We start from the raw sequence: 56,113 nt of genomic DNA on the forward strand, positions 1-56,113 counted from the left end.
TACGAACCGAGCGGTCACAGGTTCGAATCCTGTCGAGTGCACCATTTAAGAGTCAATTGCAGCAATGCGGATGACTTGGTTACAGCCAGTTGTGGTCTGGTCTAAAAACACAAATTGCACTCGTAGCTCAGCTGGATAGAGTACTCGGCTACGAACCGAGCGGTCACAGGTTCGAATCCTGTCGAGTGCACCATATACCGAAAAGCCCGCGTTTAACGCGGGCTTTTTGCTGTCCGGGATTTGGCTTTTCCCGTCACGCATCCTTTCTCATCAAAATCGATTTGAGCACTGCGGCCTCGCTTGAGGTCGTAACGATAACTCGTTGCCGAATTTCGGATGCTCACCTTGTCGGGTTTGCCCAAGGCGATTTCAACATCCTGTTGGCTCATGCCGGCGATGATTCGTTGATTGATGATTGCTTCACGTTTCTGTCGCGCGTCGATCAGATCTCCACATTTGTCCTGGGTGCGCCCGACGACGGCCATTTCTCGCTTTCTGATATTCATACCGGATATTTCTTCGTGCCGGGCTTCGGGTATCAAGGTGACTGTGGAGCCAGGCGAGTAGGGGTGAACTTCCTGCAATGAAAGGTGCTCATCGTTCGCGCAGCTCAGCGTGGTGAACGTGACGTGACCATCTGAAGCTTCGCAACGATGAAGTATCGTTGCGCTCCCGATGGCGGGCAGGCAGAGCAGGGTGGTCAGCATGAATCGGGATGTTTTCGATGGCATTCGGCGTCCTCCATGACGATTGTTCTCAAGCGTAGCCGGCAGTTTTTTCACCGCCGGTGTGTTTTCTTTTCAGGATGCGTCGTCGCAGTGTGAAGGATCAGGACAGTGCTCAGCTTTGTCTCGCAAGCGCTTGTTTCAGCCACTATTTTTTAACGTTTAAAACCGTCAGGCGGTGTATCATTGCGCCCGTCAGCCCCGCCGGGGCTTATGGAAAACCTCCATGGACTTACCCAGTAGTTATTCAGTAACCCGTTTCACCAATCATGAATTGACTGATTGATCCTTCCGGCGTGCCCCGCTGCTGGGAGTGGAGTTCGCCTATGTCCGAAATCGAAGTAAAGAAAACACAGGAAAGCCTGCAGGATCGCCTGGCTCAGGTCGTCGAGCTGCTGCAGCGCCAGCGGGTCGTCGAAGACCTGACTCATCGCCAGGAAGGCCCGCATCATGACCGGGTCGAGAACCTGGTCCACCGGCAAAACCTCGTCGAATTGCAACGCAAGCTCGACGATCTGCACTCCGCCGACGTCGCCTACATTCTTGAAGCCCTGCCGCTGGACGATCGTCTGACGCTCTGGCAACTGGTCAAGGCCGATCGCGACGGCGACATTCTTCTCGAAGTATCCGATTCCGTCCGTGAAACCCTGATCGCCGACATGGACGATCATGAGCTCCTGGCTGCGGCCAAGGACATGGATGCCGACGAACTTGCTGACCTGGCCTCCGAGCTGCCGCGAGACGTCGTCCATGAGCTGATGGAGACTCTGGACCAGCAGCAACGCGAGCGTGTGCGTTCGGCCCTCTCCTACGACGAGGAGCAGGTCGGCGCGCTGATGGACTTCGAGATGGTGACCATCCGTGAGGATGTCAGTCTCGAAGTGGTTCTGCGTTACCTGCGTCGCCTCAAAGAATTGCCGGGCCATACCGACAAACTGTTCGTGGTCGACTACGACGGCGTGCTCAAGGGCGTGCTGCCGATCAAGCGTTTGCTGGTGAATGACCCGGAGAAACAGGTTTCCGAGGTCATGGCCAGTGACCCGGTGAGTTTTCACCCGGACGAGGACGCCTATGACGCCGCTCAGGCGTTCGAACGTTACGACTTGATCTCGGCCCCCGTGGTCGACAAGAACGGCAAGCTGATCGGCCGTCTGACCATCGACGAGATGGTCGACCTGATTCGTGAGGAGAGCGAAAGCGAAGTCCTCAACATGGCGGGTCTGCGTGAAGAGGAAGATATTTTCGCCTCCGTCTGGAAGTCCCTGCGCAACCGTTGGGCGTGGCTGGCGATCAACCTGATCACCGCATTCGTCGCATCGCGGGTGATCGGCCTGTTCGAAGGTTCGATCGAGAAGCTGGTGGCCCTGGCGGCGCTGATGCCGATCGTGGCGGGCATTGGCGGCAACTCCGGCAACCAGACGATTACCATGATCGTTCGCGCCATGGCGCTCGATCAGGTCAGCACCGGCAACACCTCGCGCCTGATGCGCAAAGAGTTGGCCGTGGCGTTGATTAACGGCCTGGTCTGGGGCGGTGTGATCGGTGTGGTCGCTTACTTGCTCTACGGCAGCTGGTCGTTGGGCGTGGTGATGACGGCTGCCATGACGTTGAACCTGTTGCTGGCAGCATTGATGGGGGTGTTGATCCCGATGACTCTGGCGAAGATGGGGCGCGATCCGGCGATGGGCGCCAGTGTGATGATCACGGCCATGACCGACAGTGGTGGCTTCTTCATCTTCCTGGGGCTGGCGACGATTTTCCTGCTCTGACCGACTGCATAAAAAACAGCCCGCCAATTGGCGGGCTTTTTTTCGCCTGTAAGTAGCCCGAATCGCAGGCAAAAAAAAGCCAGCATTCATGCTGGCTTGAGATGTTCGGTTTGACTCAGGATGCGTCTGCGGCCATTTCGGCGTCGTGGGCGATCAGAGAAACCAGCGCGTTCTGCTGGCGATGGGAGAGTTGGCGGAAGCGTTGCAGCAACTCGCGTTCGTGCAGTGACAGCTCCGGGCTGTCCAGGCGCATGCTCAGCTCTTCGCCCAGTGCACCTTCCTGAATAAGACTCTGCTCAAGGCGCGCAATGATCTCGGAGTTCATGCTGCGATGATGATTGCGAGCCACCTCGGCAATGCGTTCACGCATTCCGTCTGGCAGACGTACGACGAACTTGTCAGCCGTACGGCTGGAATAAATTGCCTGTTTCAATGGGCGCATATATTTAACCGGTTAGTTCAGGGGAGCGGTTCTCGGGATTGGCCGCAGGATGAGTGGTAGGACAAGCATCCGCGCCAAATGGTTCAACCTGAATTGTTAAGAGGCGCGCATCATGCCTCAAAATTGCCAGATCATTGGCGTCAATTCTGTGACAAATATTGATCCGGGTAAAGGCGTAATGCCAGCACCAATTATCAGAAATGCGGACTGGTTTGAAAAGAAAGCATCGGCCCGTATCGCTGACCGCGTCCTGAAACATGTCGACTGATGCCCGAAGGCGTCAGAACGTGCATGCTATGCGGGTTGAATCGTTGTTCCTTACCTTGTACAGGATAGTGGCAAATGGCCGATTTACTAGGGGCAAATGCCCGCCGGAGGGCGTTTTCAGGATGGATGGCAGGCTGATTTACCTCATGGGACCTTCCGGCTCTGGCAAGGACAGTCTGATCGAGGCTGCGCGTGAACCTTTACGGGCGTTGGACTGCGAAATCATCAGGCGCGTGATCACCCGTTCGGCCGAATCCATGGGCGAGGATGCGATCGGCGTGACGCCCCAGGAGTTCCAGCAACGTCAGCGTGCAGGCAAGTTCACGCTGTGGTGGGAGGCCAACGGCCTTTCCTACGGGATTCCTGCGGAGATGGATCAGTGGTTGAAAAACGGTAAGCACGTCCTAGTGAACGGCTCTCGGGCGAACCTTCGGCAAGCGCTGGAACACTACCCGACGCTAGTGCCGGTGTTGCTCACGGTTCGGGATGATGTCCTGCGTGAGCGCCTGCACCAGCGTGGCCGGGAGACGCTTGAGCAGATCGATGCGAGGCTGGCCCGTAACACGCTGTTCAAGGACAGGCGTTCAACCGACAGCCCTGTGCACCTGATCGACAACTCGGGCGACCTGGCCGATGCCGTCAATCATTTGCTGGAGCTGGTCAGGTTCAGCGCAATACCGGATCAAACTTGATCTTGCGCCCGGCCACCAGCGCCAATACGAACAGCGCCGAAAAGACGCCGCAACCGATCAGGGGCAGGGATATTTCGGTTTGCTCGAACAGCGAAAAATGCCCGAGGCCACTCAATAAGGCGAGGATCAGAAATCCTGCAGCTGACTTGGACATGCTGTACTCCTGAGGATATTTCAAAAAACCAGACGTTCAGTCGAATGCGCCGGCAACGCCTGTTCAGATTCGCTGACCGCTTGCGGGGCGAAGCTCTGATCGCTCAACACCGCCCATTGCGGCGCCTTGTGCACTTGCAGGTAATGCGGCATGCGCCCGGCCACTTTCTCGTCGTCCTCGGGGACGAAGTGAAAGCCCACCAGGACGGCCAGTGCGATTGCGTTTGCGAACACGAGGGCGCTGTTCATGAGACGAGTCTCCGATTGTTCTTGTATAAGAATCGGTAAAGCAGCCGTCGTGCCAATAGTCTAACCGCTGTTAAATCCTTTAAAAACAAGCATTTAGCAGGGTTTTTCGAAGTGCACGCATTGCATTCTGCAATGATGGCTTTTTGCGGCGATGCAAATTGCACGGTAAAACGTCCGGCACCCTTGCAAGGCGCCTGCCTACACTTAAAAAGCCCTGCGGACGACATGACAAAACAGGGCCCGGCCGTTAACATGCACGCCGTCTGTCGCACCGACAGATTTGTGTCCCAGTAGCTCAATTGGATAGAGCATCCCCCTCCTAAGGGGAAGGTTGGCAGTTCGAACCTGCCCTGGGACACCATCTATTGAAAAAGCCCCGCGCAGAGTGATCTGGCGGGGCTTTTTGTTTTCAGGAATTTATAAGCGAAAGCGACTGACCAGAGTGTTGAACGACGCCGCCAAGTTGGACAGTTCCTGGGTCGAGGCGCTGGTCTGATGTGCGCCTGCCGCTGTCTGGGTGGAAAGATCCTGAATGTTGACCAGATTTCGGTCCACTTCACGAGCAACGTGTGCCTGTTCTTCCGAGGCTGTGGCGATGACGAGGTTGCGATCATTGATCTGCGAGATGCCGTCGGCAATCAGCTCCAATGCCTGGCCGGTCGCTTGCGCCAGTGACTGGGTTTCGCTGACCAGCGCCTGGCTTTTCCCCATGGCGCCGACGGCTTCGTCTGCACTGTTGCGAACGTCGTTGATCATGCCTTCGATTTCCCCCGTCGAAGCCTGGGTTCTTGCCGCCAGGGCTCGTACCTCGTCGGCGACCACGGCAAAACCTCGACCTTGCTCACCCGCGCGTGCAGCCTCGATGGCGGCGTTAAGCGCCAGCAGATTGGTTTGCTCGGCAATCCCCCGGATGACATCCAGAACCTTGCCGATGTCCCGTACTTTCTCTGCCAGGTCCTTGACCATGGTGGTGGAGGTGGCGATTTCCGTGGTTGCATGGTTGATCGCGGCAACGGCGTTTCGCGCTTGATCGCGTCCATTGCTGGCTTCCCGGCTGGTGGTCTGGGAGGCCTCGGAGGTGGATACCGCATTGCGCGCAACTTCCTCCACGGCGGAGGTCATTTCCGTGACAGCGGTTGCAGCCTGCTGAATCTCGTCGTTCTGACGAATCAGTCCGCGGCTTCCATTGTCAGTGACGGCGGTGAGTTCTTCGGCAGCGGACGCCAGTTGATCTGCCGCGCTGGCGATCTGCTGAATAGTGCTTTTCAGACTGCCCTGCATCTCGGCCAGGGCCGTGAGCAACTGACCGGCCTCGTCGCGGCCGGTGCTGACGATGTTTTGAGTCAAGTCGCCCCCAGCGATGCTTCGGGCGCTTTCAACGGCTTTGGAGATGGGGCGGCTGATCAGTCGGCTGATGAACAGGCCAAGCAAAATCGCCGCGACAAAGGCCAGCACGATGCCGATGTACAGCGAGGTCTTGGCGGAGGACTCCGTCAGAACCGATCGCTTCGCGGCTTCGCTGACCTGCATGTCGTTGGAGTTGGTCATGATGGTCAATTCGTCCATGACGACGCGGTAGTTTTTCTGCAGATCGCCGAGCAGCAGTTCGCGGCCATTTTCCAGGTCGCCGGCCTTCATCAGGGTCAGATACCTTTGCACGATCGCCTGGTAAACGGGCCAGGCCTTCTCCATCCGGTCACCGGCTGCACGTTCGTCGTCGGCAAGCTCGGTTTTCCGGTATTCGGCAAAGGCTTTTTCGCTCGCCAACTGGTTGGCGTTCATCGAGGCGAGGAATTCGTCTTTGGTGCTCTGTGGCAGGTTGGCGGCAGTGGCGACGTAAAGCCGATACATGTCACGGGTCTGTCCGACAGCCTTGATTTTGGTCTGCGCGACGTTGGCGACGGCGACCAGATTGTTGCCGAACACCGATCTGAGGCTCGTCGAGAGTTCGGTCACTCCCCGGCTTCCCAGCAGGCCCACCCCCAGCGTGATAAAGGCGCACGCCGCGAAGGCTGTGATCAATTTCGTGGAAAGTCTTGCGTCATTCAACCAACTCATTAGGGGGCATCCTGCTGACATGTGGGGCGGGTCAATATCGAGCGCAGCTCGTAAGCAAATGGCTTGTCGTCGTACATCTTTCGGCTGCGGAGTCCACAACTGTAGGGTTACAGGTTGTTTCTTATCTAAATATATTCCGCATTAAACCCCTTGTAACCAGCGGTTTAGAGCATTCAGCACATACATACAAAAGATGGCACTTGGCCTTTTCTATTTATTGCCAAGTGTTACATTGTGTGGAATATTCCAAAAAATACGTACGACATCGTACCTCCTCGTTCTTGGCTTCCGAGATGACGAGGATGCCGTGTTCGTGATTTCCAGAACCGTGAAAAAAGAACGAAGCAGCCTAGGGTAGGACTCATGTCGCGTCGCATTGATAAAGGGAAACGCAGGGGGTACGCCTTTGCCGGATTGGTCACGCTGTTGATCGCCATGGCCGGAGCCGTGCATGGCGAGGCGCTCGACAGCAGCGCGTCGGTTGGCAAGCGTTTGGCGATAGCCGCTGACTGTGTGGCTTGTCATACGGCGCCAGGCGGCAGGGCTTTTGCGGGCGGCTATCCGCTCGGTTCACCGATGGGCACGATCTACTCGACCAACATCACGCCTTCGAAAACGGCGGGTATCGGCAATTACACGTCAGAGCAATTCGCCCGTGCGGTGCGTGACGGGGTGGCGGCCGATGGCACTCGGCTTTACCCGGCGATGCCCTACACCTCCTATTCGAAGATGACCGACAGCGACATTGCTGCGCTCTACGACTACTTCATGCATGAAGTGGCGCCGGTCGATACGCTGAACCAGAAAACCGCTCTGGATTTCCCGTTCAATATCCGCGCGTCGATGATTGGCTGGAACGCGCTGTTCCACAGCAAAACACGCTTCACGCCGGATCCGGCCAAGTCCGCCGAGGTCAATCGCGGCGACTATCTGGTCAACGGCCTGGCTCACTGCGATACCTGCCACACACCGCGCAATGTCCTGATGGCGGCCGACAGCGCAAAACCGTTGGCCGGCGGATCACTGGGCAGTTGGTATGCCCCCAATATCACTTCCGACAAAGTCAGCGGCATCGGTGCCTGGTCGAGCGACGAGATCGTGGCCTATCTGCGTACCGGTCACGTCGAGGGCAAGGCCCAGGCGGCGGGGCCGATGGCCGAGGCGGTGGAGAACAGTCTGCAGCATTTGAGCGATGTGGATCTCAAAGCCATTGCGGCCTATCTGCTGCAGACGGCGCCGATCAACAGTGGGGAAACCAAAGCCCGCCACGAGTACGGTCAGGCCTCGGTCGATGAATTGACGCTGCGCGGAGGCAAACCGGGGGACAACCCGGGCTGGCAGATATTCAGTGGCACTTGCGCCAACTGCCATCAGCCGAACGGTCAAGGCACGCGGGAATACCCATCGCTGTTTCACAACACCGCCACCAGTCGCAGCGACAACCTGATCGCGACCATCGTGTACGGCCTGCATCGTGAAGTCGACGGTGTGGCCATCGACATGCCGGGTTTCGGCCCTGACGCGCTGTTCACCGACCGCCTGAACGACCAGCAGATTGCCGACGTCAGCAACTACGTGCTGTCGCGCTACGGCAATGCCGACACGATTGTCACCGCCGCCGATGTGGCGCAGGTACGGGACGGTGGTCCCAAGGCACCGCTGGCAGTAATGGCGAAGTTTACGACCCCGGTCATCATTCTCGTGTGCGTGTTGATGGGCCTGGGCGCATGGGCCTTGATTGCACGTCGGCGCAAGGAGGCCTGAGCAATGGACACTTCAATGACGCACAAACACGAAAAAACTCAAACCGAAAGCTCGACTGGGCTCACTCGCCGCAATCTGTTGCGTGGTTCCGTGACGCTGGGCCTGGCCGCGATGATCGGCAGTGCGCTGCCCTGGCAGTCGGTGCTGGCAGCGCAGGTATCGAGCGACGATTTCATTGCGCTGTCGCAGTTTCTGGTCAGCCGTGCGGTCAATCCGGTTCTGGCCGATCGTTATTACGTTGCGCTGGACAAGCGCGCGCCGAATTTCTCGACCAACGTGATTGCCTTGAAGCAATTGATCGGCGCGCAGGGGTACCGGCATGTCGATGAATACCTGGCGCAACCGAATCCGGATCCATCGCTGCGGGCTACGGCCACCAGCATCATTTCCGCCTGGTATCTGGGCATCGTCGGTGAGCCGGCGGATGCGGAGCTGATCAGCTATTCCCTCGCCATGATGTATCAGCCCACTCACGGCATTCTCATCATTCCAACCTACGGTGGCGGCCCGGATTCATGGGGTTCCAAACCAGCAGTCATTCAGGACTCGACAGTATGAGCAGCGATCAATTCGATGCCGATGTGGTGATCATCGGTTCCGGTGTCATGGGCGGTCTGATCGCCACGGGCCTGGCCAAAGCGAACAAGTCGGTGATCGTGCTCGAGGCCGGTCCCCGGGTGAATCGCCGTGATGTGGTGGAAACATTCCGCAATGCCCCGGTAAAACTCTCGCTGGCCAATGCCAAGCTGCAGGGCGCCGGGTCGCCCTATCCGAGCCTGCCTCACGCGCCGTCGACCTACGGCGACTATTTGCAGCAGGTAGGGCCAGTGAAATACAACACTTCTTACTTGCGTGTGGTGGGCGGCACCACCTGGCACTTCGGTTCCTCGCTGTGGCGCATGCTGCCCAACGATTTTCGTCTCAAGTCGTTGTATGGCCGTGGTCGTGACTGGCCGATCAGTTATGACGAGCTGGAACCGTATTACGCTCGGGCTGAAATCGAACTGGGCGTTTCCGGTGTCGACGGCCAGGACGAAAGCGGGCAGGGCGGGGACGCCTATCCGCCGCGCTCGATTCCCTATCCGATGGAGGGCCTGAAGCCGAGCTACATGTTCAAGCGCCTCTCCGAATTGCTCAGCAAGGGCGGGTATAACCCGATCCTCGAGCCGAACGGCCGGGCAACCCGCCCCTATGGCAAACGGCCTCCCTGTGCCGGCAACAACAACTGCAACCCGGTATGCCCGATTGCAGCCAAGTACGACGGTTCGATGCACATCGATGAGGCCGAGCGCCATGGCGCCAAGGTGCTGGACAACTCCGTCGTCTACAAGATCGAGGCGGGCGACGACGGCAAGATCACCGCGATCTGGTACATGCGCCCCGACAAGTCCAAACACAAACTGACCGCCCGGGCCTTTGTATTGGCGGCATACGGTATCGAGTCGCCGAAGCTGCTGTTGATGTCGACCTCGGAAAAGTACCCGAACGGGATTGCCAACTCCTCGGATCAGGTCGGGCGCAACCTGATGGATCACACCGGCATCAGCATGAACGTCATGACCAAGGAAGACATGTGGCCGGGCGAAGGGCCGACGCAATTGCTGGTCTATCTGAACAGTCGCGATGGCGCGTTTCGCAACGATTACCCGAGCTACAAGATCAAGGTGCGCAACACCGTGCCGACGTCGCAAATCACCTCGAACCTGATCGCCAAAGGCGTGCTGGGCTCGAAGCTCGATGAGCAGATCCGCCTGCAATCGGCGCGCTCCCTGAACTGGGCCGTCGACTTCGAAACCTTGCCGCTGCCGGAAAACCGGGTCACCCCGAGCAAGACCAAGTTCGACGCCATCGGTCTGCCGGTTCCCGAGATCTACTACAGCGTTCCCGACTACTGGCACGCCGGTAAAGAGAAGGCGCTGGAAGACTTCAAGCAGTTTGCAAAACTGCTCGACGCCGACATCCTCAGCACCGACACGGGCTTCCAGAACCGTCAGCACATCATGGGCACCACCATCATGGGCGATGATCCGAAAGACTCGGTGGTAGACCGCGATTGCCGCAGTCACGACCATTCCAACCTGTTCATTGCGGGGACGAGCGTCATGCCATCGTCCTCCTGCGTGAACCCGACGCTGACAGGTGCGGCATTGAGTATTCGGATTGCCGATGTGTTGGTGGCGGAGGTCTGAGAAGCGCCCTGAAGTACAAAGCCCCACGTAGAGGTGTCTGGTGGGGCTTTTTTGTGTCTTTCAATCTTGCAGGAGGAAAGGCTAGAAAATTTCAGCTCCACCCTCTGCCTTTCCAATCGAGGTTGTGACGTTCGTGAAATGTCGGCGGCCGTTGACTGAGAAGCCCCGTTCGGGATCCTGAGACCCAGGCTTGCGCAAAGTCAGCAAGGCGGGCAATCCGTCTTTCTCGCTGTAACTACCAAACCAATTGTTCAGCCTTGCGATGAAGCACTCTTTGTCGATGAAAACTGGCAAGTCCATGACGGTTTCTACTGCGTAGTAACCTGCGCCGTAACTGTAATAATCATCGTCACCCGAGCCCGATGCAGGAATAGGGCAGAGGGGACCTTTGTGTTGGCTGGGTTGTTGAGGTTTACCCGCACCCGATTGGATCAGGGCTTTTATGAGAGTCTTTCGCAAAACTGGGTCCAGTACGTAGCTGGTACTGCTTTCCTCGGAGTATTGATTACTCGGCACGATCAACTTGTAGTCATACCGAACTGTCACCGTTGGTATTTGGCTGTTGATCTTCAGGGGATTGAGCAAGTACACATCATCAGCACCGTATGAGCCGTTGCGGTAGGCGAGATACATTCTTCCGTGAGATTTGATCCAGCCTGCCGACTGGTTGGCGCCGCGATCACTGGTGGAGAACAACGAGCTGCCGGCGCCGGCTTCCGGATCATACGGGGCCAACCTTCTAGTAAAGCGCTCTCCATCTCGACGGAAGGTTTCATGGAAACTGAACAGGCTCGTACCACCGGTATAGGTTGAAACGAACAGATCCCGTTGGCCGTCGCCGTCCAGGTCTATCAATGTGTAATTCACCTGACCTTGCTCGGCATCAGCATCGAGGCCGGAAGCGTTAAGCGCTTTCCATTCATCCTGGGTGACGCCCTTGGGAATACTTTTGGGGAACACGGTCTGATCCTCGGCTGGGTCGTCATTTGGATCGCCGGAGAATGAGGTTTCGCCTTTTTCGCTGGTGAGAGAGCCAAGTGCCCGCTCCAGTGCAAACTCCGGACTTTCCTTACTCATCTCCCGAACCCGTTGCTGCAGATCCTCCATGACCTGTCTATCGATCTCGTCCGGTTTGTAGGCCACCGCGTCGATCCACTGCGCGTGCAATACCTGCAAACGATCCTGATAACGCTGGCTCAGACAACTGGCCTCCTCGCCACATCGATCACGCTCCTGCAGCCACTGACGCTGAGCCTTTTTCACTTCCGCCTGCGCCGGTGCAGCCTTCATCAATTTCCGGTAAGCCGCCCCCATCTGCGCATCCAGCTCATGCAACGGCTTGTCCGCGCAAATCGCCTTCTCCACAACACTCGCCGCCTTTGTGCAGTCCATTCCGCTCGCCAGTGCCTGCTGCAAAAACAGCAGCGCACAGGCCGACACGATGTAGCGTCCCTTGATGTACACGATGAATCCTTTGCCGTTGGAAGGTGAGAACCGCCGCGCAGGGTAATCCTTGCGCAACGAATCTTGAACCCTCGCTTCAAGAGAACCCCTGATCCGGCCGATAACCCATTCGGTGACTTCAGAGTCGCGCGAAATCGCTTGATAGCATTTGGCCGGCAGCTATCATCTGCGCGCCTGGAAATGGTCCATCCTCTTCAATTGCCTGGAAATCCTCGATGCTGTCGTATCACCAAAAGAGTTTTCTGATCGTCGATGATTTCTCGGATTTCCGCAGTTCCGTGCGTTCGATGTTGCGCGAGTTGGGTGTCAAGGATGTGGACACCGCCGACACGGGTGAGCAGGCGCTGAAAATGTGCGCGCAGAAGTCCTACGATTTCATCCTTCAGGACTTCCACCTCGGTGACGGCAAGAAGAACGGTCAGCAGGTGCTGGAAGACCTGATGATGGAAAAGCTGATCAGCCACGAAGCGGTGTTCGTGATGGTCACGGCCGAAACCAGTCAGGCGATGGTGCTCAGTGCCCTGGAGCACGAGCCGGACGCGTACCTGACCAAGCCGTTCAACCGCTCCGGCCTGGCTCAGCGGCTGGAGCGTCTGGAGCAGCGCAAGACCCTGCTCAAACCGATTCTGCAAGCCCTCGACCGTGGTAAACCGGTCGAGGTGCTCAACGCCTGTATCGCCCTGTGCAAACAGGACATCCGTTATTCGCCGCTGTGCCTGCGCTATCGCGCCGATGCGTTGCGCGACATGAACCAGAACGAAGCGCTCGAGCGTCTTTACGACAGCATCATCGCTGATCGGCCGTTGCCATGGGCGTTTGCCGGGTTGGGCAAATTGCTGTTCAAGCGCGGGCAGGTCAGTCAGGCCAAAGGCGTTTATGAAAAAGCCCTGAAGGTCTTCCCGATGATGCCGGCGCTGTACGACGGCATGGCCGACGTGCTGGTCGCCGAAGGCGATACCAAAGGCGCGCAGCAAGTGCTGGAGGAAGCCATTCGCCTGTCGCCGCTGGCGGTGCGCCGTCAGGCGTTGCTGGGCAAACTGGCGATGGCCAACGAAGATTTCGACACCGCTTCCCGGGCCTATCGTCAGGCGGTGAATCAGGGCGCGCAATCGCGCTTCAAGGATCCGGAAAGCAATCTCGGCCTGGCTCACGCGCTGATCAGCAAGGGCAGTGAGCGCGGGCTCGACACCCGCACGCGTCTGGAGATCAACACCACACTGAGTGCGGTGGCGAAAGAAAACCCGACCGACCCGGGCCTGCAGATTCGCGCGCGTCTGATGAAGGCCACGAGCCTGTTGCTCAACGATGCCGAGACCGCCGAAAAACTTACCGAACAAGCGCTGATGCGCCTCGACGGCATGGAGCAGTTCATGAGCCCCGAGGCGGCGTTGCTGGTCGCCAAGCAATTGCAGATGCTCGGTCAGGCCGAGGCGGGCACTTCGATGCTCAAGAGTTGTGCGGAAATCTACGGCGATGACCCGGCGGTGATGAAAGACATCGCCAAGCTGACCGACGACCCGACTATTCTCAGCTCCAGCAACGCGGCCGCCGACCTCAACCGTCAGGGCGTGCGCGTGTACAAGACCGGCAACCTGGTGGAGGCCCGCGAGGTGTTCCGCAAGGCGCTGAAGATGCAACCGAAGAACATCAGTATCGCGCTGAACATGGCCCAGTCGCTGCTGCACGGCACCGACACCAATGTGCCGTCGGCGGAGCTGGAAGAATGTCGGGCCTGCCTGAAACTGGTGGGCATGATGCCCGATACCGACGCGCGTTATCCGCGTTATCAGAAGCTGAAAAGCAAGGCGTTTGGCGAATGAACCAAGACGAGCAGGCACTGGATTTTTCCACGGTGATCGCCTCCACCGTGCACGACATGAAGAACTCTCTGGCGATGCTGATGCAGGCCCACAGCCAATGGCTGGCACGCTTGCCCGAAGCGCAGCGCCAGGGGCCGGAGCAGGGCGTGATCGACTTCGAGTTCGCCCACCTCAACGGCATGCTGGTGCAACTGCTCGGGCTGTACAAGCTTGGGGTGAATCAGATGCCGTTGCAGCCGGCCTATCACGAGCTGGACGATTTCATCGAAGCGCAACTGGCGGCGCATCAGGAAGTGTTCGCCAGTCGTGGAATCATCGCCACTTACGAAGTCGATCCGCTCAGTCCGCTGGGTTTCTTTGATCGCGAACTGATCGCCTCTGTGCTGGGCAACTGCATCAACAACGCGATCCGTTACGCCCGTGAATCGCTGCTGATCACCGTCAGCGACGAAGCCGGGCAATTGGTGCTGAGCATCAATGACGACGGCGACGGTTACCCGGCCGAAATGCTCGAGCGCCAGTCCGATTACGTGCAGGGCATCAACCACAGCAGTGGCAGCACCGGGCTGGGTCTGTACTTCGCCGGACGCATCGCTGCGCTGCATCAGCGCAACGGTGTTGGCGGTCGGACCGAGATCCGTAATGGCGGCCCGTTGGGCGGCGGCGTGTTCAGTATTTACCTGCCCTGAATCACCGATTCATCGACCGGAATTCTTTTTGTTGGCTGCTGCTTGATATTCCGAACAGCCGAAGCCTATTTTGTCCGGGTCGCCGTTCGCGGCTCGCACAATAACAAGGATTGCGTCATGACAACCGATGGCCAGCGTTCACTCGCGCAGCGATTGACGGGCATTGATGAGATTGAATGTGTCACGCCGGATTTGAACGGCGTGCCACGGGGCAAGGTAATGACCGCCGAGGGTTTCCTCGAAGGGCGGCGTTTGCAGTTGGCTCGGGGGGTGCTGCTGCAATGCATCATGGGCGGTTATCCCGCCGCGAAATTCTATGGCAGCGATGACGGCGATCTGGCGCTGGTGGCCGATCCTGCGCAAATCCATCCGTTGCCATGGAGTGAAGAGCCACGGGCCTTTGCAATCTGTGATGCCGACGAGCTGACCGGTGAAAGCTCCAACCTGTCGACCCGTGGCCAGCTCAAGAAAGTCATTGCCCGCTACGCAGCCCTCGGTCTGGCGCCGGTGGTGGCGACCGAACTCGAATTCTTTGTGTTCGCTCCTAACACCGACCCGACCCAGCCGTTCCAGCCGCCCGTCGGTCTCGACGGTCGTCGCGAGGACGGTCACTCGGCGTTCAGCGTCAGCTCCAATAACGGTCTGCGGCCGTTCTTCAGTGAAGTCTATAAATGCATGGCCGCCCTCGGTCTGCCGCGCGATACCTTCATGCACGAAATGGGCGTCAGCCAGTTCGAGATCAACCTGCTGCACGGTGATCCGCTGCTGCTGGCCGACCAGACCTTCCTGTTCAAACACCTGCTCAAGGAAGTCGCACTCAAGCACGGCCTGACCGTGGTGTGCATGGCCAAGCCGCTGGCGCACACGCCGGGCAGTTCGATGCACATTCACCAGAGCATCGTCGAAATCGGCAGCGGCAAGAATGTGTTCAGCGACGCGGATGGTCAGCCGACCGCGATGTTCCGTCACTTCATCGGCGGGCAGCAGGCGGGCATGGCTGACTTCACCGCGCTGTTTGCGCCGAACGTCAATTCCTACCAGCGCCTGTGCCATCCGTTTGCGTCGCCGAACAATGCCTGCTGGTCCCACGACAACCGCGCCGCCGGGCTGCGCATTCCCGCCAGCTCGCCGGTTGCGCGTCGGGTCGAGAACCGCTTGCCGGGTGCCGATGCGAACCCGTATCTGGCGATTGCCGCAAGCCTGGCCGCCGGCCTGTACGGCATCGAGCATGAACTCGAACCAAGCGAAGCGATTCAAGGCGAGTTCGACGTGCCGGACCATCTTTCGCTGCCGTGTACCTTGCACGCGGCGCTCGAACGTCTGAAACACAGCCAGCTTGCAAAGGAACTGTTCGGCACGGAGTTCATCGAAGGCTACATCGCTTCGAAGACCATGGAGTTGACCAGTTTCTTTGACGAAATCACTCCCTGGGAACGCCGTGTTCTAGCAGCCCAGGCCTGACGACATGTCGCCGTCGGGCTATCGTTTGATAGCCCGATACTTACCGCAAGGAGCCGCTCGGAACGCCGATGCGCCAAATCTGGAAATCCTTTCGAGCGCTGTATTTCGCCTCGCTGATGATGTTGATCGGCTCGGGCCTTCTTTCTACTTATCTGGCTTTGCGTCTGGCTGCCGACCATGTCGACGGGTTGTGGGTCGGTGCGTTGATGGCGGCCAACTATTTCGGTCTGGTGCTGGGCGGCAAGATCGGTCACCGCCTGATTGCCCGGGTCGGGCATATCCGTGCCTACTCGGCGTGTGCCGGGATCGTCGGTGCGGCGGTGCTCGGTCATGGCCTGGTGGACTGGCTGCCGGCCTGGCTGGTGCTGCGGACCATCGTCGGCCTCGGCATGATGTGCCAATACATGGTCATCGAGAGCTGGCTGAACGAGCAGGCTGACGCCAATCAGCGCGGTCTGGTGTTCAGCGGCTACATGATCGCGTCGTATCTGGGGCTGGTGCTCGGTCAGCTGATTCTGGTCATGCACCCGGGCCTTGGCCTGGAACTGCTGATGCTGGTCGCGCTGTGCTTCGCCCTGTGTCTGGTGCCGGTGGCACTGACCCGACGGATTCACCCGGCGCCGCTGCACCCGGCGCCGATGGAGCCGCGCTTCTTTATCAAGCGTGTGCCGCAGTCGCTGAGCACGGTGCTCGGGGCGGGGCTGATCATCGGTTCGTTCTACGGTCTGGCGCCGCTGTATGCCTCGCAGCAGGGGCTGTCCACCGAGCAGGTCGGTCTGTTCATGGGTAGCTGCATTTTTGCCGGGTTGGTGGTGCAGTGGCCGTTGGGCTGGTTGTCCGACCGCTATGACCGGGCGCTGCTGATCCGCTGTTTTGCGCTGTTCCTCGCGATTGCCGCGTTGCCGCTGGCGATCCTGCCGCAGGTGCCGCTGGAGGTTCTGTTCGTGGTCGGCTTCCTCTGCTCGCTGGTGCAGTTTTGCCTGTACCCGTTGGCGGTGGCGTTCTCCAACGACCACGTCGAAGGCGAGCGCCGGGTGTCACTGACGGCGATGTTGCTGGTGACCTACGGCGTGGGCGCCAGTATCGGGCCGCTGGCGGCCGGGGTGCTGATGAAGCTGTTCGGGCCGCAGAGCCTGTATGCGTTCTTCACCTTTTTCGCGTTGGTGCTGGTGTGGCGGATCCGACCGAAAGCCGTGACCAATCTGCACCAGGTGGACGATGCACCGCTGCATCACGTGGCGATGCCGGACAGCATGTCCAGTTCGCCGCTGGTGGCTGCGCTCGACCCGCGGGTTGACGAACAAGTGGTGCAGGAGCAGATGCAGAATACGGTCGCTCCTGAACCGGAGCCTGAGCCAGAACCTGAACCAGAATCTGCCGCGCCCACCGACTCGACAGTCGAAGACGAGGGGCCGGACATCACTCCCGCCAAGCCGTGATCCGGGCATAAAAAAAACGGGCAGTCACCGCAGTGACTGCCCGTTTTTTCATGCCTGCCGATCAGAGGTCGTCTTTATCGAACCGACGCGCTTCGCGTTGCAGTTGATAAACGAAACGCTCGACGTTGCGGGCCGCCGGGCCGCTGATGTTGTGAAAGCGCAGGCCGGCGAAGGTGATGTTGAGCTTTTCTTCGAAGTGCAGGTAACGCAGCTCGACCGATACCGGTTGGTTGCCGAACAGCGGCGCGGCGATCAGGCGATCATAGACCTGGCCCAGTTGCAGGCGGTCAGTGATGTCGCCTTCGAAACGCAGCTTGCAACCGGTGGCAGAGATATCCAGCAATTTGCCGCCGATCGGCGACTTGAGCTTTTCGCCACCCAGTTCGACGCTGACCAGGTCGGTCAGCTTCAGGGCGGCGCGGAAGGCATTGCGGCGCTGGTGATAAACCACTTCGGTGGGCAGGTCGCCGCTGTAGAAGCGGTCGCCGTCGGAATCCTTGATGCTCAGCGTTCCTGTACATTCCCAGGCGATGCGCACGCCATCATGAAAGCCCTCAACCTTGAACGGTTCGCCTGCTTCCAGAAAACGTTCGCCGTCGCGCGGGATCATTTCATCAAGCTTGATCGAACCGTTTTCGCGATCGACTTCAATCAGGTAGCTCTGGAAGCGCTGGCTACGCTCGTGAAAGGTGATGATCAGCGGATCGTGGCTCTCTTGCAGCTGGCGCAGATTGCTGGAGATCTCCAGGGGCGTGGTGAGCACCTTTGGGGGCTGCGGAGCGTCATCGTTGGACACGTTAAATCAATCTCCAGACAAAATTTGACTACGGCTGGCCAGTATTTTGCCAGCATGTTTCGCACGTTGATAGGGCGCAAGCATAGAAGAAAGCATCACGCCTGGCTGAGCGCGCGCGGTTTCTGCAGTTTGGAGAAGGTGCCACTGGCGTCATAGAGCGCAGGAGGCTCGCCGCCGGTAAGGATTTTCAGCTGATTGGCCGTAGCGGCCTGCTGCATGATGATCGACTGGCCGTTCTTGACGTTGGCCGCCTGGCACTGGGCGATCAGGTCGGTCAGGACATCGCTCTGGCTCAGCAACTGATCGCCGATGCTCGACTGGCTGGCCAATTGTTCCAGGCCTGCGCGGTCGAGCGACAGATTGAGACTGGCGAGGATTTCGCTGCGCTTGCGGCCATGCTGTTCGAGCAGAATGATCAATGCCTGTTTGCGCGCCAGAATTTCTTCCAGCAGAGGCATGTCGCGACCGTGCAAGGCGATGGACTCGGTTTGCAGTAACTCCAGCAATTGTTGAGCTGGAGCAAAGTCGTCGATGATCAGTTGCAATAAATTAGTGTCGTGCATGGCTGGCCTTGGGTTTTAAGCGTCCAAAAGCCTGGCGCTGACCGAGGCCTAGCGCTGGGCTTCGAAATTAAGCAGTTTGCTGGCTACACGGTTGCTGTCGACCTTGTAGCTGCCATCGGCAATCGCTGCTTTCAACTCGGCCACGCGGGCTTTATCGACGGCAGGCTGATCGCGCAGCTTGTCAGTGACCTTCTGCAACTGTTGAGCCTCATTGCTGAGGTGTACCGATTCCCCGCTTTTTGCGGTACTGGCCTGTTCGGCCGGGGTATTCAGCGGCGCGGAGGTGCCGGTTTCGGCGGTTTCCTTGGCGTTGCTGGTACGTGTACTGCCCGTAAGTGACGAGGAGCTGTTCAAACGGCTGAAATCGATGACCATGTTAAAAACCTCTGGGAATTTGGACGCTTGCCATGTTCTCGGCCATCCCCTGGAAAACTTTAGGCTCATTTAGCAATGAGCTTGCATGCGCCGTTGCAGATCCTGCTGCGGCACAGTTTAGGGAACAGCTCTGGTCAGCGCCAGTTTTCTGCTTGAGTACTCAGAGGCTTTTCAAATATCCGTTCATACAGTCGCTCACATCACCGCTACATGGCCGCTCACATGGCAACTTCCACCTGGCCCGGCGCGATAACCTGCGCCTTGATAACCCGTTGGGAATTGAGGTTTTTCACCCGAATCTGTTCTTTCAGGCCGCCGTTCGACAGGGCTTCGCCCGGCATCCGGACGGCGAGGGTGCCGCTGCGGGCAGTGATCACCACTTGATCGCCCTTGCGAACCACTTCCGCCTGTTCCAGATGCACCAGGGTAATGACTTGATCGGCTACCGTTGGTCGGGTCAATTTCTGGCCGATGGCTTCATCCACCGACGTCAGAAAACCCTGATTGATCGTGCTGACGTCGCGCTCGCGCAAGGTCACGTCCTGAGGCTCGATGATGCCGGCGCGCTTGAGTGGCCGCGTGGTGGTGACAATCTCGCGAAACAGGCGGACTTGAGCGGGCACGAACACCGTCCAGGGGGAGGCGCCTTCGCAACGGACCTTGACCGTGACACGGCCCAGAGGGCGTGCCGGACTCTCCAGTGTCGCTGTCAATTCCTTGTCGCACATAGGCATGCGCATGCGGGGATCGAGCTGGTTGACCTCGATTTCATAACGGCCTTCCGTTTGACTGGTAGCCAGATAGTCTTCTACGGTGAATTCAAGAAAGCCCTGAGTGACGCCGATAAGCATGTCAGGCAAGGTAACCGCATCAGCACCGGCAGGGCTGCCAGCGAAAAAAAGGCAAACGGCGGACATCGCGCAAAGCCTTCTGCGGAGGGGAGATGTCAGGCGTCGGAAAAATGTCGTTTGAGCGTTCATACGAGTTAAAAAGCAAGCGCCGTGCCGTTTAGCAATGAATGTGCGTCGCAACAACACTTGGCGTTGGTGTAGGAGTCTGGGCATGGCTGGTGTAATGGATTCGGTGAACCAGCGCACGCAACTGGTGGGGCAGAATCGCCTGGAGCTGTTGTTGTTCCGTCTCGACGGCCAGCAGCTCTACGGGATCAACGTGTTCAAGGTTCGGGAAGTGCTGCAATGCCCGCAACTGACGCTGATGCCCAAGTCCAGTCCTGTCGTGTGCGGGGTGGCGAATATCCGGGGGGCGACCATTCCGATCCTAGATCTGGCGATGGCGACCGGCTCCGGTGCTTTGAAAGACAAGAACAGTCCGTTCGTGATCATCACGGAATACAACACCAAGACCCAGGGTTTCCTGGTGCGCTCGGTGGAACGAATCGTGAACATGAACTGGGAAGAGATTCATCCGCCGCCCAAAGGCACCGGACGCGATCACTACCTGACCGCTGTGACTCGGGTCGACAATCAGTTAGTCGAAATCATCGACGTCGAAAAGGTGTTGGCGGAAGTCGCGCCGACCCCGGAAGCGATTTCGGTCGGCGTGGTGGATGTCGAGACCCAGAGCAAGGCGTTGTCGCTGCGGGTGCTGACGGTCGATGACTCGTCGGTGGCGCGCAAGCAGGTGACGCGTTGCCTGCAGACGGTCGGTGTCGAAGTGGTGGCGTTGAACGACGGCAAGCAGGCGCTGGATTACCTGCGCAAGCTGGTCGACGAGGGCAAGAAGCCGGAAGAAGAGTTCCTGATGATGATCTCCGACATCGAAATGCCGGAGATGGACGGGTACACCCTGACGGCCGAGATCCGCAGCGACCCTCGCATGCAAAAGCTTCATATCATCCTGCATACTTCGTTGTCGGGTGTGTTCAATCAGGCGATGGTCAAGAAAGTCGGTGCCGATGACTTCCTGGCCAAATTCCGTCCTGATGACCTGGCATCCCGGGTAGTCGACCGGATCAAAGCAGCAGATATCAGCTAAGGGCCTTTTGCCCCTGGCGTTCAACACGATTTAAGAGGCGGCATCATTTGTCTACGGGTAATTTGGATTTCGAACAGTTCCGGGTCTTCCTGGAAAAAGCCTGTGGCATTTTGCTCGGTGAAAACAAGCAGTACCTGGTGTCGAGCCGTCTCAACAAACTGATGGAGCAGCAAGGCATCAAGTCCCTGGGTGAGCTGGTTCAGCGCATCCAGACCCAGCCGCGCAGCGGTTTGCGCGAGCAGGTGGTCGATGCCATGACGACCAACGAAACCCTGTGGTTTCGCGACACCTATCCGTTTGAAGTCTTGAAGAACAAGGTGCTGCCCGAAGCGATCAAGGCCGCTCCCAACCAGCGTCTGCGGATCTGGTCGGCGGCCTGCTCGTCGGGTCAGGAACCCTATTCGCTGTCGATGTCGATCGACGAGTTCGAGCGGACCAACATCGGCCAGTTGAAGATGGGTGTGCAGATCGTTGCCACCGATCTGTCCGGCAGCATGCTGACCAACTGCAAGACCGGCGAGTACGACAGCCTGGCAATCGGTCGCGGTCTGTCCGCCGATCGTCTGCAGCGCTACTTCGACCCGAAAGGGCCGGGGCGCTGGGTGATCAAGGCACCGATCAAGAACCGGGTGGAGTTCCGCTCGTTCAACCTGCTCGACAGCTACGCAAGCCTGGGCAAGTTCGACATCGTGTTCTGCCGCAACGTGCTGATCTACTTCTCCGCCGAGGTGAAGAAGGACATCCTGTTGCGCATCCACAGCACGCTGAAGCCGGGCGGTTATCTGTTCCTTGGCGCTTCCGAGGCGCTGAACGGTCTGCCGGATCATTACCAGATGGTTCAGTGCAGCCCGGGGATCATCTACCAGGCGAAGTGATCAAGACCGGCAACACCAGAAACGGGAGTCCTCAGGGGCTCCCGTTTTTTTATGCCTGAAGGTTTTGCCGGTGGCAGGTGGCGGCAGAAAAGCGGCATCCGGCGGAAACCGGTTGCCGCTTTTCTGGCATTGCCGCGTTGCCGGTTCCGCGCAAAGCCCCGTAATCCGGGGCTTTCTGAAACTGGCACGCCGCTTGCTATAACCCTGTTACGAAAAATCCGGTCACCTGAAGGTTCCCGACATGAGCATCAGCTTCGATAAAGCGCTCGGCATTCACGAAAAGGCTCTGGGCTTCCGCGCCCAGCGTGCCGAAGTGCTGGCCAACAACATCGCCAACGCCGATACCCCGAACTACAAGGCGCGGGATCTGGAGTTCTCCAAAGTGCTCGAAGCACAGAGCCAGAAGAACGCCAACGGCACCATCGCCCTGAACATGACCAACAGCCGTCACATCGAAGCTGAAGGGCTGGGCAATGGCGACGAGTCGCTGATGTATCGCACGCCGATGCAGCCGTCGATCGACCAGAACACCGTGGACGCCCAGCTGGAACAGTCGAACTACGCGGAAAACGCGGTCGGCTTCCAGGCCAGCTTCACCCTGCTCAACAGCAAATTCAAAGGGCTGGTATCAGCCCTGCGCGGAGAGTAATCCATGTCCCTGTCCAGCGTTTTCAACATTGCCGGCAGCGGCATGAGCGCCCAGACCACCCGCCTCAACACCGTGGCTTCGAACATCGCCAACGCCGAGACCGTCTCGTCGAGCATCGATCAGACCTACCGTGCCCGTCACCCGGTATTCGCCACCATGTTCCAGGGCGGCCAGAGCGGCGGCAGCAATTCGCTGTTCCAGAACCAGGATGCTGCGGGCCAGGGCGTGCAGGTCATGGGCGTGGTCGAAGACCAGAGCAACCTCGAAGCGCGCTACGAGCCGAACCATCCGGCAGCCGACGCCAAGGGCTACGTCTACTACCCGAACGTCAACGTGGTGGAAGAAATGGCTGACATGATTTCCGCGAGCCGGTCGTTCCAGACCAACGCCGAAATGATGAACACCGCCAAGACCATGATGCAGAAGGTACTGACCCTCGGTCAGTAATAAGGGGCGACTGCCATGAGTGTTACCGATACCACCAGCAGCCTGACGATGAACGACATACTGGCCAACTCTTCGAAGAAGACCAGTAGCACGACCACCGGCGGCATCGCTTCGGCCACCAACAGCTCGACCGGCGGCCAGGCCCTGGGCAAGGACGCGTTCCTGCAACTGCTGGTAACCCAGCTGAAGAACCAGAACCCGCTCGACCCGCAGGACAACAGCGCATTCGTTGCCCAGCTGGCGCAGTTCAGCAGCCTTGAGGGGATCACCACCCTCAACAGCACCGTCAGTTCGCTGGCCGGCAACTACAACTCGTCGCAAGCCCTGCAGGCTTCGTCGCTGGTCGGTCGCAACGTGATCGTGCAGACCAGCTCGGTACAGCTCGACGATCCGAGCAAAGGCATGACCGGTTCGGTCACCGTTCCGTCGTCGATTGCCGGCGGCACCGTCTCCATCACCGACAGCAGCGGCACCGTTGTTCGCACCATCGACCTGGGCAGCCGCGCAGCCGGCAATGCGAGCTTCACCTGGGACGGCAAGGACAAGGACGGCAACCTGGTGAAAACCGGTACCTACACCGTCAAGGCGAACGCCTCGATCAACGGCACCGCGACCGACCTGGCGACCTACCTGCCAGCCACGGTCACCAGCGTGACGATCAGCCAGACCGGTGGCGAGCTGATGCTCAACCTGTCCGGCAAGGGCACTGTTGCCCTGTCCAAAGTACAAACCATTGGTATATAGAGCCGACTAACCGGCACAAAGGAGTGGAATATGTCTTTCAATATCGGCCTTAGCGGTCTCTATGCAGCCAACAAGCAACTGGACGTGACCGGCAACAACATCGCCAACGTCGCGACCGCCGGTTTCAAATCGTCCCGTGCAGAATTCGAAGACGTCTACTCGGCGACTCGCCTGGGTAGCGGCAGCAAGGTCATCGGTAATGGTGTGCGCCTGGCCAACGTTTCCCAGCAGTTCACCCAGGGCGACATCAACAACACCGGCAACGTGCTGGACATGGGCATCAACGGTTCGGGCTTCTTCACCCTGAGCAACAACGGCTCGATCTCCTACACCCGTGCCGGTACGTTCAAGGTCGACAAGGACGGCTTCATCACCAACACCGACTACACCTCGCGTCTGCAAGGCTATGGTGTGGACTCCAACGGCAAGGTCATCAACGGCGTGTTGACCGACCTGAAGATCGACACCTCGAACCTGGCGCCGAAGTCCACCTCGCTGGTGACCTCGACCATCAACCTGAACTCGACCGCTCCGGTGATCGACGACACAGTGGCGGCCGGCAAGTTCGACCCTAGCAAGACCGAGACCTACACCAAGTCGTTCAGCACCCCGATCTATGACAGCCAGGGTAACTCCCACGTCATGGACCAATACATGGTGAAAACCGGTGCCAACACCTGGAAGGTCTACACCCTGGTAGACGGTCGTAACCCGGATGCTACCGGCAGCGATCCGAAAGTCACCGCACCTGTCGCTTCGACCATGACCTTCGACTCCACCGGTCAACTGACTCAGGTCAGCACGCCGCCTGCCGTGATCAGCAGCGACCTGAAACTCACTGGCTGGGTACCGGGTACTGTCACCAACGGCGTGTGGAAGGCCAACGGTGCTTCGGCGAACCCGGCTGGCATCACCATTTCGATGGCCAAGACCACTCAGTTCAACGCTGACACCGCGCGTTCGATTCCGACTCAGGATGGTTACGCGACTGGCCAGATCACCAACCTGACCATCGACGGTACCGGTACGCTGTTTGCCAACTTCAGCAATAACCAGAGCAAGGCCATCGGCCAGGTTGCGCTGGCGAGCTTCACCAACGAGCAGGGTCTTCAGCCGATTGGTGGTACCAGCTGGAAAGAGACTTACGCTTCGGGTATTCCGGGCTACGATGCGCCGGAGACCGGTACGCTGGGTTCGGTTGTTTCGAACTCGCTGGAGGAGTCGAACGTTAACCTGACCAATGAGCTGGTTGATCTGATCAAGGGTCAGAGTAACTATCAGGCGAACGCCAAGACCATTTCGACTCAGAGCACTATCATGCAGACCATTATTCAGATGACCTGATTTCTGGGTTTGGTTTTGTATGGGAGCCCCTCTTTTTGAGGGGCTTTTTTTTGGCTGCGGTTTGGGGTGTTTATCCGTTTCTGCGGGTGTTGCCGCTGGCGGTTTCGCCCTTACGGCGAGTCCCTTTTGCAAACGCCCAAAAGGAACCAAAACGCTGGGCCCCGGCGTTCGGCACCTCGCTTTGGCTCGGTGTTCCTTCGTTACGGGATTCATCCGGGGGCATCGCCTACGGTTTGCTTCGCTGCACCTCCTCTCGATGCATGCGGCTGCGCCGCACGGTCGCTGCGCTCCCACCCCCGGATAAATCCCTCCACTCAGCCTTCCGATGGGGCCGGCACGTCAAAAGCGGTACTCGAGCTAACGCTCATTGTGTTGAGTGGTGGAGGGCGGAAGCAGAAGCAGCAGCGGAAGTGGAAGCAGGAGCAGGAACAGAGAAAGCAGGAACAGAGAAAGCAGGAACAGAGAAAGCAGGAACAGAGAAAGCAGGGGTTGAGTTGTATGCGTTTCAAAACCCAAGTTCACCTCGGTATTTCACGTCGGCGTATCTCTCCCAAACACCTCGGTCAGTCCCCTCTCCCTCCGGGAGAGGGCTAGGGTGAGGGCGGCTTTTGCTTTTATCGCGGGCAAAAGAAAACCCCCGACAAACCAGAAGTCTGTCGGGGGTTTCTCGGATCAGGCGTTTCGCAACGCCCGATTCAGCTCAGCTTATTGGCAAGCTTCGCAATCCGGCTCGTCGATGGCGCAAGCCTTCGGTACTGGAGCCGGGCCGGCAGGGGCTGCCAGGACCGAGTCGTCGCCGTGGTTGCCGCCGCTGGATACAGCGTTCAGCTTGCCGGTGTTGATGGTCGACTTCTCGGTGCTGGTCGCGGCCAGGGCACGGAGGTAGTAGGTGGTTTTCAGACCACGGTACCAGGCCATGCGGTAGGTCACGTCCAGTTTCTTGCCCGATGCGCCGGCGATGTACAGGTTCAGCGACTGGGCCTGGTCGATCCACTTCTGACGACGGCTGGCGGCGTCAACGATCCACTTGGTGTCCACTTCGAATGCGGTCGCGTAGAGCTCTTTGAGTTCTTGCGGGATGCGCTCGATCTGCTGAACCGAACCGTCGTAGTACTTCAGGTCGTTGATCATGACCGAGTCCCACAGACCGCGAGCCTTCAGGTCGCGAACCAGGTAGGGGTTGATCACGGTGAATTCGCCCGACAGGTTCGATTTCACATACAGGTTCTGGTAAGTCGGTTCGATCGACTGCGATACGCCGGTGATGTTGGCGATGGTCGCGGTCGGTGCGATGGCCATGATGTTCGAGTTACGGATGCCTTTCTGTACACGGGCGCGAACCGGTGCCCAGTCCAGGGACTCGGTCAGGTCGACGTCGATGTACTTCTGGCCGCGTGCTTCGATCAGGATCTGTTGCGAATCCAGCGGCAGTACGCCTTTGGACCACAGCGAACCCTGGAACGTCTCGTACGAGCCGCGCTCGTCGGCCAGGTCGCAGGAAGCCTGGATCGCGTAGTAGCTGACCGCTTCCATCGACTTGTCGGCGAACTCGACGGCAGCGTCGGAACCGTAAGGGATGTGCTGCAGGTACAGCGCGTCCTGGAAGCCCATGATGCCCAGGCCGACCGGACGGTGACGGAAGTTGGAGTTCTTCGCCTGCGGTACCGAGTAGTAGTTGATGTCGATCACGTTGTCGAGCATGCGCACGGCGACGTCGATGGTGCGCTTGAGCTTGGCGGTGTCCAGCTTGCCGTCGACGATGTGGTTCGGCAGGTTGATCGAGCCCAGGTTGCAGACCGCGATCTCGTCCTTGTTGGTGTTCAAGGTGATCTCGGTGCACAGGTTCGAGCTGTGAACAACGCCGACGTGCTGCTGCGGGCTACGCAGGTTGCACGGGTCTTTGAAAGTCAGCCATGGGTGGCCGGTTTCGAACAGCATCGACAGCATCTTGCGCCACAGGTCTTTGGCCTGGATGGTCTTGAACAGCTTGACCTTGCCCGGGTACTCGGTCAGGGCTTCGTAGTACTCGTAGCGCTCTTCGAAGGCCTTGCCGGTCAGGTCGTGCAGATCCGGTACTTCGGACGGCGAGAACAGGGTCCATTTGCCGTCATCGAAGACGCGCTTCATGAACAGGTCAGGGATCCAGTTGGCGGTGTTCATGTCGTGGGTACGACGACGGTCATCACCGGTGTTCTTGCGCAGCTCGATGAACTCTTCGATGTCCATGTGCCAGGTTTCCAGGTAGGCACAGACAGCGCCTTTGCGCTTGCCACCCTGGTTAACGGCGACGGCGGTGTCGTTCACCACTTTCAGGAACGGAACCACGCCTTGCGACTTGCCGTTGGTGCCCTTGATGTACGAACCCAGTGCACGCACCGGCGTCCAGTCGTTGCCCAGACCGCCGGCGAATTTCGACAGCATGGCGTTGTCGTGGATCGCGTGGTAGATGCCCGACAGGTCATCCGGCACGGTGGTCAGGTAGCAGCTCGACAGCTGTGGACGCAGGGTACCGGCGTTGAACAGGGTCGGGGTCGAAGCCATGTAGTCGAACGAGGACAGCAGGTTGTAGAACTCGATCGCACGGTCTTCTTTCTGCTTCTCTTCGATCGCCAGCCCCATGGCCACGCGCATGAAGAAGATCTGCGGCAGTTCGAAACGCACGCCATCCTTGTGGATGAAGTAACGGTCGTACAGGGTCTGCAGGCCCAGGTAGGTGAATTGCTGGTCGCGCTCGTGGTTGATCGCCTTGCCCAGTTTTTCCAGGTCGAAGGAGGCCAGAACAGGGTTCAGCAGTTCGAACTCGATACCTTTGGCGACGTAGGCCGGCAGTGCCTTGGCGTACAGGTCGGCCATCTCGTGGTGAGTGGCGCTCTCGGCCACGCCCAGGAAGCCCAGGCCTTCGGCACGCAGGGTGTCCATCAGCAGGCGGGCGGTCACGAACGAGTAGTTCGGCTCGCGCTCGACCAGGGTACGCGCGGTCATCACCAGAGCGGTGTTGACGTCGTTCAGGGCCACGCCGTCGTACAGGTTCTTCAGGGTTTCGCGCTGGATCAGGTCGCCGTCGACTTCAGCCAGACCTTCGCAGGCTTCGGTGACGATGGTGTTCAGGCGACCCATGTCCAGTGGCGCGAGAGTGCCGTCGGCGCGGGTGATGCGGATCGACGGGTGCGCCTGTACCGGTGCTTCGGCGGTGGTGCGAACGGCGCGTTCCTTGGAACGGGCATCACGGTAGATCACGTAGTCGCGAGCCACTTTCTGCTCGCCGGCACGCATCAGGGCCAGTTCGACCTGGTCCTGGATTTCTTCGATGTGGATGGTGCCGCCCGACGGCATGCGACGCTTGAAGGTCGCGGTGACCTGTTCGGTCAGGCGGGCAACGGTGTCGTGGATTCGCGACGAAGCGGCAGCGGTGCCGCCCTCAACTGCGAGAAACGCTTTGGTGATAGCGACGGTGATCTTGTCATCGGTGTAAGGAACGACAGTGCCATTACGCTTGATCACGCGCAGTTGGCCAGGCGCGGTGGCAGCCAGATCCGAATTCGAATCGGCGGCCTGCGGCAAGGTGCCCTGCGGGTTCTCGCGAGTTGTGTCGGTTTGCATGGGGGGTGATCTCCACATTCTCTATGTTTGTTTGGGCACCATCATGGTGCTCACCGTTCTGGTCCGAAGCACTACAACCGACGGGTGTCGGGCATAACAACTTCGGACCAGTAGGAAAAAGGCTAATGACGCCGCATCCTTGCCGAAGTTTTCGGCCGCGAGCCAAGGCTCGAGCCGGATTACTTCCAGGGTGGCAGTAACGACTGCAACACCCGTACCGTTCCGGTCGTTGCCAACCTGAAAAACGGTGCCATCCGCAAGTGCGGTTTGGGCTTTGAAAAACTTGCTTGGTTCAACCGGAAACTGGCAATAAAGCACTTGAGTTTCAGGTCCGAAATGTGGTTGGGCTCTTGAATGGAAAACCCTATATGTAGGGTCTGTCCTCGCGCCGTGCTACAAGATAATGCGTTTCGAGGGGGCTTGCAACGTACGAGCTGTGGATAAACCTGTGCGTAAATTGTGTAAGAAACCAGGAATTCCCGTGTAGGCCGCTAACCTGCTGAGCTAGACCGTTTGTCACTGTTTTTCAGTCGGGAAAAACGCTTCAGCGGATTTTTAAGGGCGCGAACCCTATCACAAAAATCCGCCTTGTCCGAACGCATTTACCGACTTGTGTTCTGGCTGTACGCCGTTTATACAATCGGGCCATGCGCACGCATTCTTATCCTCCTTAAAGATGACAAAAAGACGGGAGGATCCTTCCTTTATAAGCAGCATCGGCAAGCAGAGGTCACCCGTGGAGCAAGAAGCCTGGCAGGTATTGATAGTCGAGGACGACCAGCGTCTGGCCGAACTGACCCGTGAATACCTGCAAGCCAACGGATTGCGCGTGGAGATCGAAGGCAACGGTGCGCTGGCGGCGGCGCGGATCATCAAGGAACAGCCGGACCTGGTGATCCTCGACCTGATGCTCCCCGGCGAAGACGGCCTGAGCATCTGCCGCAAGGTGCGTGACCGTTACGACGGCCCGATCCTGATGCTCACCGCGCGCACCGATGACGCCGACCAGATCCTCGGGCTCGACTTGGGTGCCGACGACTACGTCTGCAAACCGGTGCGCCCGCGACTGTTGCTGGCGCGTATCCAGGCGCTGCTGCGACGCAGTGACACACCGGAGGCGCCAGCGGGCAATCCGCGTCGTCTGCAGTTCGGTCCGCTGGTGGTGGACAACGCCTTGCGCGAAGCCTGGCTCAGTGACAGCGGCATCGAGTTGACCAGCGCCGAATTCGATCTGCTCTGGCTGCTGGTATCCAACGCCGGGCGGATCCTGTCCCGGGAAGAAATCTTCACCGCACTGCGCGGCATTGGCTACGACGGCCAGGACCGCTCGATCGATGTGCGCATCTCGCGCATCCGCCCGAAGATCGGCGACGACCCCGATCACCCGCGCCTGATCAAGACCGTGCGCAGCAAAGGTTATCTGTTCGTGCCGGAAGCCTGCGTAGAACTGCCGCTGTGAATTCGATCTTCCTGCGCATCTATGGCGGCATGTGCGCGGCGCTGATTCTGGTGGCGGTGCTCGGCGTGCTGGCGTTGCACCTGCTCAACCAGGTGCGCAGCGAGCAATACCGCGAGCGTCTGGCCCACGGCACGTTTTCGCTGATGGCCGACAACCTGCAACCGATGAATGAAACCGAGCGCCATCGCGCCTTGTTGGTGTGGGAGCGGCTGCTCGGGATTCCGCTGGCGCTGAAGACCTTTGCCCAGACCGATCTCGATCTGACCCAGCGCACCCGGGTGCAGCGCGGCCAGGCGCTGGTCGAACAGACCGGCCCGCACGCGGCCAAGGTCTATCGGCTGGTCAGTGACAAGGATCAACTGGTGCTGGTGGGCGAGGTGCAGCAGATCAGCGAGCAACTGGCCCGGGCGACCATCTACCTGTTGGCCGATGAGCTGGTGCGGGTGCCCGTGGGCGAACAGCCCAAACGACTGGCGCAGTTGAAAGAAGACAAAGGCTTCGGCTTCGATTTGCGGCTGGTCACCGTCAGCGATGCCGACATGGACGAAGACCAGAGTCGTCGAGTGTCCGAAGGCGATACGGTGATGGCGCTGGGCAAGGGCGGCGATTCGATCCGGGTGTTCGCCGGCATGGTCGGCACGCCGTGGGTGCTGGAAATCGGGCCGCTGTATCAGATGAATCCGTACCCGCCGGAATGGCTGGTTTTGATCGCCGCTCTCGGCCTGACCCTGATCGGCCTGATCGTCTATTTATTGGTGCGTCAGCTCGAACGGCGTTTGCGCGGGCTCGAAGCTGCCGCCACGCGCATCGCCAAAGGCAGTCTGGAAACTCGCGTTCCGGCCCGGGGTGCCGACTCGGTGGGCAAGCTGGCGGCGGCGTTCAACGGCATGGCCGAGCACTTGCAGCAGTTGCTGGCCATCCAGCGTGAACTGGTGCGCGCGGTGTCCCACGAATTGCGCACGCCGGTGGCGCGCCTGCGTTTCGGCCTGGAGATGATCGGCTCGGCCACCACCCCGCAGGCGCTGGAGAAATACCGCGAGGGTATGGACCACGACATCGAGGACCTCGACAAGCTGGTCGACGAAATGCTCACGTACGCCCGGCTGGAGCAGGGCTCGCCGGCGCTGACCTTCCAGCGCATCGACCTGGATGCACTGGTCAATCAGGTGATCGAAGAGCTGGCGCCTCTGCGCGCCGAAGTCACGGTACAGCGCGGTTTGTGCCTGTCGGCGGCGGATTGCGATGACGCCTGGGTCGAGGCCGAGCCGCGTTACCTGCACCGTGCCTTGCAGAATCTGGTGAGCAACGCCATGCGCCATGCGCGTTCGAAGGTCACGGTCAGTTATCAGGTCGGGCAGATGCGCTGTCGGGTGGATGTCGAGGACGACGGCCCCGGTGTGCCGGAAACCGCCTGGGAGAAAATCTTCACGCCGTTCCTGCGCCTGGACGACAGCCGCACCCGGGCGTCCGGTGGACACGGACTGGGCCTGTCGATCGTGCGGCGGATCATCCACTGGCACGACGGTCGGGCGCTGATCGGCAAGAGCAAGAGTCTGGGCGGAGCGTGCTTCAGCCTGAGCTGGCCGAGGAATCAGGAGCGGCGCTGAAACCGCTTACGCCTGGATGCTGACCAGACTGAGCAACTGCCCGTCCTGCACGCCGAATTGCGCATCGAGCTCCGTGCCGTTGCGCCATTCGCTGGAGAGATCCGTCAGCAACCGCAGCCGCACCTGACCCTGTTCATTCCACTCCAGAACCTCGGCGTGTTCGAAGTAGAAGCGCTGCTGCACGATCGGGTACAGCGCCTTGAACAGGCTTTCTTTCACCGAAAAGGTCAGGGTCACCCAGAGTGCGATCTGATCCCGGGAACCGGCGGCCATGCGCTGCAATTCCGGCGGGGTCAGGATCTCTCCGGCCAGTCGTTCGGCGCGTTCGGCGTTGAGCAGGTTTTCCAGGTCCATGCCCAGTCCGCGCCAGTGCTGTTTGTTGGCGACAATCGCCGCCGCACGGCCGGTGCTGTGGGTGATCGAGCCGCAGATGTGTGCCGGCCAAATCGGCGCGCGATCCTCGCCGATCGCCGGAACAGTGCTTGAGCCTTCCAGCTGCTGCAACGCCGCCCGTGCACAAATCCGCCCGGCAAGGAATTCCGCCTGCCGCTTCGCCACCGAACGCTGAATGCTCGGCGGCGACTCGATGGCGCTGCGGCGGAAGTCATCACCGAGCAATTGCGACGGATCGAAATGGGTGCTCAGCAGCACAGTGTCGGGCAACGCCGTCGGCAGCGGCCAATGGGCATCGAGCGGGGTACAGCAGGCGGGGAGGAAAGGGTTGGAGTTCATGTGGCGCATTTTGCCGGGTTGCCTTAAGGCTGGATAGTGTCGACATGATCGTTCCCACGTCGAACCGTGATCGCTCCGACGCTGCGGCCCCGAATTGTGATCGTTCCCACGCTCCGCGTGGGAATGCAGCCTCGGGACGCTCCGCGTCCCTTCGCTGTGTGACGCGGAGCGTCACTGTATGCATTCCCACGCAGAGCGTGGGAACGATCAGCGCGAGGGGGCGACCGGGTTCAGCCAAAAATCTTTTTGAAGAACGCCTGCATGTCCGCCCAGGATTTTTCATCGGCGGCCTTGTTGTAGCCGATATCCGGGCCACCGTGATCGCCGTGGCTCAGGCGATCCGCGTCGGGATTGCTGAACCCGTGCTTGGCACCGTCGAGGCTGACGAATTGATAGTCGGCGCCGGCCTTGTCCATTTCCGACTTGAACGCCGCGACGTTGTCCGGCGTGACCATGCTGTCCAGCGCGCCGTGTTCGACGAGGACTTTCGCCTTCACGCTGCCCGGCGTAGCCGGAGTCTTGGTGGCCAGCGCACCGTGGAAGCTCACCACACCGGCCAGCGGCACCCCCTGACGCGCCGCATTCAGCACCACGCCACCGCCGAAGCAGTAGCCGATGGCGGCGATTTTATCCTTGTCGGTCTGCGGCTGTTTCTTCAACAGATCCAGCCCGGCCTGAAAGCGCTTGCTGGCCGCATCGGCGTTTTGCGTGGCGGCCTGCATGAACGCCATTGCGTCTTTCGGGTGCTCGGTGTTCTTGCCTTCACCGTACATGTCGATGGCCAGCGCGCTGTAGCCGAGCCCGGCGAGATCCCGGGCGCGGCGCTTGGCGTAGTCGTTCAGGCCCCACCACTCATGCACCACCACCACGCCGGGGCGCGGGCCCTTTATTGCATCGTCGTAGGCGTAGTAACCGATCAGCTTGGTGCCGTCAGCACTCTGATAGGGGATTTCCTCGGTCTTGATCGCAGCCTGGCTGAGGCCGCTGAAGACAAGGAGGGCGAGGGTTAGAAGCAGGCGCATGATCGGGTCTCCTGACAATAAAGGGTCAAAACAGCCTAGTTCATTTCATTCAGGCCAGGTTCAGAGAGCGTTCAGGGGCGGTACAGGGGAGGGGCAGTAACCTTGCGCCATACCCAAACAGCACTGTGAAAGAGGAAACTCCATGACTCGTTTAAATAAACTGCTGCTGGCTTTTACCGTAATGAGCGCCAGTATCGCGGCCCACGCCGACACCACCAGCAACTTCGCCGGCCTGACCTTTGGCCAGACCAGCGACAAGATCAAAAAATCCAACGCCCTGAACGACAACCTCGGCCACCCGGACGCCACGGCGGCCATCGACGGCAACAACACCTACGGCCTGCGTCTGGGGCAGCAAAACAGCCAGGGTCGCTACTACGCCACCTACGACAACGTGTCGGGCTCGCACAATGGCATTAAACTGCGCCAGGAAAACCTGCTGGGCAGCTACGATCTGTTCTATCCGGTGGGCGGCAGCACCAAGCTGTTCGGCGGTGCCACGGCGGGTCTGACCAAGCTGACCCAGGATTCGCCAGGCTACAGCCGTGACAGCGACATCGGTTACGTCGTCGGCGGTCAGTTCGGTGTGCTGCAGCAAGTCTCGCAGAACACCTCGGTCGAACTCGGTTACCGTTACCTGCGCAGCAACGCCAGCACCGAGATGAAAGAGAGCGGCGGCAGCAAGCAAGGCTCGCTGGATTTGACCAGCAGCGCCCAGACTTACCTGTCGGCCAACTACGCTTTCTAAGCGATTGGCGTCAGGCCCGCGCCGGGTCGTCCTTCGAGGGGCGACCCGGCGTAGCCATGTGAGGCGAAAGCCTTTGGAGTTGTCGATTTACCCGGGAGAGCGTCATGAAACTGTTGGTCGTCGAAGATGAAGCGCTGTTGCGCCATCACCTGCAAACCCGCCTGACGGAGAGCGGTCACGTGGTCGAGTCCGTGGCCAATGCCGAAGAGGCGTTGTACCAGACCGGGCAATTCAACTTTGACCTGGCGGTGATCGACCTTGGACTGCCGGGCATGAGTGGCCTCGACCTGATCCGCCAGCTGCGCTCGGGCGCCAAGACGTTTCCGATCCTGATCCTCACCGCGCGCGGCAACTGGCAGGACAAGGTCGAAGGTCTGGCAGCCGGGGCTGACGATTATCTGGTCAAGCCGTTCCAGTTCGAAGAACTTGAAGCGCGGCTCAATGCGTTGCTGCGCCGCTCCAGCGGTTTCACCCAGTCGACCATCGTCGCCGGCCCGCTGTTGCTGGACCTCAATCGCAAGCAGGCGACCCTCGACGAGCAACCGCTGGCGCTGACCGCCTACGAGTACCGGATCCTCGAATACCTCATGCGCCATCACCAGCAGGTGGTGCCCAAGGATCGGTTGATGGAGCAGTTGTACCCGGATGACGACGAGCGCGATCCGAACGTGATCGAAGTGCTGGTCGGCCGTTTGCGCCGCAAGCTCGAAGGTCCGGCCGGGTTCAAGCCGATCGACACCGTGCGCGGCCTCGGTTACCTGTTCAATGAGCGCTGCACTTGATCCGTTCCCTTCGCGTCCGGCTGATGCTTGCCGCCACGACCCTGGCGGTGTTGTTCATGCTCGCGTTGCTCCCGGCGATGCAGGGCGCGTTCAGCCTGGCGCTGCAGGACTCGATCGAACAGCGGCTGGCGTCCGATGTCACCACGCTGATCTCCGCCGCACGGGTTGAAAACAACCGCTTGATGATGCCGGCACAATTGCCCGACGAGCGCTTCAACCTCACGGACAATCGCCTGCTCGGCTACATCTATGACCGCGAAGGGCATCTGGTCTGGCGTTCGAAGGGCACCCAGGAAGAGAAGATCAACTACACGCCGCGCTACGACGGCCTCGGCAACGAGTTCGCGCGGATCCGCGAAGCCAACGGGCAGGAATTCTTCGTCTATGACGTCGAAGTCAAACTGCTTGGCGGCAAAAGTGCAGCCTTCAGTATCGTGGCCCTGCAACCGGTGCGCGAATACGAAACCACCCTCGAAGGCCTGCGGGAAAATCTCTACCTCGGTTTTGGCGCGGCATTGCTGGTGCTGCTGGCGCTGCTGTGGATCGGCCTGACCTGGGGCCTGAAAGCCTTGCGCCGGCTCAGTCAGGAACTCGACGAAATCGAAGGCGGAACCCTCGAAAGCCTCAGCGAACAGCACCCGCGTGAACTGCTGCGCCTGACCGGTTCCCTCAACCGCTTGCTGCACAGCGAACGCCAGCAGCGCAGCCGGTACCGCGACTCCCTCGACGATCTGGCCCACAGCCTGAAAACCCCGCTGGCGGTATTGCAAGGCGTCAGCGAAGACATGGCCCAGCGCCCCGAAGACCGCGATCAGGCGTGGGTGCTGCAAACCCAGATCGAACGCATGAGCCAGCAGATCGGCTATCAGTTGCAACGCGCCAGCCTGCGCAAAAGCGGTCTGGTGCGCCATCAGGTGCGCCTGCGCCCGGTGCTGCAAAGCCTGTGCGACACGCTGGACAAGGTCTACCGCGACAAACACGTGCGCGTCGCCTTCGATCTGCCGGAGCACTGTTACGTGCCGATCGAGCAGGGCGCCTTGCTGGAAATGATGGGCAACCTGCTGGAAAACGCCTATCGCCTGTGTCTGGGCGAAGTGCGCATCAGCGTGCGTGAAAGCCATTCCGGAATGGAGCTGTGCATCGAAGACGACGGCCCCGGCGTACCACCGGATCAGCGCGCACGGATTCTCGAACGCGGCGAACGCCTGGATCGCCAGCACCCAGGGCAGGGGATCGGGCTGGCAGTGGTCAAGGACATCATCGAGAGCTACAGCGCGAAACTGACGCTGGGCGATTCACCGATGGGCGGGGCGGCGTTCAGAATTCATTTTCCTGCGGTGTGAAAACGATCGGCCCTCACCCTAACCCTCCCGAAACGTCGGACCGCCCAGAGGGAGGGTTAGGGTGAGGGGGCTTTTGATCTTTGGCCTCACTGCTCCTGCGCCCGATAAGCCCCCGGCGTCAGCCCCGTCCACTTCTTGAACGCCCGATGAAACGCCGACGGCTCGGAAAACCCGAGCTGTTCGGCGATCTGTTGCAACGACAGATCGGCCCGCCCCAGGTGATAAATTGCGATGTCCCGGCGCAACTGATCCTTCAATTCCTGAAAACTGGTGCCTTCCTCGCGCAGATGCCGGCGCAAGGTTTGCGGGCTGATGTGCAGGTGCGCGGCAACTGCTTCGAGGTCCGGCCAGCGTGCGCTGTCGTGGCTGAGCAAACGGCGCAGCCGGCTGCTCAGGCTGTTGCCGTCGTCCGGGCGGGACAGCAGGTCGGCGGGGGAGCGTTCGAGGAAATGCTTGAGGGTGCGTTCATCCTGCAACAGCGGCATGTGCAGATAACGGCTGTGAAACACCAGGCTGCTTTGCGTTGCCGAAAATTCCAGCGGGCAGGAAAACAGCAGATCGTATTCCGCCCCGTGCGCCGGTTTCGGGTAGCTGAAGCTCGCCTGTTCCAGACGAATCCGCTGGCCGATCAGCCAGCTGCCGAGGCGATGCCAGATCACCAGCAGGCTCTCGCTGAGAAAGTGATCCGGGTCCCACAACTGCGCATCGTCGAGGCTCAGGCGTACCCATTCGTCTTCATGGCTCAGGGTCAGGCACGGGGCTTCGGGGAATAGGCTATAAAACAATAAGCCGCGTTGCAGAGCCTTCTCCAGGCTGCGGCAATGGATGATGGCGTGGCACATCATGGCGAAGCTGCCAGGTTTGCTCGGAGCGTTGCCAAAACCCAGGTATTCGTCGTCCAGGGCCAGCCACAGGTTCTGGATCAGTTGGGTGAATTGTTCCGGGGCGATCCGCGCGCGCGGCTCGTCGAGCAGTTCGGGGCTGATGCCCAGTTGCTGCAGCAGGTCCGAGTAGTCGTAACCCGAGCGCCGCGCGCCACCGAGGGCGGCGCGGGCAAAGTGACTGGCGATGGTGCGTTCGCGCATGAGCGGCAGATCCTTCCTCTGGCGACCGATGGTAGCGGCTGCCTTTGATCGGTAACAAGGCGGATTTCCGCCAAATTGTAGGACGAGGTCGGGCGAGTTGGCGGAAATCCGCCACACTTGAGTAACCGAACGGTGACACAGAAAAAGCCGGATCCCCTGATATCAAAAGGCTTGCAGCGATTTGCACCAAAGTGGCACGACGTTTGCGATAAGAGCGACAGAAGCGTGCGCCGAGCCGGTCCGGAAAGCGCCGTTCGACACAACAAATCCCTCCAGTGCAGGAGGGTTCGCAATTCAGGTTTCGCGTTCAACAGATGGATGTTGCCACGCGGGACTCTTGAGGAACTTTGCAATGACGACTCGTCAGCCACTGTACAAATCCCTGTATTTCCAGGTGATCGTCGCAATCTGTATCGGTATTGCGCTCGGCCACTACTACCCGCAGTTCGGCGTGGCCGTAAAGCCGCTGGGTGACGGGTTCATCAAACTGATCAAAATGATCATCGCCCCGATCATCTTCTGCACCGTGGTCAGCGGCATCGCCGGCATGCAGAACATGAAATCGGTCGGCAAGACCGGCGGTTACGCACTCCTGTACTTCGAAATCGTTTCGACCATCGCCCTGCTGGTCGGCCTGATCGTGGTCAACATCGTGCAACCGGGCAACGGGATGCACATCGACGTCAGCACCCTCGATGCCTCGAAAGTCGCGACCTATGTTGCTCAAGGCGCAGACCAGAGCGTTGTCGGCTTCCTGCTCAACGTGATCCCGACCACCATCGTCGGCGCGTTCGCCACCGGTGACATTCTGCAAGTGCTGATGTTCTCGGTGATCTTCGGTTTCGCCCTGCATCGCCTGGGTGCCTACGGCAAGCCGATCCTGGACTTCATCGATCGCTTCGCCCACGTGATGTTCAACATCATCAACATGATCATGAAGCTCGCGCCAATCGGTGCCTTCGGTGCGATGGCGTTCACCATCGGTGCCTACGGCGTCGGCTCGCTGGTGCAGCTGGGTCAACTGATGATCTGCTTCTACATCACCTGCCTGGCGTTCATCCTGATCGTGCTCGGCGGTATCGCCCGCATGCACGGCTTCAGCGTGCTGAAGATGATCCGCTACATCCGTGAAGAGCTGCTGATCGTGCTGGGTACTTCCTCCTCGGAATCGGTACTGCCACGCATGCTGATCAAGATGGAGCGTCTGGGCGCGAAGAAATCGGTGGTAGGTCTGGTGATCCCGACCGGCTACTCGTTCAACCTCGACGGCACCGCGATCTACCTGACCATGGCGGCCGTGTTCATCGCTCAGGCGACCGACACCCACATGGACATCACTCACCAGATCACTCTGCTGGTGGTGTTGCTGCTGTCCTCCAAAGGCGCAGCCGGTGTGACCGGTTCGGGCTTCATCGTACTGGCGGCCACCCTGTCGGCCGTAGGTCACCTGCCGGTGGCCGGTCTGGCGCTGATCCTGGGTATCGACCGCTTCATGTCCGAAGCCCGCGCCCTGACTAACCTGGTCGGCAACGCCGTAGCGACCATCGTCGTGGCCAAGTGGGTCAAGGAGCTGGACACCGACGTGCTGCAATCCGAGCTGGCCTCGGGCGGTCGTGGTATCTCCGACGAGCGTGAAGAAGATGACCTGGGCGTGGCCGAAGGCCCGACCCCGAGCAATGTGAAGTAAGCATCGCTTGAATGGAAAAACCCGCTTCGGCGGGTTTTTTCTTGCCTGCTGTTTGAGCGCAACGGTCAGCGCAACTGATGGATCCGGTAATTGCCCCATCGCCGATGGCTGCCTAGGCTGCATGCATCGTTGATGGAGATTGCCCATGTCTGCACCGCTGGCCTCACTGAAGATTCTGGATTTCTCGACCCTGCTGCCGGGGCCGTTTGCCTCGCTGCTGCTGGCGGATATGGGCGCCGAAGTGCTGCGCATCGAATCGCCGACCCGCCTCGACCTGGTGCGGGTGTTGCCGCCTCACGATCACGGCGTCTCGGCCAGTCACGCTTATCTCAACCGCAACAAGCGCAGCCTGGCGCTGGACCTCAAGCAGCCCGAGGCGTTGGAGCTGGTGAAGCAGTTGCTGGTGAATTACGACATCGTGCTGGAACAGTTTCGCCCCGGTGTGATGGAGCGGCTGGGGCTGGGTTACGAGGCGCTGAAGGCGATCAATCCGAAGCTGATTTATGTGTCGATCACCGGTTACGGCCAGACCGGACCGTACAAGGATCGCGCCGGCCACGACATCAACTATTTGGCGCTGGCCGGGCTCTCCAGCTACACCGGCCGCGCCGACAGCGGGCCGTTGCCGCTGGGCATGCAGGTGGCGGATGTCGCCGGCGGCTCGCTGCACGGGGTGATCGGCTTGTTGGCGGCGGTGATTTCCCGCCAGCAGACCGGGCAGGGCACCCATCTGGATGTGAGCATGACCGATTGCGCGTTCAGCCTGAACGCCATGGCCGGTGCCGGGTATCTGGCCTGCGGCGAGGAGCCGGGCTGGGAGGATCAGATGCTCAATGGCGGCAGCTTCTACGATTACTACCGCTCCCGCGACGGGCGCTGGATGTCGGTGGGCAGTCTGGAACCGGCCTTCATGCAGCAACTGTGTGCGGCGCTGGGCCGGCCGGAACTGGCGGCGCAGGGCTTGTCGCCCAAACCCGAGCAGCAGCGGGCGCTCAAGGACGCCTTGAAGGTCGAGTTCGAGAAGCATGACTTTGCCGAACTGTGCGAGCTGTTCGCCGGGATCGATGCCTGCGTCGAGCCGGTGTTGAACCTGGGCGAGGCGGTGCAGCATCCGCAATTGCAGGCGCGGGAACTGGTGACCCAGGTGCCCCGCGGTGATGGCACGGTGCAGGCGCAGATCGCCTGTCCGCTGAAGTTTTCCGAGGCGTTGCCGGCGCCGCGGCATGTGGGGGCAGCGCTGGGGCAGCATACAGATCAGGTGTTGACGGAGTTGGGGTTGAGTCCTGAGCGGATTGCCGAATTACGCGCCGCGAAAGTCATCGCGTAGCTCGTGGGTTACTCGACCCGCATCTCGCCACTGAACACCAATGTGTTGCGACAGCGCCGGCACAGATAGCGCCGACCCTGCCTGACCAGGCTATGGCGCTGCGCCGAAAACGGAAAATCGCTATCGGCACACGGGCATTTATAGATGTAGCGGGTCACGCTGCGGCGTTTGACTTCATAGGTATGGCAGCGGTCCGGCGGCAATTCGTAAACGCCGCGCATGATCAGTTGCCACTCCTCGCCGTGGGGCTGGATGCGGTCGCCGAACAGTTGATGGGCGATCAGGTGCGCGACTTCGTGGGCCACGGTCTGCTTGAGGAAATGTTCGGTGTTTTCCCGGTACAGCTGCGGATTGAAGCGCAGCAGGTTCTCGTGCAGATGCGCGACCCCGGCTTTTTGCCCGCGCAGCTTGAGGCTCACCACGGGGCGTTTGAAGGGACGTTTGAAAAAGGATTCAGCGAGTTGGAAACAGTCTTCGACGCGGGTATTGAGTTGCTCGGGCATGCTTGATGGATCTCCAGAGATTTGGAGTATGCCGCAACCTTTCGGCGTTGCGTATCGCCAAACTGCCGAATGGTCGCGACGTTCATTCCAGGCATGAGAAGGCCGCCTTGCGGCGGCCTGTGTTGGCGGATCTTGTTCTTCTCGGGAGGAACCGGTCGTTAATTGGTGTAGACAGGCCCCACGCCCAGACCCCAGACAATCACGGTAAACGCCATGATGGCGACCAGCACCACCAGACCCACCGCCAGCACCGAGCTGGAAAACAGGAAACCCTCGTCGGACGGAATGTTCATGAAGGTCGGCAGCCCCACATACAACAGGTAAACCGTGTAGCAGATGGCCGCCGTGCCGACGATCATCCCCAGCCACATGTGTGGATAGAGCGCCGCCAGCCCGCCGACGAACAACGGTGTCGCGGTGTAGGTGGCAAATGCCACGCAACGGGCCAGGCTCGGGTTGGCGTCATAGGTGCGGGCCATCCAGTGCACGAAGGCACCCATGACCGCGACTCCGCCGAGCATTGCCAGGTAAGACATGATCGTCATCCACAACGCGCTTTCGACGGTGAGCATCACCGGTGCGCGGTTGCCGATCACCCAGCCGACCTGAGTCGTGCCGATAAATGCCGAAACAGCGGGGATCGCCGCCAGAATCAGCGTGTGCGTCAGGTACATGTGGCTGATGCTTTCTTCCTGGTCGCCACGGATTTCCTTCCATTCCTGATCGGGGTGGGTAAAAAGTCCCACTACGTGATGGATCATGCCAGTCACTCCTCTCGTTATTGCCATCGCCCCCCAGCGGAGCGCCTACGGGCCAATGCGGCCGAGCAAATACAGGTCTTCAGATTGTGTGCGACCTTATGTCGCAGTATAGAAAGGTCTTAACCGCACAGGTGATAGGGGCTTAGAGCAAATCGCGCTGTAAAACCTCGGGGTAATCGCGTCGGGGTCTGTGGAAGCAGGCACTCGAGGGGGCGACAACCTGTGGCCACAAGCCAAGTGTTTTTGCGTAAAATGCCCGCCTTTCGTCACACCTCACGGATTTCGCGTCATGGGCACTCTTACGGTCAACCAGAACAAACTGCAAAAGCGCCTGCGCCGCCTGGCCGGCGAAGCCGTCACCGACTTCAACATGATCGAAGACGGCGACAAAGTCATGGTCTGCCTGTCCGGGGGCAAGGACAGCTACACCATGCTCGACGTGCTGATGCACCTGCAGAAGGTTGCACCGATCAAGTTCGAGATCGTCGCCGTGAACATGGACCAGAAGCAGCCGGGTTTCCCCGAGCACGTGCTGCCGGCCTACCTGAAAGAGCTGGGCATCGAGTACCACATCGTCGAGAAGGACACCTACTCGGTGGTCAAGGAGCTGATCCCGGAAGGCAAGACCACCTGCTCGCTGTGCTCGCGCCTGCGTCGCGGCACGCTGTACACCTTCGCCGACGAAATCGGCGCGACCAAAATGGCCCTCGGTCATCACCGCGACGACATCGTCGAGACGTTCTTCCTCAACATGTTCTTCAACGGCAGCCTCAAGGCCATGCCGCCGAAGCTGCGCGCCGACGACGGCCGCAACGTGGTGATCCGTCCGCTGGCCTACTGCAACGAGAAAGACATCCAGGCCTACTCGGACTTCAAGCAATTCCCGATCATTCCGTGCAACCTCTGCGGTTCCCAGGAAAACCTGCAACGCCAGGTGGTCAAGGAAATGCTGGTGGACTGGGAACGCAAGACCCCGGGCCGCACCGAAAGCATTTTCCGCAGCCTGCAGAACGTGATCCCGTCGCAGTTGGCTGACCGTAACCTGTTTGATTTCACCAGCCTGAAGATCGACGAGACGGCGGCTTCGCGTTTCGTCAATGTGGTGAACCTGTAAGTGATCTGATCGCTCGAAAGAAACGGCGCTCGCGGGCGCCGTTTTCAATTCATTTTTTAGGAGAGGGCATGCGCGACTACAAGTGGCTGCACGAATACTGTCTGAACCGCTTCGGTTCGGCGGCTGAACTGGAAGCCCATCTGCCCGTTCCCAAGACCCCGGCGCAACTGCGCAAGATCAGCGACGACCGTTATCTCTCGACCATGGCCCTGCGGGTGTTTCGTGCCGGGCTCAAGCACAGTCTGGTGGACGCCAAGTGGCCGGCCTTCGAAGAAGTGTTCTTCAAGTTCGACCCGGAAAAGGTCGTGCTGATGAGCGCCGAACACCTTGAGCGACTGATGCAGGATGCGCGGATCATCCGTCACCTGGGCAAGCTCAAGAGCGTGCCGCGCAATGCGCAGTTCATTCTGGACGTCGAGAAAGAGAAGGGCAGCTTCGGTGCGTTGCTCGCGGACTGGCCGGTGACCGACATCGTCGGTTTGTGGACCTACCTGAAAAAGCACGGCCATCAATTGGGCGGGCTGTCGGCGCCTCGGTTTTTGCGGATGGTTGGCAAGGACACCTTCGTGCCGAGCTACGACGTGGTCGCGGCGCTGAATGCACAGAAGATCGTCGACAAGGTGCCGAGCAGCCTGCGGGATCTGGCGACGGTGCAGAACGCATTCAACCAGTGGCATGAAGAGAGCGGTGGACGGCCGATGAGTCAGATCTCGATGATGCTGGCTTACACCGTCAATCATTGAGTTCAAAGCGATCGTTCCCACGCAGAGCGTGGGAACGATCCCGGCAGACTCGGTGAACTCGGTTAGCTCGGCGATCTGGCGAGCAGTCAGGCGACGGAGACTTCGCCTTCGCCCGCCAGTTTGCGATTCAGCTGATACCGCCACCGCACATACAACAGCGCCGAGCAGAACACCGCCAGACTGGCGATCATCTCCAGCACGCCGAACAGCTGCCGGCTCGGGTCATACGCCGCCAGCGCGCCTTTGATGAAATATAGATTCACCACAAAGCACATCCACGAATGCCCGCGTGCGCTGCCCATGATCATCCCCGGTGCGAGGACGATCCACGGGATCAGCTCGATCAGCAGAATCACCCACGGCCGCGCGCCGTGCAGGTCGGCGAACACCAGGTAATAAGCGGCGAGCAATCCGGCCAGGCCGAAAAAGCACAGCAGACTGATCACCCGCATCGCCCGCACCCGTGGCTCCAGCCACTCGACGGCGGGCAGGACTTTCGGCTTTCTGGCCATCTCAGTTCCCCAGTTTCTGGGCCGTCTTGGCCAGACGTGCGCCGAGGGCGCGGCACAGCGCCACTTCGTGCTGATCGAGACCACTTTTACCGTCGGCCCCGGCGTGATGGCTGGCGCCGTAAGGCGTGCCGCCGCCCTGGGTTTCCAGCAGCGCCGATTCGCTGTAAGGCAGGCCGGTGATCAGCATGCCGTGGTGCAGCAGCGGCAGCATCATCGACAGCAGGGTGGTTTCCTGACCGCCGTGCAGGCTGGCGGTGGACGTGAACACTCCGGCCGGCTTGCCGACCAGTGCGCCGGTCAGCCACAGGTTGCTGGTGCCGTCGAGGAAGTACTTGAGCGGCGCGGCCATGTTTCCGAAACGGGTCGGGCTGCCGAGGGCCAGGCCGGCGCAGTTCTTCAGGTCATCCAAAGTGGCGTACAGCGCGCCTTCATCCGGAATGTCCGGTGCCACGGCTTCGCACTCGGTGGAGATCGCCGGCACGGTGCGCAGGCGCGCTTCGAGACCGGCCTGCTCGACGCCACGGGCAATCTGCCGGGCCATCTCGTTGGTCGAGCCGCTGCGGCTGTAATACAGAACCAGAATGTACGGCGCACTCACGGCAGCAGCTCCAGGATCTGCTCCGGTGGACGGCCGATGACGGCTTTGTCGCCGGCTTCGAGAATCGGTCGCTCCATTAACTTCGGATGGGCCGCGATCGCTTCAATCAATTGTTTCTCGGTGAGACTGGCATCGGCCAGGTTCAGGGTCTTGTATTCGTCTTCGCCGGTGCGCAGCAGTTGCCGTGCGCTGATTCCCAGCTTGCCGAGCAGCGCCTTGATCTGCGCGGCGTCCAGCGGGGTTTCGAGGTAGCGCACCACGTTTGGCGTCAGGCCACGGGCTTCGAGCAGTTCGAGCGCACCGCGGGATTTCGAGCAGCGCGGGTTGTGATAAAGCGTCAGATCGGTCATGGGCGGGTCGCTTCTTGCGTAGAGTGGCGGCTATTCTAACTGTGCAGCGCGCAATCCAGAACCGTGGGAGGCGATGGGTCGCAGGCGCATTCAATTTTTCACAAGGAACACGACATGACACGGGCACTGGCAGCGGCATTGACGATCATCGGGGCGTTGATGCTGGGGGGCTGCGGTAACGACTACGGCATCGACCAGAACGGGCAGAAAGTGGCGTCCGAGCGCCTCGACAAACAATGGGTCGTGCTCAATTACTGGGCCGAATGGTGCGGCCCGTGCCGCACGGAAATCCCGGAACTCAATCACCTGGCGGACGAACTCAAGGGCAAGAAGATCGGCGTGTTCGGGGTCAATTTCGACAACGTGCAGGGTGAAGAGCTGAAGAGCGCCAGCGAGAAGCTGGGCATCAAGTTCACCGTGCTGGCGCAGGACCCGGCGGAATTGTTCGAACTGCCGCGCAGTGAAGCCTTGCCGGTGACTTACATCATCGACAACAAGGGCAAGGTGCGGGAACAGTTGATGGGCGAGCAGACGGCGGCGGGGGTGATGGCGAAGCTTGAGGCGTTGCAGGCTACAAATTGAGTTGCCGCTAAAAAGCATCCCTCACCCCAGCCCTCTCCCGGAGGGAGAGGGGGCCGACCGAGGTGTCTGGCGATTTCCATCGACCTGGAAGATCAGGTCGACTGAAGATTCGTCAGAGTGGAATCCGGTTGGTTATGGATTCGGTGAAGGTCTTTCAGGTCGGCGTATCTCTCCAATATCCCCCAATCAGTCCCCTCTCCCTTTGGGCGGTCCGACGTTTCGGGAGGGTTAGGGTGAGGGGCTTGGCGATCTAAAGGATCAGCCTTCTTCCAGCCACCAGCGCAACGGCTTGCCTTCAGCCGGCCAGAAGCGCATCTGCTCGATCGGCGAGATGTCCCAGCGCTCCACGTGCTCCAGGGCCTGGAGGAAGCGTTGCTCCTGCTCCATCAGCGCCGGGGCACACAGTTTGCGGGTCTTGCCGATCTTGCCGAAGCTCAGCTTGTCGCCTTCCAGAGTGTACGGCGCGAACCAGTGGTTGCAGCCGCCATTACCGTACGCCCGGCCATCATCGCCGAGGGTCACGGTCAGGTGGCTGTAGTCCATCAGCGGACGCTCGCCGATCCATTCCAGAATGTAGCTGCGGTTCTGTTGCAGTTGCACAGGTTCCGCGGCGCAACCCATCAGGCCGGCGCCGACAACGGCGGTCAGGGCCAGGTGTTTCATCACGCCGGCTCCTGGCATTTCGGGCACAGGTGCTTGTCGCCGACGGCTTTCCAGCCCAGCTCCGCAATACGTGCCGTGGCGGCCGGTTTTTCCGCAGGTTTGCCGAGCTTGGCGTCCACGGCGAATTCGAAGCTCAGCTCCTTGGCGCAGCTGTCGCAGTTGACCTGCCAGGTGTGGATCGCCAGTTCACCGAACACCGGGCCGGTGGTCATGGCAGTCCATTGACCCGGCGGGTTGATCAGGTGGCGGACGGTGTCGACGGTCAGGCGCATGGACAAGTCCTTGCTGCCTTTGAGGGTCACGACCAGCACGTCGCCGATGCGGATCGAGCCACCGTTGCCGGTGACCTGATAACGGCCCGGAACCAGGGCGCGGCATTCGGTGAGGGTGTGTTGCGGGTTCATCAGGGTGTAGCGGAAATCGTGTTCGACCATGGGTCCTCCAAATATGCGCGACATGCTAGCACGGGCTTGATTGCAGAATGATGCGCGCGTGCGACCTTCGATCCGGTTCAAATCGACACCGCAGTCGTGGCAAACTGCCGCCTTCATTTTCAAGGAACGGAACATGGCGCTGATCGAATGTTATGAATGCAAGCGGAGCATCAGCTCGGAAGCCACGGCGTGCATTCATTGCGGGGCTCCACTGGCAGATGCACAGGCTCCTCACGCCGAAAAGGGCGCGTCGACGATTTCCTTTGGCAGCCTGCCGCGTAACAAGGCAGTGCCCGAGGCCTTCGTTCCGCCGCCGGCCCCCGAGCGGCCGAAGATCATGCCGGCCGCGGCGGGGCGACGCCGTCGTTCGCAGCCTGTCGAACCGGTGTTGAACCCGGACGGTTCGCGCCCGGTGGAAGGCTGGCTGAAAATCATGGCGTTTCTGATGCCGCTGGTGTTTGTCTGGTTCCTGCTGCGCAGCGGCCACTCCCTCAAGCAACGTTTGCTGGGGTTCGGCTGGCTGGCGCTGTTGATCCTGTGCGTGGCGATTACCCCGACGCCGCCCCCGGTCTGAGTCCGATCGCTCAGCCTTCGACCTGGTTCTGCGGCGTACCCGCCGCCCAGGTCGCAATGTTGTGCAAGGTGGTCGCGGCAATCGCGCCCAGCGCCTCATGGGTCAGGAATGCCTGATGCGCGGTGACAATCACATTCGGGAAGGTCAGCAGCCGCGCCAGCACGTCATCTTGTAGCGGCAGGTCGGAGCGATCCTCGAAGAACAGCTGCGCCTCCTCTTCATACACATCCAGTCCCAGATAACCGAGTTGGCCGTCCTTCAGGGCGTCGATCAGCGCCGGCGTGTCCACCAGACCGCCGCGCCCGGTGTTGATCAGCATCGCCCCCGGTTGCATGTGCGCCAGCGAATCGCGGTTGATCAGGTGTTTGCTCTGTTCGTTGAGCGGGCAGTGCAGGCTGATGATCCGTGCTTGCGCCAGCAGGTCCGGCAGGCTCAGGTAGCGAGCGCCCATCGCTTCGACGGCAGGGTTCGGATAAGGGTCGTAGGCCAGCAGTTCGCAGCCGAAGCCGTGCATGATCTTCGCGAAGGTCGCGCCGATCTGTCCGGTGCCGACGATGCCGACGGTTTTGCCCACCAGATCGAAACCGGTGAGCCCGTGCAGGCTGAAATCACCTTCGCGGGTGCGGTTGTAGGCGCGATGCAAGCGCCGGTTGAGGGCGAGGATCAACGCCACCGCATGTTCGGCCACCGCATGGGGCGAGTAGGCCGGTACGCGCACGACGGCCAGCCCCAGACGTTTGGCGACGGCCAGATCCACATGGTTGTAGCCGGCCGAACGCAAGGCGATCAGGCGAGTGCCGCCCGCGGCCAGACGCTCCAGCACCGGGGCGCTGAGGTCATCGTTGATGAACGCGCAGACTACTTCGTGATGTTCGGCCAGCGCTGCGGTATCGAGACTGAGCCGGGCTGGCTGGAAGTGCAGTTCGATCCCGGCCGGGCAGTCGGCGGCGAGGAAACTGTCGCGGTCGTAGGTCTGGCTGCTGAAAACGATCGTGCGCATGAAATCCTCCTGGAGCATCGACGCGGGCGCAAATCACCCGCGACAACTTTAGCTGCGTCGGCGTTGACCGGCATTGCCGTGGATCAGGCGCTGATCTTCGCCTGGGCCGCCAGACGATTGATCGCCCGCTCCAGCTCGTCCAGCGCGGTCGAGGCTTTGGGATCCTGCTGCTTGAGCAGGGTTTCGCTGCGCTGGCAGGCGGCGCGCAATTGCGGCACGCCGCAGTAACGGGTGGCACCATGCAGGCGGTGCACCCGTTCCAGCAGACCGTTCTGATCCTGACTGTCGCGGGCGGTGCGAATGGCTTCGCGATCGGCCTCGAGCGAGGCCAGCAGCATCGCCAGCATGTCTGCCGCCAGATCCGCCTTGCCGGCGGCCAGGCGCAAACCTTCTTCGTGATCGAGTATCGGCAGTTCCTGATTGCCCAGCAGGCTTTCGCCGCCACGGTCCGGCGCCTGATTGCGCAACGCCAGGCCCGTCCACTTCAGCACGACTTGCGCCAGTTGCCGCTCGCTGATCGGCTTGGTCAGGTAGTCGTCCATGCCGCTTTGCAGCAGCGCGCGTTTTTCATTGGCCATGGCGTGGGCGGTGAGGGCGACGATCGGCAGCGGCGTGCAATGCCGCTCGCTTTCCCACTGGCGGATGGTTTCGGTGCTCTGGCGTCCGTCCATGCCGGGCATCTGCACGTCCATCAGCACCAGATCGAAGGTTTCGTTCTGCACCGCCTTGACCGCGGCGTAACCGCTTTCCACGGCCAGCACCTTGGCGCCCATGTCTTCGAGCAGTGTCTGCACCAGCAAGAGGTTGGCCGGGTTGTCGTCGACGCACAGCACTTTCGGCGCGCGGCTCGACAACGGTTCGCCCGGTTCGCTGCGCGGCTGGCGCGGGTTGACCATGTCCGACAAGGCCCGGCGCAGTTTGCGGGTGCAGGCGGGTTTCGATTGCAACTGACTGTGAGGGTTGGGCACCGAAAGGTGATACAGCGTCAGTTCGGTGGTCGGGCACAACACCAGCACTCGGCAACCAAGGTGCTCAAGGTCCCAGATGTGCTGGTTGAGGCGCTCCGGCGGCATGTCGTTACTGGTGATGCCGAGCACCGCCAGATCAATGGCCTGATCGGTTTGATGGGCGCCGGTAACGCCATTGGTCAGGCTTTCCAGGGTATTGAACGGCGTGACATCGAGGCCGCAATCTTCCAGTTGATGCTGCAGGGCCTGACGCGCCAGTTCATGGTTTTCCAGCACCGCCACCCGGCGCCCGAGCAGTGGCGCGCAAGGCAGGTCTTCGGCGTCGTCGCGGGTCTTGGGCAGGTTCAGGCTGATCCAGAATTCCGAACCTTCGCCCGGCGTGCTGTCGACGCCGATCTCGCCGCCCATCTGCTCGATCAGGCGCTTGGAAATCACCAGCCCCAAACCGGTGCCGCCGGGCTGGCGCGACAGCGAGTTGTCCGCCTGGCTGAACGCCTGAAACAACGCGCGCACGTCCTCGTTCGACAAACCGATGCCGGTGTCCTGAATGCTGATGCGCAACTGCACGCTGTCGTCGTTTTCTTCTTCGAGCATGGCGCGGGCGACGATGGTGCCTTCGCGGGTGAACTTGATCGCATTGCTCACCAGATTTGTCAGGATCTGCTTGAGCCGCAGCGGATCGCCGACCAGCGACAACGGCGTGTCGCGGTACACCAGACTCACCAGTTCCAGCTGCTTGGCGTGAGCAGCGGGGGCGAGGATGGTCAGGGTGTCCTGCAACAGGTCGCGCAGGTTGAACGGGATATGGTCGAGCACCAGTTTGCCAGCCTCGATCTTCGAGAAATCGAGGATCTCGTTGATGATCCCCAGCAGGCTGTCGGCGGACTTTTCGATGGTGCCCAGGTAGTCGAGCTGGCGCGGGGTCAGCTCGCTTTTCTGCAACAGGTGGGTGAAACCGAGAATGCCGTTGAGCGGTGTGCGGATCTCGTGACTCATGTTGGCGAGGAATTCGGATTTGATCCGGCTCGCTTCCAGCGCTTCCTTGCGGGCCAGGTCCAGCTCGATGTTCTGGATCTCGATGGTTTCCAGGTTCTGGCGCACGTCTTCGGTGGCCTGATCGACGCTGTGCTGCAATTCTTCGCGGGCGTTTTGCAGGGTGCCGGCCATGCGGTTGATGCCGGACGCCAGTTCATCCAGCTCCTGACTGCCCAATGGCGGCAGACGGGTTTCCAGGTGACCGTCCTTGAGCTGCGCGACGGCCTGTTTGATCTGGCTCAGCGGGCGGTTGATCGTGCGGCCCATGCGCAAGGCCAGCAAGGCGGCGCCGGCCAGACCCGCGCCGATCAGCAGCAGGCTGGCGAACAGGCTTCGATAGCCGCGCAACAGCATGCCGTTGTGCGACAGCTCCAGTTCGACCCAGCCGAGCAGGCGGTCGGACTCTTGCGGGATCAGTTCGCCGGCGAGGTTGCGGTGTTTACCGAAAACCGGCAGCAGATAGCGCGTGGCGTCGTTGCCGCTGCGTCGCAGCAAATGCGCGCTGTCGCCGCTGGGCGCCTGATTGAGCATGGTCGGGCCGGCGTGGGCGAGTGGCGAGCGGTCGGGCGCGAGGAAGGTCACGGCGCGCACGTCCGGTTGTTCGAGAGACTGGGTGGCGATGCGCTCGAGCAGTTCGGCATCGCCGTGGCCCATGGCCGGTGCTACCAGCGGAGCCAGTTGTTCGGCGATCATTTCGCCGCGCTGCATCAGTTGGGTTTGCAGGTCGGACTGCTGCGTCCAGGTGAAATACCCGCCCAGCACCAGTGCCATCAGGCTGGTCGGCAACAGGGTCAGCAACAATACGCGACCTTTGATTCCCAGTTTCTTGAGCACGCCTTTCTCCTGCATCCCGCTGATCGTTGACTCACACGTGCGTCCGGCACGCGGTATCGGCGCAGTGTAGCGATTTGCTTGCGGGCAATCTTGGGAAAAATGATGTCGTGGTGGTTCACTCGCAGGCCGGTCATCTGTCCGACAGGTCAAGCTTGGGTTGCCGGGCGCCGGGCAATCTTGAATAATCGCCCAACTGAGAATTATTTGCAGATAGTCATGACTCCTGTCTCTATTGGCCAACCCCGCATTCTTTCCATCGAAGACGATCCCGTCCTCGGTGCCTATGTCCATGAACAACTGGGTCGCAGCGGCTTCCAGGTCACCTGGTGCCAGAACGGCAGCGAAGGCCTGAGCATTGCCCGGCGCCAGCCGTTCGATGTGGTGCTGATGGACATTCTGTTGCCGGGGCTGGACGGTCTGAACGTCCTGACCCAACTGCGTCAGAGCCATTCCACGCCGGTGCTGCTGATGTCAGCCCTCGGTGCCGAAGCCGACCGTATCAGCGGGTTTCGCCTCGGCGCAGACGACTATTTGCCCAAGCCCTTCAGCATGGCCGAGCTGCATGTGCGGATCGAAGCGATCCTGCGCCGGGTCGCCCTCGACCGTCGTCCGGCGGCCATCGCCCCGGTGGTGCCGGCGGGCGGGCTGCGTTTCGACGATGAGCAGTGCGACGTGTTCTACCGCGATCAACCCACCGGCCTGACCCGCAGCGAATACCGCCTGCTGGAAACCCTCAACCGCAACGACGAGGAAGTGCTGAGCAAGGCCTTCCTTTATCAGCATGTTCTTCAGCGTGGTTATGCCGCCCACGACCGCAGCCTCGACATGCACATCAGCCAGATCCGCCGCAAACTCAAGTCGGTCGGCTACACCGAGCGTGAAGTGCGCACGGTGTGGGGCAAGGGTTACGTCCTGAGTGCCGTCGATGAAAGTGTCTGACCTGCCGGGCCGGCACTCGCTGTTCTGGAAACTCGCCTGCCTGCTGGTGGCGTTCTGTCTGCTGATGATCTGGCTGAGCTGGTCCTGGGGCCGGTACATGGAACAGCGCAACCAGTTCCTCTCCGACGACGCCCGCCGCACGCTGAGCCGTTATGCCGCCGAGGCCGAACGCGCCTGGCAGCAGGGCGAGCGCGATGGCATCGATAGCTGGTTGCAAAGCATGGAATTGCGTGAGGCCGGTTGGGTCGGCGTGATCGGTGGCAATCTGCAGTCGCTGGGCAGCCAGCCGTTGAGCACTCAAGAGCTTCAGCACCTGACTTTCCTGCGAGGCCTTGACTGGCCGATTCACAAAAAGGGCCGGCCGTGGCTGCGGGTCCCGTTCCCCACTGACCCGACTGCCGGCAGTCTGGTGATCGAGTTGCCCGAGCGATTCCTGCCGGGGAAATACCGGGTGTTCTGGCGCGTCATCACCAACGGTGTGATTCCCGGTCTGTTCACCTTGCTGCTGTGCGTCGGCCTGTATCGCCTGCTGGTGGTGCCGCTGAACAATCTTCGCGAGCAGGCCAATGCCTGGCGCGCCGATCAATTGAATGTGCGGTTGTCGAGCGGCATCACCCAGCGCCCCGATGAGCTCGGTGAACTGGCCCGCGCCTTCGACTCGATGTCCGAACGCCTGCAATCCACCGTCGCCCTGCAACAGCAGCTGCTGCGCGATTTGTCCCACGAACTGCGTACGCCTCTGAGCCGGTTGCGGGTCGCCAGCGAAAGCGAGCAGCAACTGCAACCGTTGCGCGAGCGCATCGGTCGCGAAGTCGACGTGATGCAGCGGTTGGTGGAAGACACCCTGCAACTGGCCTGGCTCGACACCGAACGCGCACCGTTGCCGGACGAAGCGATTCAGATTCAGGCGCTATGGGAAATGCTCACCGAAAACGCCTGCTACGAAAGTTGCTGCCCGATCAGGCAGTTGCAGTGCGGGGTTGAAGCTTCCTGCTGGGTGCGCGGCAATCTCAACACCCTGGCCCAGGCTCTGGAAAACATCCTGCGCAATGCGATTCGCCATTCGCCACCGGGAGGCATCGTGCGGCTCGATGGTCGGCGAGATGGCGATTACTGGCACCTGTGGCTGGAGGACGAGGGCGGCGGCGTGGACGAGGCGGATCTGGAACGGATCTTCTCGCCCTTCATTCGCCTCGACGGCTCGCGGCCGGGGGACGGTGGATTTGGTCTGGGACTGAGCATCGCGAGGAACGCGGTGCAACGCCAGGGCGGAACCCTGTGGGCCGAGAACGGCCCGTCGGGATTGCGACTGAATCTGCGGTTGGTGGCGGATGACAGTGCTGTCGCTCCCGACGCCATCGCTGGCAAGCCAGCTCCGACTGTGGACATGAGCCGCCCGCGGATTGTGTGAGCGGCACAGGAAAGTGTCAGCACTGCTGACACTCTTTTAAAAAGTCGCACCACTGGCGCGACTTTTATTGCTTATTCCAAGAAACCATAAGCACCACACTTTGCGTGATATGGCCTGCGCAGGTTTGCCGGTATGATAGGCGCCCCCGCTGTCCGGATTGCGAAAAACGCCATGACCTTGCAGTACCCAACCATCGCCGATTGCGTCGGCAACACGCCGCTGGTGCGTTTGCAGCGCCTGCCCGGTGTCACCAGCAACACCCTTTTGCTCAAGCTCGAAGGGAACAACCCGGCGGGTTCGGTCAAGGATCGTCCGGCGCTGTCGATGATCACCCGTGCCGAGTTGCGCGGGCAGATCCACGAAGGCGATACGCTGATCGAAGCGACCTCGGGCAACACCGGGATCGCCCTGGCGATGGCCGCCGCGATCAAGGGTTACAAGATGATCCTGATCATGCCGGACAACTCCAGCGCCGAGCGTAAAGCGGCGATGACCGCGTACGGCGCGCAGCTGATTCTGGTCAGCCAGGAAGAGGGCATGGAAGGCGCTCGCGATCTCGCCCAGCGGATGGAAGCCGAAGGCCGTGGCAAGGTGCTGGATCAGTTCGCCAACGGCGACAATCCTGAAGCGCACTACACCACCACCGGCCCGGAAATCTGGCGTCAGACCCAGGGCTCCATCACCCATTTCGTCAGCTCCATGGGCACCACCGGCACCATCATGGGCGTGTCGCGCTACCTCAAGGAGCAGAACGACAACGTGCAGATCGTCGGCCTGCAACCGATGGAAGGCTCGGCCATTCCCGGCATCCGCCGCTGGCCGCAGGAATACCTGCCGAAGATCTATCAGGCCGAGCGTGTCGACCGCATCGTCGACATGGCGCAAAGTGAAGCCGAAGACGTCACTCGTCGTCTGGCCCGCGAAGAAGGCATCTTCTGTGGCGTGTCCTCGGGCGGTGCGGTGGCAGCGATGCTGCGCCTGTCCAAAGAAGTTGAAAACGCGGTGATCGTTGCGATCATCTGCGACCGTGGCGACCGTTACCTGTCGACCGGCATTTTCGACGCGCCCAACTGATGGCCAAGCACGAGAGAGGCCTGCGCTTCCAGCCCACCGGCGGCAGCAAGGCCCCGCAAATCCCGACCGGCAAAAAGCAGCGTTTGAGCATCGAGCGCCTGGCCAATGACGGTCGCGGCATCGCGTTTTTTGAAGGCAAAACCTGGTTCGTCCTCGGCGCCCTCGCGGGTGAAGAGGTCGAAGCGCGGGTGCTTGGTGCCCACGGCAAAGTGGTCGAGGCGCGCACCGAGCGCGTATTCACCGCCAGTGAATTGCGCCGTTCCGCACCTTGCCAGCACGCCGGCCGTTGCGGCGGTTGCAGCGTTCAGCATCTGCCCCACAACGAACAGCTTGCCCTGAAACAGCGCATGCTCGCCGAGCAGTTGTCGCGAGTTGCCGGTGCCGAACCCGAGGAGTGGGCGGCGCCGTTGACCGGTCCAGAATTCGGCTACCGTCGCCGCGCCCGGATCGCCGTACGCTGGGACAGCAAGGCCAAAAAGCTTGAAGTCGGTTTCCGTGCCGCCGGCAGTCAGGACATCGTCGCGATCAGCGAATGCCCGGTGCTGGTACAGCCCTTGCAGCCGATCATGACCCGCTTGCCGGAGATGCTTCGTCGCTTGAGCAAACCTCAGGCGCTGGGGCATGTCGAATTGTTCAGTGGCTCGTCACTCGCCGTTCTGCTGCGTCACATGGCGCCGCTGTCCGAGGCTGACCTGACGATCCTCAAGGATTTCTGCGCGTTCCATGAAGCGCAACTCTGGCTGCATGGCGAAGGCGAGCCGCAGCCGGTGGATGATGCACTGTCGCTCGGCTATCGCCTGGAACAATGGGATCTGCAACTGGCCTACCGGCCGGGGGATTTCATTCAGGTCAATGCCGGGGTCAACGAGGCCATGGTGGCGCAAGCGCTGGACTGGTTGAAAACGACGAGCGATGAGCGCGTGCTCGACCTGTTTTGCGGTCTGGGCAACTTCGCCCTGCCGCTGGCGAAAGCCGCGCGTGAAGTGGTGGCGGTCGAAGGCGTGCAGACCATGGTCGATCGCGCGGCGGCCAATGCCGCTAGCAACAATTTGCATAACACAAAGTTTTTTCAGGCCGATTTATCCCAGCCTTTGACCGATGCCCAGTGGATCGGAAACGGCTTTTCTGCGGTACTCTTGGACCCACCGCGCGACGGTGCTTTCGAGGTGGTGCGCAAGCTGGCGACCCTGGGCGCCAAACGGTTGGTGTACGTGTCGTGCAACCCTGCAACTCTGGCGCGCGATACGGTCGAATTGATCAAGCAGGGCTACCGGTTAAAACGTGCCGGGATTCTCGATATGTTTCCTCAGACGGCACATGTCGAGGCCATGGCGTTATTTGAAGCGAGCCAGGATGGCTCGTCTGATCCGACTGGGTCGTCCGTAGCGCTCGCATTGGCCCCGCGAGCGCGAACGGGCATTGACGGTCAGTGATTTGACGCATTGAATCTGCGTCGTAGGGAAGGTAAAGCAAGATGGTACAGGTGAGAGCACACCAGCCGATCAACACTGACGGCAGTATCAATCTCGAGGCTTGGCTCGATCATGCGGTCAGTGTCGATCTGGCACTGGATCGCGAAGCCTTGAAAGAGGCCTGCGAGTACGCTCGCCAGGCCGAGCAACAATCCAATGCGGCGAAGAATCTCTGGTCCGAAGGC

General features: G+C 60.4%; 54 protein-coding genes and 2 tRNA genes (1 of these 56 cut by a window edge). 33 read left to right on the forward strand and 23 right to left on the reverse strand.

Features of this window, described 5'->3' with window-relative positions; all coding sequences use genetic code 11:
• Positions 1–116 precede the first annotated feature (116 nt).
• A tRNA-Arg gene (locus tag GQX66_RS02465) sits at positions 117–193 on the forward strand.
• 19 nt (positions 194–212) lie between these two features.
• On the opposite strand, the gene GQX66_RS02470 is transcribed toward GQX66_RS02465, so the two are convergent.
• Positions 213–731, reverse strand: a complete 519-nt coding sequence (locus tag GQX66_RS02470; protein ID WP_240865972.1) for a cell envelope protein SmpA — start codon at positions 729–731, stop codon at positions 213–215.
• Positions 732–1,051: 320 nt separating this feature from the next.
• On the opposite strand from GQX66_RS02470, the gene mgtE reads away from it, so the two are divergent.
• The gene (gene mgtE, locus GQX66_RS02475) at positions 1,052–2,494 is read left to right on the forward strand and encodes a magnesium transporter (protein WP_007960287.1); all 1,443 of its coding nucleotides are present in this window, start codon (positions 1,052–1,054) and stop codon (positions 2,492–2,494) included.
• A gap of 115 nt (positions 2,495–2,609) precedes the next feature.
• Here mgtE and GQX66_RS02480 read toward each other — a convergent pair whose 3' ends face one another.
• Complete coding sequence (locus GQX66_RS02480; protein WP_003178899.1) at positions 2,610–2,936, reverse strand: Arc family DNA-binding protein; 327 nt, start codon at positions 2,934–2,936, stop codon at positions 2,610–2,612.
• Between the two features lie 389 nt (positions 2,937–3,325).
• Between GQX66_RS02480 and phnN the strand changes: the two genes are divergently transcribed.
• Positions 3,326–3,895 carry a phosphonate metabolism protein/1,5-bisphosphokinase (PRPP-forming) PhnN gene (phnN, locus tag GQX66_RS02485; protein ID WP_240865985.1) on the forward strand — a complete coding sequence of 190 codons (570 nt, stop codon included), beginning with the start codon at positions 3,326–3,328 and terminating at the stop codon, positions 3,893–3,895.
• Here phnN and GQX66_RS02490 read toward each other — a convergent pair.
• On the reverse strand, positions 3,870–4,049 hold the full coding sequence (locus GQX66_RS02490; protein WP_085745123.1) for a PA3371 family protein: 180 nt from the start codon (positions 4,047–4,049) through the stop codon (positions 3,870–3,872). The genes phnN and GQX66_RS02490 overlap by 26 nt on opposite strands.
• 20 nt (positions 4,050–4,069) lie before the next feature.
• Positions 4,070–4,297 carry a hypothetical protein gene (locus tag GQX66_RS02495; RefSeq protein WP_129974104.1) on the reverse strand — a complete coding sequence of 76 codons (228 nt, stop codon included), beginning with the start codon at positions 4,295–4,297 and terminating at the stop codon, positions 4,070–4,072.
• A gap of 284 nt (positions 4,298–4,581) precedes the next feature.
• Here GQX66_RS02495 and GQX66_RS02500 point away from each other — a divergent pair.
• Positions 4,582–4,658: transfer RNA gene (locus tag GQX66_RS02500), tRNA-Arg, on the forward strand.
• Between the two features lie 56 nt (positions 4,659–4,714).
• On the opposite strand, the gene GQX66_RS02505 is transcribed toward GQX66_RS02500, so the two are convergent.
• Positions 4,715–6,355 (reverse strand): methyl-accepting chemotaxis protein, encoded by a 1,641-nt coding sequence (locus GQX66_RS02505; RefSeq protein WP_134023853.1) that lies wholly within the window; start codon positions 6,353–6,355, stop codon positions 4,715–4,717.
• 363 nt (positions 6,356–6,718) lie between these two features.
• On the opposite strand from GQX66_RS02505, the gene GQX66_RS02510 reads away from it, so the two are divergent.
• Genes GQX66_RS02510 through GQX66_RS02520 form a run of 3 tightly spaced genes read left to right on the forward strand, consistent with a single transcriptional unit; the run spans position 6,719 to position 10,308 of the window.
• Entirely contained in the window at positions 6,719–8,119 is a 1,401-nt protein-coding gene (locus GQX66_RS02510; protein ID WP_240865987.1) for a cytochrome c, read from the forward strand.
• A gap of 3 nt (positions 8,120–8,122) precedes the next feature.
• Positions 8,123–8,677, forward strand: a complete 555-nt coding sequence (locus GQX66_RS02515) for a sorbitol dehydrogenase family protein (protein ID WP_240865990.1) — start codon at positions 8,123–8,125, stop codon at positions 8,675–8,677.
• Positions 8,674–10,308, forward strand: a complete 1,635-nt coding sequence (locus GQX66_RS02520) for a GMC family oxidoreductase (RefSeq protein ID WP_039772094.1) — start codon at positions 8,674–8,676, stop codon at positions 10,306–10,308. The genes GQX66_RS02515 and GQX66_RS02520 overlap by 4 nt, the downstream gene beginning before the upstream one ends.
• Positions 10,309–10,389: 81 nt before the next feature.
• Here GQX66_RS02520 and GQX66_RS02525 read toward each other — a convergent pair whose 3' ends face one another.
• The gene (locus tag GQX66_RS02525; protein ID WP_240866009.1) at positions 10,390–11,772 is read right to left on the reverse strand and encodes a lysozyme inhibitor LprI family protein; all 1,383 of its coding nucleotides are present in this window, start codon (positions 11,770–11,772) and stop codon (positions 10,390–10,392) included.
• 215 nt (positions 11,773–11,987) lie between these two features.
• Here GQX66_RS02525 and GQX66_RS02530 point away from each other — a divergent pair, with 215 nt between their 5' ends.
• From GQX66_RS02530 to GQX66_RS02545, 4 genes are all read left to right on the forward strand, one after another.
• The gene (locus tag GQX66_RS02530) at positions 11,988–13,592 is read left to right on the forward strand and encodes a tetratricopeptide repeat-containing response regulator (protein ID WP_240866026.1); all 1,605 of its coding nucleotides are present in this window, start codon (positions 11,988–11,990) and stop codon (positions 13,590–13,592) included.
• Entirely contained in the window at positions 13,589–14,281 is a 693-nt protein-coding gene (locus tag GQX66_RS02535) for a HAMP domain-containing sensor histidine kinase (protein WP_102717802.1), read from the forward strand. The genes GQX66_RS02530 and GQX66_RS02535 overlap by 4 nt, the downstream gene beginning before the upstream one ends.
• Before the next feature lie 219 nt (positions 14,282–14,500).
• Complete coding sequence (locus GQX66_RS02540; RefSeq protein WP_240866125.1) at positions 14,501–15,742, forward strand: glutamine synthetase family protein; 1,242 nt, start codon at positions 14,501–14,503, stop codon at positions 15,740–15,742.
• Positions 15,743–15,810: 68 nt separating this feature from the next.
• The gene (locus GQX66_RS02545; RefSeq protein ID WP_085745113.1) at positions 15,811–17,181 is read left to right on the forward strand and encodes an MFS transporter; all 1,371 of its coding nucleotides are present in this window, start codon (positions 15,811–15,813) and stop codon (positions 17,179–17,181) included.
• A 61-nt stretch (positions 17,182–17,242) separates the two neighbouring features.
• Here GQX66_RS02545 and GQX66_RS02550 read toward each other — a convergent pair whose 3' ends face one another.
• From GQX66_RS02550 to flgA, 4 genes are all read right to left on the reverse strand, one after another.
• A complete protein-coding gene (locus tag GQX66_RS02550; RefSeq protein ID WP_240866059.1) occupies positions 17,243–17,977 on the reverse strand; it encodes a flagellar brake protein in 735 nt (244 codons plus the stop codon).
• A gap of 95 nt (positions 17,978–18,072) precedes the next feature.
• Positions 18,073–18,540 (reverse strand): flagellar protein FlgN, encoded by a 468-nt coding sequence (locus GQX66_RS02555; RefSeq protein WP_240866062.1) that lies wholly within the window; start codon positions 18,538–18,540, stop codon positions 18,073–18,075.
• Between the two features lie 48 nt (positions 18,541–18,588).
• On the reverse strand, positions 18,589–18,915 hold the full coding sequence (flgM, locus tag GQX66_RS02560) for a flagellar biosynthesis anti-sigma factor FlgM (RefSeq protein ID WP_007960324.1): 327 nt from the start codon (positions 18,913–18,915) through the stop codon (positions 18,589–18,591).
• 218 nt (positions 18,916–19,133) lie between these two features.
• Complete coding sequence (gene flgA / locus GQX66_RS02565) at positions 19,134–19,895, reverse strand: flagellar basal body P-ring formation chaperone FlgA (protein ID WP_240866078.1); 762 nt, start codon at positions 19,893–19,895, stop codon at positions 19,134–19,136.
• A gap of 82 nt (positions 19,896–19,977) precedes the next feature.
• Here flgA and GQX66_RS02570 point away from each other — a divergent pair, with 82 nt between their 5' ends.
• The 6 genes from GQX66_RS02570 (at position 19,978) to flgE (ending at position 24,969) form a co-directional block, all read left to right on the forward strand.
• Complete coding sequence (locus tag GQX66_RS02570; RefSeq protein WP_007960326.1) at positions 19,978–20,910, forward strand: chemotaxis protein CheV; 933 nt, start codon at positions 19,978–19,980, stop codon at positions 20,908–20,910.
• A gap of 47 nt (positions 20,911–20,957) precedes the next feature.
• Positions 20,958–21,785 carry a protein-glutamate O-methyltransferase CheR gene (gene cheR, locus GQX66_RS02575; RefSeq protein WP_007960327.1) on the forward strand — a complete coding sequence of 276 codons (828 nt, stop codon included), beginning with the start codon at positions 20,958–20,960 and terminating at the stop codon, positions 21,783–21,785.
• 241 nt (positions 21,786–22,026) lie between these two features.
• Entirely contained in the window at positions 22,027–22,434 is a 408-nt protein-coding gene (flgB, locus tag GQX66_RS02580; protein WP_007960328.1) for a flagellar basal body rod protein FlgB, read from the forward strand.
• A gap of 3 nt (positions 22,435–22,437) precedes the next feature.
• Positions 22,438–22,881, forward strand: coding sequence for a flagellar basal body rod protein FlgC (flgC, locus tag GQX66_RS02585; protein WP_007960329.1), 444 nt, complete (start codon positions 22,438–22,440; stop codon positions 22,879–22,881).
• A gap of 15 nt (positions 22,882–22,896) precedes the next feature.
• The gene (gene flgD / locus GQX66_RS02590; RefSeq protein WP_129974099.1) at positions 22,897–23,625 is read left to right on the forward strand and encodes a flagellar hook assembly protein FlgD; all 729 of its coding nucleotides are present in this window, start codon (positions 22,897–22,899) and stop codon (positions 23,623–23,625) included.
• 30 nt (positions 23,626–23,655) lie between these two features.
• Complete coding sequence (gene flgE / locus GQX66_RS02595; RefSeq protein WP_085607420.1) at positions 23,656–24,969, forward strand: flagellar hook protein FlgE; 1,314 nt, start codon at positions 23,656–23,658, stop codon at positions 24,967–24,969.
• Positions 24,970–25,674: 705 nt separating this feature from the next.
• Here flgE and GQX66_RS02600 read toward each other — a convergent pair.
• The gene (locus tag GQX66_RS02600; protein WP_085745109.1) at positions 25,675–28,569 is read right to left on the reverse strand and encodes a ribonucleoside-diphosphate reductase subunit alpha; all 2,895 of its coding nucleotides are present in this window, start codon (positions 28,567–28,569) and stop codon (positions 25,675–25,677) included.
• 736 nt (positions 28,570–29,305) lie between these two features.
• Here GQX66_RS02600 and GQX66_RS02605 point away from each other — a divergent pair.
• Positions 29,306–30,028: a response regulator gene (locus tag GQX66_RS02605; protein ID WP_085745108.1), complete on the forward strand. Its 723-nt coding sequence runs from the start codon at positions 29,306–29,308 to the stop codon at positions 30,026–30,028.
• The gene (locus GQX66_RS02610) at positions 30,025–31,635 is read left to right on the forward strand and encodes an ATP-binding protein (RefSeq protein ID WP_007957745.1); all 1,611 of its coding nucleotides are present in this window, start codon (positions 30,025–30,027) and stop codon (positions 31,633–31,635) included. Before GQX66_RS02605 ends, GQX66_RS02610 begins: the two co-directional genes overlap by 4 nt.
• A 6-nt stretch (positions 31,636–31,641) precedes the next feature.
• Here the strand turns inward: GQX66_RS02610 and GQX66_RS02615 are convergent, their stop codons facing one another.
• Together GQX66_RS02615 and GQX66_RS02620 are read right to left on the reverse strand one after the other, a co-directional pair.
• Positions 31,642–32,367 (reverse strand): 4'-phosphopantetheinyl transferase, encoded by a 726-nt coding sequence (locus GQX66_RS02615; RefSeq protein WP_240866080.1) that lies wholly within the window; start codon positions 32,365–32,367, stop codon positions 31,642–31,644.
• A 230-nt stretch (positions 32,368–32,597) separates the two neighbouring features.
• Entirely contained in the window at positions 32,598–33,389 is a 792-nt protein-coding gene (locus GQX66_RS02620) for a dienelactone hydrolase family protein (protein ID WP_102688145.1), read from the reverse strand.
• Between the two features lie 142 nt (positions 33,390–33,531).
• Between GQX66_RS02620 and GQX66_RS02625 the strand changes: the two genes are divergently transcribed.
• The 3 genes from GQX66_RS02625 (at position 33,532) to GQX66_RS02635 (ending at position 36,262) form a co-directional block, all read left to right on the forward strand.
• The gene (locus GQX66_RS02625; protein WP_240866083.1) at positions 33,532–34,137 is read left to right on the forward strand and encodes a porin family protein; all 606 of its coding nucleotides are present in this window, start codon (positions 33,532–33,534) and stop codon (positions 34,135–34,137) included.
• Positions 34,138–34,241: 104 nt separating this feature from the next.
• Positions 34,242–34,919, forward strand: a complete 678-nt coding sequence (locus tag GQX66_RS02630; RefSeq protein ID WP_085745105.1) for a response regulator transcription factor — start codon at positions 34,242–34,244, stop codon at positions 34,917–34,919.
• On the forward strand, positions 34,916–36,262 hold the full coding sequence (locus GQX66_RS02635; RefSeq protein WP_085745104.1) for an ATP-binding protein: 1,347 nt from the start codon (positions 34,916–34,918) through the stop codon (positions 36,260–36,262). Before GQX66_RS02630 ends, GQX66_RS02635 begins: the two co-directional genes overlap by 4 nt.
• Before the next feature lie 86 nt (positions 36,263–36,348).
• Here GQX66_RS02635 and GQX66_RS02640 read toward each other — a convergent pair whose 3' ends face one another.
• The gene (locus tag GQX66_RS02640) at positions 36,349–37,347 is read right to left on the reverse strand and encodes an AraC family transcriptional regulator (protein ID WP_085745103.1); all 999 of its coding nucleotides are present in this window, start codon (positions 37,345–37,347) and stop codon (positions 36,349–36,351) included.
• A 352-nt stretch (positions 37,348–37,699) separates the two neighbouring features.
• Between GQX66_RS02640 and GQX66_RS02645 the strand changes: the two genes are divergently transcribed.
• Positions 37,700–39,034, forward strand: a complete 1,335-nt coding sequence (locus tag GQX66_RS02645) for a dicarboxylate/amino acid:cation symporter (RefSeq protein WP_064383574.1) — start codon at positions 37,700–37,702, stop codon at positions 39,032–39,034.
• 145 nt (positions 39,035–39,179) lie between these two features.
• A complete protein-coding gene (locus GQX66_RS02650) occupies positions 39,180–40,361 on the forward strand; it encodes a CaiB/BaiF CoA-transferase family protein (RefSeq protein ID WP_102688143.1) in 1,182 nt (393 codons plus the stop codon).
• An 8-nt stretch (positions 40,362–40,369) separates the two neighbouring features.
• Here the strand turns inward: GQX66_RS02650 and GQX66_RS02655 are convergent, their stop codons facing one another.
• Positions 40,370–40,864, reverse strand: a complete 495-nt coding sequence (locus GQX66_RS02655) for a SprT family zinc-dependent metalloprotease (RefSeq protein WP_007957760.1) — start codon at positions 40,862–40,864, stop codon at positions 40,370–40,372.
• A gap of 158 nt (positions 40,865–41,022) precedes the next feature.
• The gene (locus GQX66_RS02660; protein WP_007957761.1) at positions 41,023–41,625 is read right to left on the reverse strand and encodes a Yip1 family protein; all 603 of its coding nucleotides are present in this window, start codon (positions 41,623–41,625) and stop codon (positions 41,023–41,025) included.
• A 289-nt stretch (positions 41,626–41,914) separates the two neighbouring features.
• Between GQX66_RS02660 and ttcA the strand changes: the two genes are divergently transcribed.
• Entirely contained in the window at positions 41,915–42,739 is an 825-nt protein-coding gene (ttcA, locus tag GQX66_RS02665; RefSeq protein ID WP_064598661.1) for a tRNA 2-thiocytidine(32) synthetase TtcA, read from the forward strand.
• A gap of 68 nt (positions 42,740–42,807) precedes the next feature.
• Positions 42,808–43,482 carry a DNA-3-methyladenine glycosylase I gene (locus GQX66_RS02670; RefSeq protein WP_085683575.1) on the forward strand — a complete coding sequence of 225 codons (675 nt, stop codon included), beginning with the start codon at positions 42,808–42,810 and terminating at the stop codon, positions 43,480–43,482.
• 86 nt (positions 43,483–43,568) lie between these two features.
• Here GQX66_RS02670 and GQX66_RS02675 read toward each other — a convergent pair whose 3' ends face one another.
• Genes GQX66_RS02675 through arsC form a run of 3 tightly spaced genes read right to left on the reverse strand, consistent with a single transcriptional unit; the run spans position 43,569 to position 44,942 of the window.
• The gene (locus tag GQX66_RS02675) at positions 43,569–43,994 is read right to left on the reverse strand and encodes a DUF2069 domain-containing protein (RefSeq protein ID WP_011335491.1); all 426 of its coding nucleotides are present in this window, start codon (positions 43,992–43,994) and stop codon (positions 43,569–43,571) included.
• A 1-nt stretch (position 43,995) separates the two neighbouring features.
• Positions 43,996–44,592, reverse strand: coding sequence for an NAD(P)H:quinone oxidoreductase (gene wrbA, locus GQX66_RS02680; RefSeq protein WP_007957765.1), 597 nt, complete (start codon positions 44,590–44,592; stop codon positions 43,996–43,998).
• Complete coding sequence (gene arsC, locus GQX66_RS02685) at positions 44,589–44,942, reverse strand: arsenate reductase (glutaredoxin) (RefSeq protein ID WP_011335489.1); 354 nt, start codon at positions 44,940–44,942, stop codon at positions 44,589–44,591. Before arsC ends, wrbA begins: the two co-directional genes overlap by 4 nt.
• Before the next feature lie 114 nt (positions 44,943–45,056).
• Here arsC and GQX66_RS02690 point away from each other — a divergent pair, with 114 nt between their 5' ends.
• Entirely contained in the window at positions 45,057–45,524 is a 468-nt protein-coding gene (locus tag GQX66_RS02690) for a TlpA disulfide reductase family protein (RefSeq protein ID WP_102688139.1), read from the forward strand.
• Positions 45,525–45,782: 258 nt separating this feature from the next.
• Here the strand turns inward: GQX66_RS02690 and GQX66_RS02695 are convergent, their stop codons facing one another.
• Together GQX66_RS02695 and GQX66_RS02700 are read right to left on the reverse strand one after the other, a co-directional pair.
• Positions 45,783–46,187, reverse strand: a complete 405-nt coding sequence (locus tag GQX66_RS02695) for an META domain-containing protein (protein WP_039772881.1) — start codon at positions 46,185–46,187, stop codon at positions 45,783–45,785.
• On the reverse strand, positions 46,187–46,621 hold the full coding sequence (locus GQX66_RS02700; RefSeq protein ID WP_007957770.1) for a hypothetical protein: 435 nt from the start codon (positions 46,619–46,621) through the stop codon (positions 46,187–46,189). The genes GQX66_RS02695 and GQX66_RS02700 overlap by 1 nt, the downstream gene beginning before the upstream one ends.
• Positions 46,622–46,754: 133 nt before the next feature.
• On the opposite strand from GQX66_RS02700, the gene GQX66_RS02705 reads away from it, so the two are divergent.
• The gene (locus GQX66_RS02705; RefSeq protein ID WP_085607393.1) at positions 46,755–47,195 is read left to right on the forward strand and encodes a hypothetical protein; all 441 of its coding nucleotides are present in this window, start codon (positions 46,755–46,757) and stop codon (positions 47,193–47,195) included.
• Positions 47,196–47,205: 10 nt separating this feature from the next.
• Here the strand turns inward: GQX66_RS02705 and GQX66_RS02710 are convergent, their stop codons facing one another.
• Positions 47,206–48,195 carry a 2-hydroxyacid dehydrogenase gene (locus GQX66_RS02710; protein ID WP_240866085.1) on the reverse strand — a complete coding sequence of 330 codons (990 nt, stop codon included), beginning with the start codon at positions 48,193–48,195 and terminating at the stop codon, positions 47,206–47,208.
• Positions 48,196–48,278: 83 nt separating this feature from the next.
• Entirely contained in the window at positions 48,279–51,032 is a 2,754-nt protein-coding gene (locus GQX66_RS02715; protein WP_240866088.1) for a response regulator, read from the reverse strand.
• A 216-nt stretch (positions 51,033–51,248) separates the two neighbouring features.
• Here GQX66_RS02715 and GQX66_RS02720 point away from each other — a divergent pair, with 216 nt between their 5' ends.
• The 5 genes from GQX66_RS02720 to relA form a co-directional block, all read left to right on the forward strand.
• On the forward strand, positions 51,249–51,971 hold the full coding sequence (locus GQX66_RS02720) for a response regulator transcription factor (protein ID WP_240866091.1): 723 nt from the start codon (positions 51,249–51,251) through the stop codon (positions 51,969–51,971).
• Complete coding sequence (locus GQX66_RS02725; RefSeq protein ID WP_240866093.1) at positions 51,958–53,382, forward strand: sensor histidine kinase; 1,425 nt, start codon at positions 51,958–51,960, stop codon at positions 53,380–53,382. Before GQX66_RS02720 ends, GQX66_RS02725 begins: the two co-directional genes overlap by 14 nt.
• Positions 53,383–53,553: 171 nt before the next feature.
• Positions 53,554–54,456, forward strand: coding sequence for a cysteine synthase CysM (gene cysM / locus GQX66_RS02730; protein ID WP_102688136.1), 903 nt, complete (start codon positions 53,554–53,556; stop codon positions 54,454–54,456).
• The gene (rlmD, locus tag GQX66_RS02735) at positions 54,456–55,889 is read left to right on the forward strand and encodes a 23S rRNA (uracil(1939)-C(5))-methyltransferase RlmD (RefSeq protein WP_240866098.1); all 1,434 of its coding nucleotides are present in this window, start codon (positions 54,456–54,458) and stop codon (positions 55,887–55,889) included. The genes cysM and rlmD overlap by 1 nt, the downstream gene beginning before the upstream one ends.
• Positions 55,890–55,930: 41 nt before the next feature.
• Positions 55,931–56,113, forward strand: the 5' end (the start) of a protein-coding gene (gene relA, locus GQX66_RS02740; protein WP_007957789.1) for a GTP diphosphokinase. 2,061 nt of this gene lie beyond the right edge of the window; the window shows 183 of its 2,244 coding nt (coding positions 1–183); its start codon is at positions 55,931–55,933; its stop codon lies off the right edge, out of view.

The organism is Pseudomonas sp. B707 (assembly GCF_022496685.1).
GTDB classification, from domain to species: Bacteria; Pseudomonadota; Gammaproteobacteria; order Pseudomonadales; family Pseudomonadaceae; genus Aquipseudomonas; species Aquipseudomonas paraglycinae.

Bases quoted from the DNA above. Each gene is read 5' to 3' on its own strand.
- GQX66_RS02470 (WP_240865972.1), bottom strand. From the start codon at position 731: ATGCCATCGAAAACATCCCGATTCATGCTGACCACCCTGCTCTGCCTG.
- mgtE (WP_007960287.1), top strand. From the start codon at position 1,052: ATGTCCGAAATCGAAGTAAAGAAAACACAGGAAAGCCTGCAGGATCGC.
- GQX66_RS02480 (WP_003178899.1), bottom strand. From the start codon at position 2,936: ATGCGCCCATTGAAACAGGCAATTTATTCCAGCCGTACGGCTGACAAG.
- phnN (WP_240865985.1), top strand. From the start codon at position 3,326: ATGGATGGCAGGCTGATTTACCTCATGGGACCTTCCGGCTCTGGCAAG.
- GQX66_RS02490 (WP_085745123.1), bottom strand. From the start codon at position 4,049: ATGTCCAAGTCAGCTGCAGGATTTCTGATCCTCGCCTTATTGAGTGGC.
- GQX66_RS02495 (WP_129974104.1), bottom strand. From the start codon at position 4,297: ATGAACAGCGCCCTCGTGTTCGCAAACGCAATCGCACTGGCCGTCCTG.
- GQX66_RS02505 (WP_134023853.1), bottom strand. From the start codon at position 6,355: ATGAGTTGGTTGAATGACGCAAGACTTTCCACGAAATTGATCACAGCC.
- GQX66_RS02510 (WP_240865987.1), top strand. From the start codon at position 6,719: ATGTCGCGTCGCATTGATAAAGGGAAACGCAGGGGGTACGCCTTTGCC.
- GQX66_RS02515 (WP_240865990.1), top strand. From the start codon at position 8,123: ATGGACACTTCAATGACGCACAAACACGAAAAAACTCAAACCGAAAGC.
- GQX66_RS02520 (WP_039772094.1), top strand. From the start codon at position 8,674: ATGAGCAGCGATCAATTCGATGCCGATGTGGTGATCATCGGTTCCGGT.
- GQX66_RS02530 (WP_240866026.1), top strand. From the start codon at position 11,988: ATGCTGTCGTATCACCAAAAGAGTTTTCTGATCGTCGATGATTTCTCG.
- GQX66_RS02535 (WP_102717802.1), top strand. From the start codon at position 13,589: ATGAACCAAGACGAGCAGGCACTGGATTTTTCCACGGTGATCGCCTCC.
- GQX66_RS02540 (WP_240866125.1), top strand. From the start codon at position 14,501: ATGACCGCCGAGGGTTTCCTCGAAGGGCGGCGTTTGCAGTTGGCTCGG.
- GQX66_RS02545 (WP_085745113.1), top strand. From the start codon at position 15,811: ATGCGCCAAATCTGGAAATCCTTTCGAGCGCTGTATTTCGCCTCGCTG.
- GQX66_RS02555 (WP_240866062.1), bottom strand. From the start codon at position 18,540: ATGCACGACACTAATTTATTGCAACTGATCATCGACGACTTTGCTCCA.
- flgM (WP_007960324.1), bottom strand. From the start codon at position 18,915: ATGGTCATCGATTTCAGCCGTTTGAACAGCTCCTCGTCACTTACGGGC.
- flgA (WP_240866078.1), bottom strand. From the start codon at position 19,895: ATGAACGCTCAAACGACATTTTTCCGACGCCTGACATCTCCCCTCCGC.
- GQX66_RS02570 (WP_007960326.1), top strand. From the start codon at position 19,978: ATGGCTGGTGTAATGGATTCGGTGAACCAGCGCACGCAACTGGTGGGG.
- flgB (WP_007960328.1), top strand. From the start codon at position 22,027: ATGAGCATCAGCTTCGATAAAGCGCTCGGCATTCACGAAAAGGCTCTG.
- flgC (WP_007960329.1), top strand. From the start codon at position 22,438: ATGTCCCTGTCCAGCGTTTTCAACATTGCCGGCAGCGGCATGAGCGCC.
- flgD (WP_129974099.1), top strand. From the start codon at position 22,897: ATGAGTGTTACCGATACCACCAGCAGCCTGACGATGAACGACATACTG.
- flgE (WP_085607420.1), top strand. From the start codon at position 23,656: ATGTCTTTCAATATCGGCCTTAGCGGTCTCTATGCAGCCAACAAGCAA.
- GQX66_RS02600 (WP_085745109.1), bottom strand. From the start codon at position 28,569: ATGCAAACCGACACAACTCGCGAGAACCCGCAGGGCACCTTGCCGCAG.
- GQX66_RS02615 (WP_240866080.1), bottom strand. From the start codon at position 32,367: ATGAACTCCAACCCTTTCCTCCCCGCCTGCTGTACCCCGCTCGATGCC.
- GQX66_RS02620 (WP_102688145.1), bottom strand. From the start codon at position 33,389: ATGCGCCTGCTTCTAACCCTCGCCCTCCTTGTCTTCAGCGGCCTCAGC.
- GQX66_RS02625 (WP_240866083.1), top strand. From the start codon at position 33,532: ATGACTCGTTTAAATAAACTGCTGCTGGCTTTTACCGTAATGAGCGCC.
- GQX66_RS02630 (WP_085745105.1), top strand. From the start codon at position 34,242: ATGAAACTGTTGGTCGTCGAAGATGAAGCGCTGTTGCGCCATCACCTG.
- GQX66_RS02640 (WP_085745103.1), bottom strand. From the start codon at position 37,347: ATGCGCGAACGCACCATCGCCAGTCACTTTGCCCGCGCCGCCCTCGGT.
- GQX66_RS02645 (WP_064383574.1), top strand. From the start codon at position 37,700: ATGACGACTCGTCAGCCACTGTACAAATCCCTGTATTTCCAGGTGATC.
- GQX66_RS02650 (WP_102688143.1), top strand. From the start codon at position 39,180: ATGTCTGCACCGCTGGCCTCACTGAAGATTCTGGATTTCTCGACCCTG.
- GQX66_RS02655 (WP_007957760.1), bottom strand. From the start codon at position 40,864: ATGCCCGAGCAACTCAATACCCGCGTCGAAGACTGTTTCCAACTCGCT.
- GQX66_RS02660 (WP_007957761.1), bottom strand. From the start codon at position 41,625: ATGATCCATCACGTAGTGGGACTTTTTACCCACCCCGATCAGGAATGG.
- ttcA (WP_064598661.1), top strand. From the start codon at position 41,915: ATGGGCACTCTTACGGTCAACCAGAACAAACTGCAAAAGCGCCTGCGC.
- GQX66_RS02670 (WP_085683575.1), top strand. From the start codon at position 42,808: ATGCGCGACTACAAGTGGCTGCACGAATACTGTCTGAACCGCTTCGGT.
- GQX66_RS02675 (WP_011335491.1), bottom strand. From the start codon at position 43,994: ATGGCCAGAAAGCCGAAAGTCCTGCCCGCCGTCGAGTGGCTGGAGCCA.
- arsC (WP_011335489.1), bottom strand. From the start codon at position 44,942: ATGACCGATCTGACGCTTTATCACAACCCGCGCTGCTCGAAATCCCGC.
- GQX66_RS02690 (WP_102688139.1), top strand. From the start codon at position 45,057: ATGACACGGGCACTGGCAGCGGCATTGACGATCATCGGGGCGTTGATG.
- GQX66_RS02695 (WP_039772881.1), bottom strand. From the start codon at position 46,187: ATGAAACACCTGGCCCTGACCGCCGTTGTCGGCGCCGGCCTGATGGGT.
- GQX66_RS02700 (WP_007957770.1), bottom strand. From the start codon at position 46,621: ATGGTCGAACACGATTTCCGCTACACCCTGATGAACCCGCAACACACC.
- GQX66_RS02705 (WP_085607393.1), top strand. From the start codon at position 46,755: ATGGCGCTGATCGAATGTTATGAATGCAAGCGGAGCATCAGCTCGGAA.
- GQX66_RS02710 (WP_240866085.1), bottom strand. From the start codon at position 48,195: ATGCGCACGATCGTTTTCAGCAGCCAGACCTACGACCGCGACAGTTTC.
- GQX66_RS02720 (WP_240866091.1), top strand. From the start codon at position 51,249: ATGACTCCTGTCTCTATTGGCCAACCCCGCATTCTTTCCATCGAAGAC.
- GQX66_RS02725 (WP_240866093.1), top strand. From the start codon at position 51,958: ATGAAAGTGTCTGACCTGCCGGGCCGGCACTCGCTGTTCTGGAAACTC.
- cysM (WP_102688136.1), top strand. From the start codon at position 53,554: ATGACCTTGCAGTACCCAACCATCGCCGATTGCGTCGGCAACACGCCG.
- rlmD (WP_240866098.1), top strand. From the start codon at position 54,456: ATGGCCAAGCACGAGAGAGGCCTGCGCTTCCAGCCCACCGGCGGCAGC.